The organism is Sphingobacterium anhuiense (genome assembly GCF_042686355.1).
Lineage (GTDB): Bacteria > Bacteroidota > Bacteroidia > Sphingobacteriales > Sphingobacteriaceae > Sphingobacterium > Sphingobacterium anhuiense.
Genome location: NZ_JBHUPE010000004.1, coordinates 1 through 57671 on the forward strand (window position 1 = coordinate 1; position 57671 = coordinate 57671).

Genomic DNA, 57671 nt, shown 5'->3' on the forward strand with positions numbered 1-57671 from the left:
ATATCGAGCTCATTATTACAAATCTAATTAACTAAATTTGTCCAATATTTTGGGGGCAGTCCAATTTGAGCAACCCTTTTTTATCGTCTATACTCACTGATTAGTGTGTACGGCCTGGGTAAACTTCCAGTCCTTTTTCTAAGCAGATCAATGCTTTTTTTAGATCGTTCTGATTAAGAACGTATGCTAGTCGAACTTCGTTGATTCCGGCACCTGGAGTGCTGTAGAAGCCTGTTGCAGGAGCCATCATAACCGTTTCATTTTCGTATGCAAACTCTTCTAGCATCCATTGACAGAATTTATCTGCGTTATCGATCGGTAGTTTTGCTACAACGTAAAATGCGCCACCTGGATTAGGTGAAAATGCACCTTCAATTTTATTTAAGCCGTTGACTAAAGTATCACGACGAGCAGTGTACTCTTCAGAAACTGCCTCAAAATAACTATCTGGTGTATCTACAGCTGCTTCACCTGCAATTTGTCCTTCCAAAGAAGGGCTTAAACGCGCTTGTGCAAACTTTAGAGCGACTTGGTACAGTTCTTTATTCTTTGTGATTAAGCAACCTATTCTAGCACCACATGCTGAGTAACGTTTTGAAACGGTATCAAAAACAACAACATGTTGTTCCAATCCCTCCAAATGCATAGGTGAGATGAATTCACGCCCATCATAACAGAATTCGCGGTAGGCTTCATCAGAGAATAAGTATAAATCATATTTTAAACAAAGCTCACGCAATGCTTCTAGTTCTTCTCTAGAATACAAATAACCTGTAGGGTTGTTCGGATTACAGATCGCAATCGCTTTTGTTTTTTCAGTGATTACTTTTTCAAACTCCGCAATAGAAGGTAAAGCGAATCCATTGTCGATATAAGACATGATCGGTTTTACCACAATGTCTGATGAGCATGCGAAGCCATTGTAATTGGCATAGAAAGGCTCAGGAATGATTACTTCTTCACCCGGGTTAAGACAAGCCTGCATCGCAATCATAATCGCTTCAGAGCCACCGTTTGTTACTAAAATATCAGTAGGTTCGATATTGTAGTTTAATTTATTGTAGTATGTCGTCAGTTTATTGCGGTAAGATGCTGTTCCTTCAGATGCCGTATAGGCCCAAACTTTGAAATCAATGTTTTTTAATGCATTGAGCATTACTTCTGGCGTTTCAATGTCCGGCTGTCCGATATTTAAGTGATAGATTTTTTTCCCTTCTTTTTTTGCTTGATCAGCGAAAGGTGTTAGTTTTCTAATTGGGGATGCGGGCATGTTATACCCTTTTTCTGATATTGATGGCATTATTTTATATAAATTAGCGAAGCAAATCTAATGAATTAAAACTAAAAAAGCCACTTTACTTGAAGTGGCTTTTCTTTAATTATGTACGTAAAGTAATTATTCTACAATTCCTTTGATGTATAAAGTTTTTACAGGTGTTTTTGTGTTCGATGTTACTGTAAAGCTTTTTGTAAAAGGTGCTTTTGAAGCAGCGTTGAAAGTAACTTTAATTGTTCCTGTGTCACCGGGTTTGATTGGTGTTTTTGTAAATTCGGCTACTGAACATCCACATGAAGGCTTAACATCAGAAATAATGATAGGCTCACTTCCTGAATTTGAAAATTTGAAACTGTATGATACTGGAGTTCCTTGTGCAATCTTTCCAAAATCATGTGTTTCTTTTTCAAATTTAAATTCGCTCTGACTTGTTTGCATTGCAGTAAATCCTACAAATGCAATAATAACAGTTAATACGGCTAAAAACTTTTTCATATCTTCTTCTTCTTCTTAATTTGTTAACTATGCTCTTTGATAATGTCAAACAACGTACCAAAATAGAAATTTTAATACGTAATTGCCTTAGAAAAGAACGCGATAACAATAATATTACATTATGTATGACTAGATTATTCCTTCTTTTAATAAATCTTGAATATGTATGATGCCATCATACTTATTTCCTTGTAAAACAATTAATTGAGACACGTTATTCTGACGCATCATATGCAGCGCATTTACTGCAAGCTCTGATTTGTCGATCGTTTTAGGATGTGTCCCCATAATATCGCTCGCAGTTAATCCTGTAAGATCTTCATGATTTTCAAGCATACGACGAATATCCCCATCGGTAATGATGCCTACAATCTTTTCATCTTGCAATACTGCAACAGCACCTAATCTGTTTTGTGTGATGGTCAGTATGATTTCTCTGATAGTGGCATTACTTGGGATTTTTGGTTTTTCATTTTGATCGGAGAGATCCGCTACTTTTAGGTATAATTTTTTACCTAGCGCACCTCCTGGATGGTATTTTGCAAAATCCTGATCTGAAAAATCGCGACATTCCTGCAGACATACAGCCAATGCATCGCCCATTGCTAGCTGAGCAGTGGTACTTGAGGTAGGAGCAAGATTGTTAGGGCATGCTTCTTTTTCAACAGTAGTATCCAGTACGTAATCCGCTTGTTCAGCCAGATAAGAATTGATATTTCCTACCAGAGCAACCAATGTATTTCCGGTCTGCTTCAAGAAAGGCACCAGGACTTTGATTTCAGGGGTTGTACCACTTTTTGAAATTGCGATGATTAAATCTTGGTTTTGAATGATACCTAAATCACCATGAATGGCATCGGCTGCGTGCATGAAAATGGAGGGTGTTCCAGTCGAATTCATTGTCGCAACAATCTTTTGTGCGATAATAGCACTTTTTCCTATTCCAGTGACAATAACACGGCCTTCTAAGTTAATTATATGTTTAACCACGTTAACAAAGTCGTCGTCAATCCGTTGTGATAAATCAGCTACCGCTTTAGCTTCTTCTTGTATAGCTTGGATAGCTATATTTTTTATATCGATGTTGCTTTTCACAAAAAAAATATCTACTTTTATATTAAAGAATGAATACAAAAATAGGTTATTTTACAGATTTTTTGGTCATTTATCTATCTTATTTTTGCCCGAGGCTCGATGGAAATAGAAAAATCACTTTTCGACAATTTACAAGATTTTTTTGGTTTTGATACTTTTAAGGGGGATCAAGAAGCAATCATAACAAATGTACTACAGAGAAAGGACACATTTGTCATAATGCCTACTGGGGGTGGTAAATCCATCTGTTACCAGTTGCCGGCATTGATGAGTGAGGGGACAGCGATTGTCATTTCACCGTTAATTGCCTTGATGAAAAACCAAGTTGATCAGCTTCGCGCATTTGGCGGAGAGGATAGTATTGCTCACTTTTTAAATTCTTCATTGAACAAAGGTGATATCATGCGTGTCAAACAGGATGTTACAGCAGGGAAAACAAAATTACTTTATGTAGCACCAGAATCGCTTTCGAAATTGGAGAATGTCGAGTTTCTGAAGCAGATTACGGTATCTTTTGTTGCTGTCGATGAAGCCCATTGTATCTCCGAATGGGGACATGACTTCCGTCCGGAATACCGCAAGATTCGTCAGGTTATCAATGGTATAGGTGAAAAAATACCCATTATTGCATTGACAGCTACAGCTACACCTAAGGTGCAGTCAGATATTCGTAAGAATCTTCAAATGAATGATGCTATGCTCTTTAAATCTTCATTTAACAGAGGTAACTTATTCTACGAAGTAAGGCCTAAGAAAAATGTCGTTAAAGAAATTGTTCGTTTTATAAAAGGACAGTCTGGTAAAACAGGTATCATCTATTGCTTGAGCCGTAAGAAGGTTGAAGAAATTAGTGAAGTTCTTAATATCAATGGAATCAAAGCACTTCCTTATCATGCTGGATTGGATGCGAAAACACGCGCCGATACACAGGATAAGTTTTTGATGGAAGATGTCGAAGTTATCGTAGCAACGATAGCATTCGGTATGGGTATTGATAAGCCCGATGTACGTTTTGTAATTCACCATGACATTCCAAAATCTATGGAAGGTTATTACCAAGAAACTGGTCGTGCTGGACGTGATGGTGGAGAAGGTCTATGTTTAGCTTTTTATTCGGAGAAAGACGTTGAGAAATTAACGAAATTCATGAAGGATAAGCCCGTTGCAGAAAGGGAAATCGGAACACAAATTTTAAAAGAAGTTATTGATTATTCAGAATCTGCAGTCTGTCGTCGTAAACAAATTCTACATTATTTTGGTGAGAATTTTGACGAAACCGGATGTAGTAATATGTGTGATAACTGTCGTGCTCAAAAAACTTATTTTGAAGCAGAACAATCGTTATTTGAAGTTCTTTCTTTTATTAAAGAACAGGGTGAAAACTTTGACGATCTACACGTGATCAATGTCATGGTGGGTCAGAATAATCAACCTGTTTCTGCTTATAAACATGATGAGCATCCTTTGTTCGGAAAAGGTAAAGATAAAGGAGTAGTGTATTGGGAATCATTGGTTCGTCAAGCGGTGCTCAATAACTTTTTAGCAAAAGATATTGATCATTATGGCTTATTAAAGATGACGGACATTGGTCGTCATTACCTGGAAAATCCGTATGCACTGAAATTTGTGATGAACCGTCCTTTGGATTTTTCAGATGATTCATCATCTGAAGATGCTGGACATTCGACAGGTGCTTTAGATACGGAGCTATTGAAAATGCTGAAAGATCTTCGTAAAAAGATTGCGAAATCAAAGTCACTTCCTCCGTTTGTTATTTTTCAAGATCCATCATTGGATGAAATGTGTACGCATTATCCCGTCTCATTGGACGAACTGAAACAGATACAGGGGGTCGGTAACGGCAAAGCGGTTAAATTTGGCGCTCAGTTTGTAGAATTGATCAAGGCGTATGTCGAAGAAAATGATATTGATCGTCCGGTAGATTTAGTTATAAAAGGTACAGCAAATAAATCAGCGCTTAAGGTCGCGATTATTCAAAATATAGACCGTAAAATTGGTTTAGATGATATCGCAGCCGCAAAAGGAATTAGCTATGAAGAATTGTTGAAAGAAGTAGAAACAATTGTAAATGCTGGTACCAAACTTAATATCGGATATTTCGTTGATGAGATGATCGATCAAGATCGTCAAGATGAAGTCTACGATTATTTTAAGCAAGCAGATTCAGATTCTATTGATGAAGCTTTAAAAGATTTAGGTGGAGATGATTATTCGTATGAAGATATTCAACTGATGCGAATAAAGTTCATGTCTGAATTAGGGAATTAGAAACGCATATATTAAATGATAAATACAGTACTACCTCAAATTAAAAATGGAGATTCGACGAATTTCTTTTTAATGGCAGGACCATGTGCGATAGAGGGAGAAGAAATCGCTTTAAGAATCGCAGAGAAAATCGTAACCATTACAGACCGCTTAAATATTCCTTATATATTTAAAGGATCTTACCGTAAAGCAAATCGTTCACGCGTTGATTCTTTTACAGGAATAGGTGATGAGAAAGCTTTGCGTATTTTAGAGAAGGTTGGTAAAACATTTGGTGTACCCACTGTAACAGATATTCATGAAAGTCATGAAGCAGCTTTAGCTGCAGCATATGTTGATGTCCTACAGATTCCAGCTTTTTTATGCCGCCAAACAGAATTGCTTGTTGCAGCAGCGCAGACTGGAAAGGTAGTAAACATTAAAAAAGGACAATTTTTAAATGCAGCATCGATGAAGTTTGCTGTTGATAAAGTTATTGACTCGGGCAATAAGAATGTGTTATTAACAGATCGCGGTAATACATTTGGTTACCAGGATTTAATTGTTGATTTCAGAGGAATTCCAGAGATGAGAGGTTTTGGTGTACCAACTATTATGGACTGTACACACTCTTTGCAACAGCCAAATCAAACTTCTGGCGTAACGGGTGGTAAACCTGAATTGATAGAAACGATCGCAAAAGCTGCAATAGCAGTTGGAGCTGATGGTTTATTTATTGAGACTCATCCAAATCCAGCACAAGCAAAATCTGATGGCGCTAATATGCTACATTTAGATTACTTAGAAGACTTAATGGAAAAGTTAGTTCGTGTAAGACAAGCTATTCTTTAATTAGAGCTTTTATCATAAAGAAAAGTCATCGTTCTAAACGATGACTTTTTTTTATGCACTTATTTCTTGGCGCCTCGATGAATTCTTTATGGCAACTAAAGTTATTCGAATGATACAAAAGAATTATTTCTATTTATCCTGATAATTGGTAGATTTGGTTTTCAATCTAAATTATGAAATTAAACTTATTTTTATCTTTTGCCAGTCTATTTGTTGCTTTTAGTTCATTTGCTCAACAATCGATCAACTGGAATGATCCGCTTAAAAATAAGGTGATTCAAGGACGTATTCATACGGAAGAATTACCGAATTATTACCGTTTGCCCGAGAGCCTGAAAAGTCAGGTGCGATCTCCTGTATGGAGCTTAGGTACCAATAGTGCCGGTTTGTATGTTGACTTTCAGACCGATGCGGAAGCCATTAAAGTACGCTATAAAGTAAGCGGATCTTTAAATATGCCACATATGCCTACGATTGGTGTTAGTGGTGTCGATTTATATGCGCAAGATGATAGGGGTAATTGGAACTGGGCATTTGGTAACTATAATTTTGCTGATACGGTAACTTATAATTACAAAGTATTAGGCAAAAATTCAAATTTTACGTATCGCTTATACCTCCCTTTATACAATACAGTGGAATGGTTGGAAATAGGAATAGGGTCTGATAAGAGTTTTAAATTTGTTGTTCAAGAAGGTAAGCCAGTTGTTGTTTACGGAACTTCAATCGCACAAGGTGCATGTGCTACTAGACCTGGATTAGCCTGGAGTAATATGCTAGGTAGAGTAATTAAAAACCCAGTCATCAATGTTGCCTTTTCGGGTAATGGTCGTTTAGAACAACCTATTATCGATCATATCAATCAAGTGGATGCTGCTGTTTTTATATTGGACTGTATTCCAAATCTAGCATTAACGAAAGATAGAACTGCACAGCAACTGGATTCTTTACTGTCTAATGCAGTTGCCGAAATTCGAAAAAAACATCCGAAGACACCCATTATTGTTACCGAGCATAGCTCAGGATTTAATAACGCCATCTTCAATTTAGATATTAACGAAGAATATAAAAAGAGCAGTGCCGTCGCTAACCAATTTGTAAATCGTATTAAGCAATCTGGAGATAAAAATCTCTATCTATTAACAAATAAGGAAATTGGTTTAGATATTAATTCAACCGTAGATTCTGCTCATCCAAATGATATCGGAATGAAGAAAATAGCCGATGCTTATCAAAAATTGATCAATAAGGTTGTTAAAAAGTAAACGTAGTTTTATTGCCACCAAATGGGCCATTATCATGATTCATTAAGCGTCCAATTGCTAGCATTAGATGCTTAATTACAGTTTGTGTTATAGCTGTAATTAAGCATTTTTTATGTGCTTCAAGTTAGAAGCCTATTCATAGAAGGGACTTGGAGCATAAGTTCGTCCTCCTTGCGATAATCAAAACCCTTAAATTGTTAAAGGGTGATTTTTACTGATCGATGTAGCAACCCAAACACCTGTACTAAAACAAGCTTGTAGCAGATATCCGCCTGTTGGTGCTTCCCAGTCTAGCATTTCGCCGGCACAGTATACTAAAGGAAATTTATGTAATGAAAGGTCTTTCTTCAGTTCATTAAAGGGTATACCTCCAGCTGTAGAGATCACCTCATCTAAGGGTCTTAATCCTGATACTTGGATAGGGTAGTTTTTAATGTGCTGTCCTAGTGCTATTGGATCTGTGAATGTTTGTTTATCCAATTTCTTTAATAGCGAAACTGCAGTGGATGAAAGTTTAAGTTTGTTTTTTAATAGTGAGCTTATATTTCCGCCAGATTGCATCTGCTTTAAAATTGCATCTAATGACACATTGGGCTTGAGATCAGTATGAAGTGTAATCGGGAATTCGTATGGTCTGCTGTAGCGGTTCATATAATAGAGCGGACTCCCTTCTATTCCATAGGTTGTAAATACAATTTCTCCTAATTTACTCGTGCCGTTAAATACAACCTGAATGTTTTTTAACACCTGTCCCTCTAGATCGCTCAGGTCATTGGTCGTATTATATCCCGAATTAGCCGCTTGTAAAGGGGTAATGTTTATCTTTTTATTTGTCAGAATCGGAATCCATGAAGCATCTGATCCTGTTTTTTTCCATGAACCACCACCCAGTGCCAAGATGAGCTGACGATAACTTTTGCGCACAACTTCTTTGTTGTGCAGCAATGTGACAGAATCTAGATCAAAATCCACGAAACTGTACTCATAGTTAATGATGACTCCCAGTTGGTTAAGATGATCTAGCCATGCTTGTAAAACTTGTATGGGTTTTATATGTTTTTCGGGAAATATTTTTCCAGAACTGCCAACATATGTCGGGATACCGATTGATGATAGCCATTCCACAGTAGCATTATTATCAAAATAGCGAACGATATTTTGGATTTCCGTGGCATCATATTGAGTAATGAAGTTTTCTATTTGCTCACTATGCGTTAGGTTAAATCCGCCATGACCAGCGACTAAGAATTTTCTGGCCGCAGCTTTATTTTTTTCATAGATGTGTACCTGATAACCTCTTGTTGCCAGTTGTTGCGCAGCCATCAGTCCAGCTGGACCAGCACCAATGATGATAATAGGATTTTCGTTCATGATCTGCAAAAATAGGCATTTACGACTAGGAATAAACAAAATTGAACCCGAAATATAAATACGGCCCTATATAGTTTGGATGTTTACCGCAAATCTATGATCATCTATTATGATAGTAGGATTTTCTATTTTGAAATTTAGCTGTTGTTTAGTGCGACATTACCATAGCTAATAAGAAAGCTTTCGTGTCAATTTTTCTCAAGAGAATAGGGGGGAATTATGAATTGGAATAAGAATTTGATTTTTGTATATTTAGTTAAAAAATATATCTTCATATGGCTAAATCAATTAAACTAACTCAAAGGGTTAAAAAAGGTGATGAAGTAGTAGAAAGACCCATCTTTTTTATAGCCGAAAACATTGTTCATTTTGTTCAAAATGAATATCAGGGAAGAACCTTGACTACTATATTTTGTATTGTTTCGTCAACGCACGGAACGACGTCTTTTGATGTTATTGAAACGGCAGAAGAGGTTGATAGATTGATCAATTTGTAATAACTGAAAAACCCGACCTATTGTCGGGTTTTTATTATTCTGGATGTCCGCTGGATAGAAACTTATTTTTCTTTATTAAAGATGTATTGTCCCCCACCTTGTTTAAGGATCATTACGTTCTCTCCAGGTTTGAATTCGAGTACAATTCCAGCCTTATCAAATTTGAATATATTTTCCGCAGTACATTCAAGTTGCATGGATGCTTGTCCGTCAGCTTGCGCAGTTAAATTTTTGCCATCGTTGGTAATTGTTATTTTTATGGGTATTTGAGCGGATGCATAAACTCCGTTATACTTTGCCAGTTCCTCAGCATTTATTTGATATGTTGAAAATTCGGGAATTTCAAAAGGTTTACCGAATATGGTATTCAAAACAGTCACAGCTACTTCATTATTGTTATAATTGGAACCATTTGAAGTCAGTGCAAAAGATATGTGATCGCTCGGAAAGTAAGAAAATACTGCGGTGTACTTATCTATTCCGCCACGATGACCAAATCCTTGCTTGTCGTAAAAAGGTTGTTTAAAAAGTCCCAGACCATGTCCATCTTGGATGTTTTCCATTAATGCCAGACTTTCGTCTTTTAATATCTTTCCTGAAAAAATTGCGTCGCTAAATTTTATCAAATCAAGCGGATTAGAAACAATTCCTCCAGCTCCTAAAGGAATTGATGTGTCGGTTTCTTTGGCAGCTATCCAGTTATTTTCAAAGGTATATGATTTTGCCTCATTATTTGAAGTATTAATTGAACCTCCAAAATAGGTGTTTTTAAGCGAGAATGGATCAGTAATACATTTTTTCAAAAGTGTTGCATAGGACGTTTTGTAAGTTTTCTCAAGAATATAAGTTAATAGTACATAGTTTGAATTGCTATATTCCGATTTTGTATCAGGTTGAAAGTCCGAACCTCCTTTTTCAATAAATGCCATCATTTCCATTTCGCTTTTGGGAGTATAGCACCAGTTGGTGTAATTTTCATCATCCGTAAAGTCATGGACACCACTTCTATGGCTAAGCAAATGACCAATTGTTATGGCAGATGCATTTGTTAAGGAAGGAAAGAATTTATCAATATGTTGAGCAAGGTCCAGTTTTTTTTCCTCAACTGCTTTCATGATCAGTACTGCAGTAAACGTTTTAGAGATTGAACCGATTCTATATTTGGTATTAGCATTCGATCTGGTATTATTTTCATAATTGGAATAACCTATGGATCTACTGTAGATAATTTTTTCATTTTTCGACACTGCAACAGTTCCCATAAATTTATTAGCTTTCTCCAGGGAGCTGAAATACAAATCGAGTTTGTTCGTGTCAAATTGTTGCGCATTTGTCAATATCGAAACAAAAAAACAGGATAACAAGAAGAGATATTTTTTCATCATAACGGTTTGTGGTTTATATTTTTTTTCAATTTTAACAGTAAGGTTAATAGTATATATAATGTGATCGAGGCTACAACCATTAAAGGGATAAACCAATTTCCTAAGCGCTCATATTGAAGATAACTGACACCATCTGAATTATTATATTGCCCGAGTATAAAGATGTCCTTTGCACGATAAAAGAGTCCCACGTGATCCGGGTCGATCAGTTTAGCAATGATTAAAAAAAGAAATCCAAATAAGCATAGATATAGTATTGCAAATATTATATAGGAAATTCCGTTGCTAATATTTAATGTTAAAGCCTTCACTATTTCGAGAGGATTGAAAGTACGTGTTGCTTCCTCCAGTTTCTTATTTGCTATAAGAGGTTTTAGAAATTCTTCCGGTTGTCCGAGTTTTTCCAAGATATCTAGTAAATGTTCCACTTCGTCCCGACCATTGGGATTATCTGAAAAGCCTTCGAAAAGATGACTGTTTATCTCCAGTAAAATTTCCTGTTGATTTTGTTCATTCAATATCTTAACAGTATTTCGGACACGTTTAAGGTAATCTCGGTATATCCGTGTACAATTCCTGTTTTCAAATTCTATTTCTTTAAACTTCATATTAGATTGAATTGATGGTGTCGTTTAATGTGATCCAGTATTTTTTCATCTCTTCGGCTGTTTCCTGACCTAAACTTGTGATGTTGTAATATTTTCTGGGAATTCCTGAATTTTGTTCTACCCATTTATAGTCAACAAGTTTTTCATCTTTAAGTCTGTTCATCAACGGATATAATGTGCCCTCCGCGATTTCAATGGCCGTCCTTTTTTTTATTTCGTTAATTAGATCATAGCCATAATATTCACGCTTATCCATTAAGATCCTTAAAACAACAAAAGATAAGGTTCCCTTTTTGAGCTGTGAAGTCCATTTATTTACAAAGTCATTATCCATGGAGCTAAGCTAAAGAAAATACATAGTATAACAAAGTACTTGGTTTAAAATTGTTTATTTTTTTTGAAGTGATATTTGATGTAGGATTTAGAGGTAAACTATTTTTGAGGTAACCAGTATACGATATTTGCAGCGATATGGAGGGATTCAATAGTTGATTTTAGTCGTGAGCACTAAAAATAGCACTAGCGTTACGATAGGAGATTATTAGTGATCCTATCATAACGCATTGAATTGATCTAATGTGGATTTGAAATTGTTAACTGGATTATAAATTTCGTTTGTTGCTTTCTATAGCAATGAATTCTGGTAAATAATTTGGTGTGCAGCCTTTTGATACCATATCCCCTTTATAGAGGCCTGTTTTTTCTCCTATTGCAATACAACGATCTCGGTATTGTTTTTCATAAACACCAATCCATCCTGCTAGGAAATTCATTGCCCATTGTACTTCAGGCTCTTCTCTGGCAATTTTGGCTTCTATTTCATTTAATAACTCTATCGAATTAGGAGGTGGTATTTGTCCTGTCCATCTTAAACGGGCTTGGTAGTACCAGAATATCCGTCTTTGTAGCGGTGATACACTATTTTGCCAGGATTCAATAAATGCAATCGTTTTTTTGTCTTTAGTCAGTTGGTTTGCCATAAGCCAATCCATAAGCTGATTCCGTTCTTCGGGTGGATGCGTAAGCATATCCTGATCTAGCTTATTGACGGTGTCTTGTGAAATGCGCTTATTATCCATAATCAGAATGGCCAATAGTCTTGCTAGAAAACTATGTGTAGACCATAACTCCAATGCTACTTCGTGATCTTTTTTGATCTCCTTCGCAATTTTTCTTAAGTCTCCGAGCTTAGTTGTTGTGCTGATCTGACTTAAAATATGCGCTGTTTTTGAGGAAAGTTTCATAACAATTCTTTTTAGTATTGGATACCTAGAAATTCAACGTTAAGTTATCAAAAACATTTTACTCTATTGGATATAAACTATCAAGATGTTCAGCGGCTGGTTATGTCATGCCTTTGTGCGGTATTCATCTCGCGGTTCATTTTAGCGAGACCCTAGTTAACCAAATTTTAGGGTCTCGCTAGAAATGAGAAGAATTGAAAAAAACGATAAGTGTAAAACCCTATAAATCCTTGAATTTATAGGATTTTGATACATTTTCTTTATCACGATGCGCAAGAGGAGGGATTATTTTCATGATCCCAAAAAGGGGGGGCTTCAATACAAAACAAAGCCATTCACTTTGTTCATTACTTTTGTTGTTTATATACTTTTTGTTAAAACTTACGTTTACACAAGTCCATAAACAACAGAGCCCGACTAATAGACGGGCTTTCTTTTGTCTTAGCGGAAGAGGAGGGATTATTTTCATGATCCCAAAAGGGGGGCTTCAATACAAAACATAGCCATTCACTTCGTTCATTACTTTTGTTGTTTATATATTTTTTGTTAGAACTTACGTTCACAAACATATATAAACAACAAAACCCGACTAATAGTCGGGCTTTATTTTGTCTTGGCGGAAGAGGAGGGATTATTTTCATGATCCCAAAAGGGGGGGCTTCAATACAAAACAAAGCCATTCACTTCGTTCATTACTTTTGTTGTTTATATATTTTTTGTTAGAACTTACGTTCACAAACATATATAAACAACAAAACCCGACTAATAGTCGGGCTTTATTTTGTCTTGGCGGAAGAGGAGGGATTCGAACCCTCGGTACCGTTTCCAGTACGACAGTTTAGCAAACTGTTCCTTTCGGCCACTCAGGCACTCTTCCTCGTTTTGACAATGCAAACATAAGGCAATTATTTTATTTTTGCAAAGTCTAGAAACGCCTTTTTTATCCTTTTATTGATTTTTTTTTTATGAAAGTCGATAAATAGCAAAAACTGCACTTATCAGCAGTCTTTATTTTGTCTTGATGAAGGGATTATTTACTTCATCATGAATGGAGATCGTTATTCTTATAAAATTTAATGATCCTCTTCGCCCATTATTTTACTGTACATCGACTTTCTTAAAATCGATTTTTACAAATGTATGTAAACAACAAAAGCCGACTATAAGTCGGCTTTTGTTTTGTCTTTGCGGAAGGGGAGGGATTCGAACCCTCGGTACCGTTTCCAGTACGACAGTTTAGCAAACTGTTCCTTTCGGCCACTCAGGCACCCTTCCTCGTTTTGACATTGCAAACATAAGGCAATTATTCTATTCTGCAAAGTCAATTTTATAAAAAAAATACAAAAAATACGTAAGGTTATAGTAAGCGATTGTATGTCAATTTATTGCTTACAGAATAATTTTCACTTATTTTTTCTTGCTGAGATCGTAATCGACCCGAACATGGTAAATGCTCTTCAACATTGCCTTGAAAATGGTTGCAGATTCTGTGATTTCCTTTAATGTAATATTACTATTTGCAAATTGATTCAGCTTCAGCTTATGCTCAATAATTTTATCGACAAGCGTATTAATAGAATCTTCCGTATGTTCTTTAAGAGCTCTAGATGCTGCTTCTACAGAATCTGCCATCATTAGAACAGCTGTTTCTTTCGAATAGGGTATCGGACCAGGGTATTGGTACAAAGATTCGTCAACAAGTTTGTCGGGATTATTCTTTATAAATAAATTATAGAAGTAATCGACTTTTGTCGTACCGTGATGCGTTTTGATAAAATCGATTATTACATCTGGAAGCTGATTTCTTTTTGCGATCTCAACGCCCTTTATAACGTGTGAAATAATAATTTGTGCACTCTGTTCAGGGGATAATTCATCGTGCGGATTCTTTTCTGTTTTTTGATTTTCAATAAAGAACTGCGGATTTGTCATTTTACCAATATCGTGGTAAAGTGCACCTGCCCGTACTAAGAGAGGATTTCCGCCAATTCGGTAGATAGCCGCTTCAGCTAAATTGGCTACTTGTAAGGAGTGCTGGAAAGTACCAGGGGCTTTAAATGAAAGTTCACGCAGAAGCTTTGAATTACTGTTGGTCAATTCCATTAATGTCAGATCAGATACGATTCCAAATAGTTTTTCAAATGCGTATACTAATGGGTACGCCATTAAGGTGATCATGACACTGACCACAAAAGGGATGACGTCCATGACGTTAATGGTACTTAAGGATCCGTTACGTGTGAGTAAAAGTCCAAAATAAGCAATCAAGTAAGTCGCGAGTATAATGGCTGACGAGATGAAGAATTGTTCTCTCTTTACTAATGTTTTGATACTGTAAATCGCCACGATTCCAGCCATGAATTGCAGAAATACAAATTCATATGAGTTCGGAACAAATAACGCTGCCAGTAGAACCATGAGTAGGTGAATATTCAAAGCTACCCGGGAATCAAATAGGATGCGGATAATGATCGGAACTGAACAGAATGGAATGTAGTATAAATTAGGAATTTTAATCTTGATGGCCCATGACAAGACGGCAAGCATGCCGATGATCACAATCATAATGATTGATAGCAAGCGATTGTTGTAATAGATGTCTTTTCTGAAAAGATATAGAAATACCATCAGAATACATAAAGCAAGAGAGATAATCAAAAATTGCCCCAGTGTAACGTAAATCTGATTGCCAGAGATTTTTCCTTCGTCCTCATAAATCTTGCGTAACGATTCTAGTTTCTGATAGGTTTCATTACTGATAATTTTATCCTTTTCAGCAATTAATTCTCCCTTTTGTACAACTCCCCGGGTAGAGGAGATATTTGCTAAAGCATTTTGTTCCAGTCGCTCTGTCTGTTGATCATTGTAAACATAATTTAGGGTAATATAGTTTTTTAATGTCTCTAAGAGCCATTTCTTGTACACGATCTTTGATGAATTGCTTAAGACTGAATTGGCGTATTCATAAGAAGATTCGATTGTATAACAATCTGCCGTATTTTTTTGGGTGGCGACTTTATCTTGTATCAAGGTAAAATTATACTGCTTTGCAGCAGGACTCTTGTCGTCATTTCGGTTTTGAAAACGATTATTTAAAGACAGGATGCCTCGATCGTAGAGATGCGTTAATATGGCATTTCCGACGGCGCGATAGTCTTGGATCTTTTGCGGAGTAGTGTCTAATTTGTTGGTTTGCCATTTTTCAGCTAGATCAGTTTCAAATTGATCGATCTGTTCCCTACTGATGGTCGAATTAACGTCATAGATAGGTTGAATGGTTTTAAGAATATTTTTCTTGTCTTCATTTAGTTCCTCCTGTGTTTTAAGTATTGCAAAATTATAGGGAGAAATTAAGTTTTCGTGATCCCAGACTTTTCCTTTCTGAAATTCATAGCGAAAGCGAGCCTGCTTGGGAAGGAAGATACAAATAAGAATGATGGTTGCCAATATTAAGCTTATCTTACGAATAAGGTTAAGATTAGTGTCGGACTCACGATTATATTTAATTTTTAATCTACTCACGGGGTTGAATTGTAGTTGGATAATAAAAAATTACTCAAACAAATGTACTTAAAAATGCGCTATTATAAAGTTCATTGTCATTAGGAGGTCAGGTTATGTTTAATTTTTTTGATTTAAATTCGGGCTATCCGCAAGACTTAATTATCTTTGCAAAAACAAATCAAAGACTCATGTCAAGTAAAAAGCATCTTATTGCACCTTCAGTTTTGGCAGCGGATTTCGCTAAATTGTACGATGATATTATAATGGTAAACAATAGTGAAGCCGATTGGTTTCATATTGATATTATGGATGGCGTGTTTGTGCCAAATATTTCTTTTGGTTTTCCAGTAATGCAGGCAATCGCTAAACATGCTACAAAACCTTTAGATGTACATTTAATGATTGTAGATCCTGATCGTTATTTACAGTTATGTAAAGATTCTGGAGCTGCTGTTATTACCGTGCATTATGAGGCTTGTACACATTTACATCGTACGTTAGCAGCGATTAAGGAATTAGGTTGTAAAGCTGGGGTCGCTTTGAATCCGCATACACCAGTTTCTTTATTGGAAGATGTGATTGCAGATTTAGATTTAGTGTGTTTAATGTCTGTAAATCCAGGTTTTGGCGGGCAGAAATTTATTCAAAACACCTACAATAAAGTAAAACAATTGCGCGCTATGGCAGCAGGTGTGAATGATGGATTATTGATTGAAATCGATGGAGGTGTCGGAGTAGGTAATGCAGGCGCTCTTTTACAAGCTGGCGCAGATGTGTTGGTAGCGGGAAGTTCTGTGTTTGCAGCAGCAAATCCAACACAGTCGATAGCTGATTTGAAAGCTGTTGATATTCAATTGAAAAATATTTAGTTAAACTAATATATTGGCTTTAAAGGGAGATCGGATATGATTTCCCTTTTTTTGTTGGTTATTTCCACATTATATTTAATCTTAGCGTCAAAATTTACTAATTTCTCACCCTAAATATTTTAAATTTAAATAGTCAAGTACTTGTCTTTTAGTGTGTTGTTTCGCTATTTGGTTTTAAAATAAATGTTGTTTAGAATATTTCCAAATTAAAGCAATAAGTCTTATTGGTACGTATTAACCGTTGATTTTTAGTATTTTTGTAGTACGAGATGAGAAGTTTTTTTTAATGAAAACAGATCGTCAAAATGAAAGAATTGTAGAGTTAAATTTAAGCACCGGCTTGCAGTGCATTACTGATGTTTTTTTAGCTTAATTATTAAACGTGTGGTAGTATCAGGAGATAATATTTGATATTTCTTGTATTGCCTTTAAACATATAAAAGATTTATATACTATGAGTATTTACAACGATTACGTACAAGAGGTTGTAGAACGAAAAGGTGAAGGTTTAAATCCTAAACCAATTGACGGAGCAGAATTACTAAGTGAAGTTATTGCTCAAATTAAAGATTTGAATAACGAAAATAGAGTCGAGTCTCTGAAGTTATTTATTTACAACACTTTATCTGGTACGACTAGTGCGGCTGGTGTAAAAGCAAAGTTCTTAAAAGAAATTATTCTTGGTCAAGAGACTGTTGCAGAAATTACACCTACTTACGCATTTGAGTTGTTATCTCATATGAAAGGCGGTCCTTCTATTGAAGTACTTCTGGATTTGGCGTTAGGTAATGATGCAGCTATTGCTAAGCAAGCTGCTGAAGTTCTTAAAACACAGGTTTTTCTTTATGATGCCGATACTGAGCGTCTAAGAGAAGCATTTAATAGCGGTAATGCAATTGCGAAAGAGATTCTTGAAAGCTATGCTCAAGCTGAATTTTTTACGAAGCTTCCAGAGTTGCCAGAAGAAATAAAAGTGGTAACTTATATTGCAGGTGAAGGTGATATCTCTACGGATTTACTTTCTCCAGGTAACCAGGCGCACTCGCGTTCTGATCGTGAGCTACATGGTAAATGTATGATTACTCCAGAAGCACAACAAGAAATTAAAGCTTTACAGGTACAATATCCAGACGCAAGCGTTATGCTGATTGCTGAAAAAGGTACAATGGGAGTAGGATCTTCAAGAATGTCAGGTGTAAACAATGTGGCGTTATGGACAGGTAAACAAGCAAGTCCTTATATCCCATTTGTAAATATTGCTCCAATTGTTGGTGGTACGAATGGTATTTCTCCAATCTTTCTGACAACGGTAGATGTTACCGGTGGTATTGGAATTGATCTTCAAAACTGGAAGAAAAAAGTAGACGAAAATGGTCAAGTTGTCCGTAATGAAAATAATGAACCTGTTTTAGAAGAAGTTTATTCTGTTGCTACAGGAACAGTTCTTACAATCAACACGAAGACTGAAAAATTATATAATGGAGATCAGGAATTGATCGACATCTCTAAAGCGCTTACTCCTCAAAAAAGAGAGTTTATAAGAGCAGGTGGCTCATATGCAATTGTATTTGGTAAAAAGATCCAAACGTTTGCAGCTGGAGTTTTAGGGATTTCAATTCCGACTGTTTTTGCTCCTGCAAAAGAAATTTCTATTGAAAATCAGGGCTTAACGGCTGTTGAAAAAATCTTCAATAAAAATGCTGTTGGTTCAACTCCAGGAAAAGTGTTACATGCTGGTTCTGATGTTCGTGTTAAAGTGAATATCGTAGGATCTCAAGATACGACAGGTTTAATGACCGCTCAAGAATTAGAGGCAATGGCTGCTAAAGTTATTTCTCCTACAGTTGACGGTGCGTATCAATCAGGATGTCACACAGCATCTGTATGGGATAAGAAAGCGCAAGCTAACATTCCTAAGTTGATGAAGTTTATGAACGACTTCGGATTAATCACTGCACGTGATCCTAAAGGAGAATACCATGCCATGACTGATGTTATTCACAAGGTATTAAACGATATTACGATTGATGAGTGGGCGATTATTATTGGTGGTGATTCGCATACACGTATGTCTAAAGGTGTTGCTTTTGGAGCTGACTCTGGAACTGTTGCCTTAGCATTAGCTACAGGTGAGGCGTCTATGCCAATTCCAGAATCTGTTAAAGTAACGTTCAAAGGCAGTATGAAACAGCACATGGATTTCCGTGATGTGGTTCATGCGACACAATCTCAAATGTTACAGCAATTTGGTGGAGAGAATGTATTCCAAGGTAGAATTATCGAGGTACATATCGGTACACTTCTTGCCGATCAGGCCTTTACTTTTACAGACTGGACTGCAGAGATGAAAGCAAAAGCTTCGATCTGTATCTCCCAAGATGAAACGTTGATTCAGTCTTTAGAAATCGCTAAGAGCCGTATCCAGATTATGATCAATAAGGGTATGGAGAATAAAAATCACGTATTACAAGGTTTGATCGATAAAGCTAACAAACGTATCGAGGAAATTAGAACAGGTGAAAAACCAGCTTTATCTCCAGATGCAAATGCTAAATATTATGCTGAAGTCGTAATCGATCTTGATATAATTGATGAGCCGATGATTGCCGATCCTGATGTTAACAATGTTGACGTTTCAAAACGTTATACACATGACGCAATTAGAGAACTTTCTTATTACGGTGGTGACAAAAAAGTAGACTTAGGTTTCGTAGGCTCTTGTATGGTACATAAAGACGATTTAAAAATCGTTTCTCAAATGCTTAAGAATGTGGAGAAACAACTTGGTGTTGTTAAATTTAATGCGCCATTAGTTGTAGCTGCGCCTACTTACAACATCATTGATGAATTGAAAGCAGAAGGAGATTGGGAATATTTACAGAAATATTCGGGTTTTGAATTCAGTGATGCTTTGCCAAAAAGTACTGCACGTACAGAGTACGAAAATATCATGTATTTAGAGCGCCCGGGTTGTAACCTTTGTATGGGTAACCAAGAAAAAGCGGCAAAAGGTGATACGGTAATGGCTACTTCAACCCGTCTTTTCCAAGGTCGTGTTGTTGAAGATAGAGACGGTAAAAAAGGAGAATCTTTATTAGCATCTACTCCAGTGGTTGTGCTTTCTGCTATCTTAGGTAGAATTCCAAACGTTGAAGAGTATAAAGCTGCTGTCGAAGGTATCAACTTAACTAAGTTTGCGCCTATCTCGACAAAGTAGAAAAAACTAATATTGAAGTTTTGGTAATTAACTAAATTAATATCATAAATTAGAAATATATGGCTTTTGATATAGAAATGATTAGAAAGGTCTATAGCCGTTATGAGGAGCGTATAAACGCTGCTCGTAATCTGGTTAATAAACCTTTAACCCTATCTGAGAAAATTTTATATACTCACTTATGGGATGGTAATGCAACTGAAACATACGATAGAGGTGTATCTTATGTAGATTTTGCTCCAGACCGCGTAGCGATGCAAGATGCGACTGCACAAATGGCTTTATTGCAATTTATGCAAGCAGGTCGTCCTCAAGCGGCTGTTCCTTCAACTGTGCACTGTGATCACTTGATTCAGGCAAAAGAAGGAGCTCAAGTGGATTTACAAAGAGCAAATACAGAATCAAAAGAGGTTTTTAATTTCTTGGGTTCTGTTGCAAATAAGTATGGTATCGGATTCTGGAAGCCTGGAGCAGGTATTATTCACCAAGTTGTCTTGGAGAACTATGCTTTCCCTGGTGGTATGATGATCGGTACAGATTCACATACTGTTAATGCTGGTGGTTTGGGTATGTTGGCTATCGGTGTCGGTGGTGCTGATGCATGTGACGTGATGGCTGGTTTACCTTGGGAACTGAAATTCCCGAAATTGATCGGTGTTAAATTAACAGGTAAGCTAAGCGGATGGACGTCTCCTAAAGATGTTATCTTGAAAGTTGCAGGTATCTTAACCGTTAAAGGCGGTACTGGTGCTGTTGTAGAATACTTCGGTGAAGGGGCTCAATCTATGTCTTGTACGGGTAAAGGTACCATCTGTAACATGGGTGCTGAAATAGGTGCTACGACATCTACTTTCGGTTATGATGAGTCAATGGAACGTTATTTACGCGCCACTGACCGTGCGGATGTTGCGGATGCGGCAAACGCTGTTAAAGAACATTTAACTGCAGACCCTGAGGTGTACGCAAACCCTGAGCTATATTTTGATCAAGTTATTGAAATTAATTTATCTGAATTAGAACCTTCTTTAAACGGTCCTTTTACACCAGATTTATATACCCCAGTTTCACGCATGCGTGAAGAAGCTGCTAAAAATGGCTGGCCTACAACAGTAGAATGGGGATTGATCGGTTCATGTACAAACTCTTCTTACGAGGATTTGTCACGTGCTGCTTCTATTGCTAAACAAGCGGTTGATAAAGGTTTAGTAACGAAGGCAGAATTTGGTATCAATCCGGGTTCTGAGCAAGTTCGTTATACTGCTGATCGTGATGGTTTATTGAAAACTTTCGAAGATCTAAATGCTACGATCTTTACAAATGCTTGTGGACCATGTATTGGTATGTGGGACCGTGTTGGTGCTGAAAAACAAGAGAAAAATACGATTGTTCATTCATTCAACCGTAACTTTGCTAAGCGTGCCGATGGTAATCCAAATACATTTGCTTTTGTAGCTTCACCTGAAATCGTTGCTGCAATTGCCATTTCGGGTGATTTAGGTTTCAATCCATTGACAGACACCTTGACAAATGCTAAGGGTGAGCAGGTTAAATTAGACCCGCCTACAGGTGACGAATTGCCTTCAAAAGGTTTTGCAGTAGAGGATGCAGGTTATCAAGCTCCTGCGGCGGATGGTTCATCGGTTAAGATTGATGTGGATCCAAATTCTGATCGTCTGCAATTATTAGAGCCTTTTGCGGCTTGGGAAGGTACAGACTTGAAAGGCTTGAAATTATTGATCAAAGCTAAAGGTAAATGTACAACTGACCATATTTCTATGGCTGGTCCTTGGTTGAAATACAGAGGTCACTTGGATAACATCTCAAACAATATGTTGATTGGTGCTGTTAATTACTTTAATGAGAAAACAGATTCCGTTAAAAATCAATTGACAGGTGAGTACGGACCAGTTCCTGCAACGCAACGTGCTTATAAGGCTGCCGGTATCGGATCTATTGTTGTTGGTGATGAAAACTATGGTGAAGGTTCTTCACGTGAGCATGCTGCTATGGAGCCTCGTCATTTAGGTGTTCGTGCGGTATTGGTTAAGTCTTTTGCTCGTATACACGAGACAAACTTGAAAAAACAAGGTATGTTAGGTTTAACTTTTGCTAATAAAGAAGATTACGATAAAATCCAAGAAGACGATACAATCGACATCTTAGGATTGACAAAATTTACTCCAGGGCAACCGCTAACGTTAGTACTTCACCACGCAGATGGAACCGAAGATCAGATCTTAGCTAACCATACTTACAATGCTCAACAAATTGAGTGGTTTAAAGAAGGTGGTGCTTTAAACATTATACGTAAAAACCAAGCAAAATAATTTTATTTGCTTATCAACGCATAACCCGGTACTTTTGTGCCGGGTTTTTTTTGACAACAATATGAATAAATTTTTATTAGCCTTAAGTGCGCTAACTTTATCTGCTTCTTCTTTATTTGCGCAAGATAATAGTAATGAATCTCCGGCAAAACCAATTGCTAAGAGTATTTTCAATCCAAAATATTCCCGTACAGAAAGTAATAAGGGAAAATTTTATTTTCACTGGGGCTATAATTTTTCATCTTATGGTAAGAGTGATATCCGTTTTAAAGGAACCGGATATGATTTTACATTAATGGATGTAAAAGCTGCAGATAGACCGACTAAACTGTCCATGACTTATATTAACCCGGCAACGATCTCGATTCCGCAGTTTAATTTCCACTTCGGTTATTTTATAAAAGACAATTATTCGATTTCCTTAGGTTGGGATCACATGAAATATGTTGTTGATATTCCGCAGACGGTAAGAATTAAAGGACATATAAGTCCTGAGATCTCTGAACCAGGTATCCCAACATATGGCATGGCTGGAACCTATAATGGGGAACAGGTTACTTTGGTTGATTCGGTATTGCAATTTGAGCATACCGATGGTTATAATTTTGCCTCTGTCGCTTTAGAAAGACATGATGATATCTGGGTTTCCAGAACCGGAAAGTCTTACTTGTCGATGGAAACAGGTGCTGAAGTAGGTTTATTAGTTCCAAGAACTGATGTTCGTCTGTTTGGAGTAGGAGAGAATAACTACTGGAATATTGCCGGCTACGGTGCTGCTGCCAAAGTAGGTTTGCAATATCATTTTTTTAGAGGATTATATCTTCAAACGAGTTTTAAAACAGGTTGGACAGACCTGAATAATATTCGTACAACGGGTAGAAATAATATAGATAAAGCAAGTCAATCCATATGGTTTTTCGAGAACTATTGGGTCCTTGGATTTAAATTCTAATAAAGTAAAAATGGGATGATCTAAAAATCATCCCATTTTTTTAAATATCAGAAAGCTGAAAACTGTCTTTGAGCCGTATCCCCTTTTCTGTATGCTGTAACGTACAGCAGGCATTCACGGCGTCATGCTCTAGGAAAAGTATATATTCTTGATCGACAATCTCTTCCCAATAATTTTTCCTTTCTTCAATGGTTGTCAATGGTCTTACATCGTAACCCATCACATACGGAAGGGGTATATGTCCCACAGAAGGAAGTAAATCTGCCATATAAAGAATTGTTTTGTCTTTATATTTGATCTGGGGCAACATCATTGACTCTGTATGTCCATGGGCATATCTGATTTGGATATCTGGTCCAAACGGATTTTTTTCTTTTTCGACAAACTTGAGTTGTCCGCTTTCTTGTATCGGTTTTATATTTTCCTCTAAAAAAGAAGCTTTTTCTCTTGGATTTGGATTTGTAGCCCAGTTCCAATGTTCGGCATTACTCCAGTAATTCGCCTTTGTAAAAGAAGGCCTCAGTTTTTCACCTTCGCGGACTATAGCACCCCCACAGTGGTCAAAATGCAAGTGTGTTAAAATAACATCGGTGATGTCTTCTCTATTAAATCCATATTTTGCTAAAGACTTGTCAATGGAGTTGTCTCCGTGTATATAATAATGTCCGAAAAATTTCTCAGACTGTTTGTCTCCGAGTCCAGTATCGATAAGAATTAATTTTGCGCCATCTTCTATCAATAATAGGCGATTGGTCCAGGTGCACATATTATTTGCATCGGCAGGATTTGTTTTGTGCCATATGGATTTTGGAACCACACCGAACATGGCACCCCCATCTAATTTGAAGTTCTGCGTTTCAATTGTATAAAGTTGCATGATATTCTCTTTTTACTATTTACACGAATATACTAGTTTTGTTTTGGAAAAGATAAACCTTAATAATATGATAATATAGTGGTTATTGCTGTATCATTTCTTTATAAATGAGCTGTATGCAATCTTTTAATAATGGGTTAAAGTCTACGTTTTCAGGAATACGGCAACCATTTGTTATCACAACAATTCCGAATTTTTCTTTAGGATCGAAAAACATAGCACTGTAGAGACCATATGCGGAGCCTGTATGTCCAATTAATACTTTATTAGGGATCAATGTGTTGATGGATCTTAAAGCTAGCCCATATCCTTCTTCAGCAGTAATGGGCGTCTGCATAATTTTAGAATTCCGTTTTTTAATGATCTGTTTTCCATTTAATCCTGTACCATAGTTCATATGCATTCCCATGTATTTAGCAAGATCGACTGCTGAGATCTTCATCCCGCCCGTAGGTGAGAAAATAGGAGTGGAATGTCCTAGTGTATAATTTTTTATTTCTAGCGATCTTGGATTATAAGCGCTGGGCTGTGGAAAAAAATCATGCTTAGCAGGATCGTATTCATATAAGGTTACAAATTTGTTTTGATCTAGAGAGTCCACGCAATATCCTGCATACAACTGCAGCGGATCTAAAATATGTTCTTTAATATATTGGTCAAAACGTTGTCCTGAAAGGCGCTCAATCACAGCGCCAACCATATTAAAGTTGAGGTTGCAATAATCGTAGGTCGTGCCAGGTTCGTTTGGGCTGTAAGAAGAAGCATATTGATCTGACTTTGATGGATTGATGACATCAAGATCAAAATATCCATTTTTATCATTAATACTGGAGGTATGGGAAAGAACCATTCTCAGTGTGATCTTCTTATTCGGAAACTTTGGATTTTGAACTTTAAAACCATAATAGCTGTTGCTGAAAAGGACTTTGATATTGAGGCAATTCGGAATAGGTCATCCTCTGCCAAAGATTGCGATTGCACTTTGTTTTTCAAACCGTAAGATTTATTGAAAAACAACTCGTTATTTTTTATAACCGCTACCGACAGTCCAATAGCTTCATATTGAGCCATAATATCAGTAATTTTTTTATCTAAACTGTTTGTTTGTGCCCACGTTATTGGACTTATCAGAAACAAATAAATTAATAGAAGAGGAACGTACTTTTTCATGATTTAAGGATTAGTATTGGAAAGGTATAAATAATTAATAAGGATCATGAAACTATCTTGCATTTTTATGCAATTCTCTTGCTGATTTATTCGGTTTTTAATGATTTTGAAAAATAAACTGGAACTGATATAAAGTGAAGTCAATTTTAGTAACATTCGCTATAAAATATAATTGAAATTATTTTACAAGCAATTTAATGTGTTGTTTTATAGGTAGTTATAGTTGTTTTTGAACTAACTCCTTTTATTTAAAATAAATCTAAATAGAATCAAAAAAAGATTGTAAGTTTGCATCCAAAATAAAATTAATCTAATTATTCATACACATATGAAAAAGTCATTTCTCGGCTTAGTTTTAAGCTTAGGATTAGTTGGGGGTGTACAACTTGAGGGGGTTGCACAACATCATGGAATTCATGGGAAACTAAAAAGCAAATCTGGTGCTCCAATCGAAGCGGCTACGGTTACAGTTAAAGAATTGGGGACCTCTACTGCAACAGATCGTAATGGATCGTTTTCATTTTCAACTTTACCTGATGGAACTTATACCATAATTGTTAAAAGTTTAGGTAATGTTATTGACGAAGAGAAGATAAAAGTGGTGAACGGTTCTTCTCAACCTATTAATTTGGTTGGAGAAAGCCGTGATTCGAAATTGGATGTAGTAGATATCCGAGGCTATAATTCTCATAATAATCAAACAGTCAATGTTGGAAAAGCTGGCATTATCGATAAAGACTTACCTCAAAGCGTTCAGATCATTAATGAGCAGGTGATCCGTGATCAACAGGTTAATCGCTTAAGTGATGCCTTGAAAAATGCCAATGGTATCGCTATGGGCGCAAATAGAGGAGGTGTGAATGAGAATTTTTATGCACGTGGATATAGCCTTGGTGCGAATAACATCTTTAAGAACGGTGCCCGTACGAATAATGGTGGATCGATCGAAGCGAGTACATTAGAGTCGGTAGAAATATTGAAAGGTAGTGCAGCATTATTGTATGGTGGTGTAACGGGGGGTGCTGTCGTGAACTTAGTAACTAAGAAACCTAAATTTGAATATGGAGGTGAAGCTTCATTCCGTGTGGGAAGTTATGATTTTTACAAACCAACGGTTGATGTGTACGGCCCTGTTTCAGATAAGGTTGCTTTCCGTGTAATCAGTACTTATGAAAAATCTGGAAGTTTTAGAGATCATGTAGACTCAAAAAGATTGTATGTAAATCCTTCCGTTTTATACAAGATCAATGATCGTACGGATATCAACTTTATGTTCGATTACCTAAAAAGTGATTACACACCAGATTTTGGTATTGGATCGGTAGACGGTAAATTGAATAAGAATGTTGGGCGTAACACATTTGTGAATACTTTATGGGCTTATAATAAAACCAATACGACAAATGGACAAATTAACTTAAATCATCAGTTTAATGATAACTGGAAGTTAAATGCCATTGCGAGTTACCAAAGTTATGGGCGTGATTACTATGGATCGGATAGGGTTCAAGCAAATGCACAAGGTATTGCTCCACGTAGCTTAACACGTTCAAAATCGGATGAACTTACTTTCAATCAGCAGTTGAATTTAACCGGAACGGTAAAAACAGGTGCTATCAAGCATAAGATCTTAATCGGAGCTGATGCTGATCAGTCTAATACAAAAGCATATGCCTATAGTATCGATAATGCATTGAATATACGTACGGTTACCTATGATAAAAATGGATTGCCTATTATAACACCGGGTACTGTATACGATAATATCAATATTTTTGATATTGGAGCTACGGAATACACGTTTATTCCTGGTCATTTCCAAAATAATTTAGCAGATCCTAAAGTTCCAGTTCCTGCAGTAATGAAAACAGGGGTAAGAACAGATATGCCTGGTGCAGAGTATTTGACGAGAACAACGACTAATATTTACCGTTATGGTGTATTTTTTCAAGATTTAATTGAAGTTTCGGAAAAATTCAAAGTTTTAGCGGGCTTACGTTATACTTACCAAAGAACACCATATGCAGATAAATACACCTATGCAACTGGTGAAACAGAGGAAGTAAAAAACTTAGATGCAAACAAAAATGAACTGGGTGCTAAAGTTGATCAGGCATGGTCGCCAAAATTTGGTTTGATTTATCAACCGATTAAGAGTTCTAGTATTTATGTAACTTATGCGAATAACTTTACATCAAACGCTGGTTATGATGTTGATTATAAGCCAATGGGGCCTTCAACGATTGATCAGTACGAAGCAGGTGTTAAAAATGATTTCTTCAATGGTCGTTTAACCCTGAATGCATCGGTTTACAGAATCAATAACAATCGCTTTGCACAGCAATTATTGGTGAAACCTGATGGCACTGATAATGGTGATACAAACATGAAAGAGTTTTCTGGTAAAACATCTTCAGATGGTGTTGAAGTAGATGTAACTGGTTCTATCTTACCAGGACTAGATATCTTGGCCGGATACTCGTACAACTACATGCGCTACACGGAGACAAGTCCGATCACAAAGATCACGACTGTTGTCAACGGTAGCTCTAAAGTTACCGAGGTTTCTGGTAATCAGGAAGATGTACGTCTGGTGGGAACAACAGCACATACAGCCAATGGAACTATTTTCTATACTTTGCAAAATGGTGGTGCTAAAGGTCTGAAATTTGGTGTTTCTGCATTTTACACTGGAAGAAGAAATGCAGGCTGGAATAATACAAAAATCAATGTGAGAGATGGTGTTGACCGTTTAATTACTGTTAGCCCATTCACAACAGTAGATATCTCTGCTGGTTATACATATAAAAAATGGAGCATTTTAGCTAAAATGTCTAATGTTAATAATGCTTTCAATTATTATATCCATGAAAACTACAGTGTGAATCCAATTCCTCCAAGAAGTTTCATGACAACATTGACGTATAAATTTTAAAATGTTTAGTTTGCTTATAGTTTATGTTAAAAGGGCCCCCATGGAGGCCCTTTTTATCTTGAATAGCATGTGATATCGTCTTTTATAGCTTACTGATTTTATCAAGAAGATCAACAAGTCGATTTGAGTATCCAAACTCATTATCATACCAGCCCACAACTTTTACCAGACCTCCTACAATTGAGGTAAGTTCTGAATCAAAGACACAAGAATATGGATTGTTGATGATGTCAACAGATACAATTGGGTCTTCTGTGTAGTAAAGTACATTTTTCAATTCACCTTCTGCCGCTTCTTTAAATTTTGCATTGATCTCCGCTACTGTAGGTTGATGTGTCAACGTACAGGTAAAATCTGTTAAAGAACCGTTTAGTACAGGGACACGAATACCAGCACCGCCTAATTTTCCTTCTAAATGAGTGAAAACATTGGTAATTGCCTTGGCTGCACCAGTTGTCGTTGGAATAATGGAAGATGACGCAGCACGTGCGCGGCGAAGATCACGGTGGGGGGCATCATGCAGATTCTGATCACCTGTCATGGAATGCACCGTGGTGATATAACCGTCTTTGATTCCCCAGTTTTCATCTAAAATTTTGACCAAAGGAGCAACATTATTCGTTGTACAAGAGGCATTGGAAAGAATAGGGACATTTAAGTCAAAATCCTTGTCGTTGATGCCCAATACGATTGTTGGTATATCTTTATCTGAAGAGGGGGCAGAAATGATTACTTTTTTTGCTCCCGCTATCAAATGTAAGTTTGCTTTCTCTTTACTGGTAAAATGACCCGTTGACTCGACAACGACATCAATGTGAAGCGTACTCCATGGCAGATTTTCGGGATTCTTTTCATTCGTGACTAAAATACGCTTGTTATTGATGATGAGGTGATTGTCATCAAAGTCAACCGTTCCAGAAAATGGACCGTGGACAGAGTCATACTTGAACAGATGTGCTAATGTCTTTGTATCAGTTAGATCATTGATCGCAATGACTTCTAGATGTTCAGCATCTCTAATGAAAATATTGCGCAGTGTATTACGGCCAATACGTCCAAACCCATTGATTGCAATATGCATAACTGATTGTTATTTATGAAATTCAGCTATAGCTTCATTTATATTTTTATCACCTTCCCATTGTGCTTTTAATTGACCGTCGGCACCGTAAACATAATTTGCAGGGAATTGCTCAGGAACATGTATTTTTTGAATAAACTCTTGGCCTTTGTCTACTAAAACTTCAACATTCTCCATTTTTGATAATTTTGGAGCGAAGTTGTCAAAGAAGCCTAATATTAAAGCAGGATCATTCATCGAAACATAGTAGATGTTAACATCTTTCAAGCGCTCTCTATTTTTTTCTAAAGCAGTTGCTTCTTGTTGACAGTGGCTACACCCTGGATCGAATAGGATAAAGACAGTGTTTTTATCTTTGGAAACATCTGATTTTGAAACTTTAATACCCGATCTTAATTGGTAGAAAGTGAAGTCGGGAAGTGTTTTTGCCGCTTCTTTTTGCATAGCTGCAGGAGCTTCCGTATGTGCACTATGATCATGCCCACTATGGTCTTGACCATCATGCTCATCATGTGCTTCTGTTTTTGCCGCTTCTTGCGTTTTAGTATTTGAATTGCAAGAGAATAACAAGGACGCTGTGACAACTCCTGTTATGCCTAATATTAATTTTTTATTCATGTTAATGGGTATCAATTATCTATCAAAACTAAAAAAAATATTGAATTTAAACCTTAAAAAAGCTGATTAATGACACTGTAGTGTATAATCATTTGATGTTAAGTTATGATATTATTATCATTGTCATAATTTGTGAAGGAGGTTGATTCTATGATTTCAGGTTTTCCCTTTCCATATTCATTGTTGTATACTTTTAGTAATACACGAACTGATGAGATGATCAATGGTCCAAAAATAAGCCCCAGCATACCAAAAAGATTTAACCCCAGTAATACGCCAAATACCGTAATCAGTGGCGGTACATCGCCAAGTTTACGCAATATCGTAAAACGAAGTACATTGTCAATACCACCAATTAATATAAATCCATATAAAGCCAGACCAATGGCATTTCCTGTCGAGCCAATAGCTAATAGATAAATTGCGGTAGGTACGTAAACAGTCATCGTGCCCAAGACCGGGATAATCGTGGAAACGGCCGTTATTATTCCCAGTAGAATAGGGCTGTCAACCCCAAAAATCCAATAACCAATACCGGCAACAACGCCCTGACATATGCCAAGAATTGGAATACCAATAGCATTTGAACGTACCATCATGCTTATTTCGTTCCAGAGTTCTTTTTTACTTTGTTGCGAAAAAGGAATAGCATGCTGAATCGTAGACTCCATTTCTTTGCTATAATACTGCATAAAATAAAGTACAAATAAAGCGACGATGATATTGACGACAGTTTCCGCGACAGAATTTAAAACATTGGGTATGTATTTGGCTAATTTTTGAAGAGAATTAAGAATTGCGCCATCGGATAAATCTATGTTTTTTAATACAGGCTTATTGTGCATATAGTCTTTTACAGAATCAAATTTAGACAGTAAGTCTTTTTGATTAACAATAAGCTGTTCTAATTGGGGAATTAGGTAGTTAATCAATCCCCATAATGGAAACACGATGAATATCACAGACAGACTGATGAGGAAAATACTTGAAATAGATTTACCCCACTTTTTCTTTTCAGTGAGAATATGGTAAATATTTCTAAATAATATATAAAGTGTTATTGCACCTAAAAAGCCAGGTAGATAGTATGATAAATTCGTAAATATTAATATACAGATCAAAAGTATGATCGTAATCAACATGATTTGGTTAATGGAGTTATTGTTTATTTGTTTGTATTTCATGGCTGGGTCCTCAGAATAAATAAATACTAAGCAATTTTTAGCTAAACTAAGATAAATTTGTTTTATTTAATTGTATCATAATATAAAACAAATTTATCGATATCTGCGCTACCTTCAAGAATTATTTTATACTTGAAATTGATTAAGTAGGACTAAGAAAATTCCGGAATGAAATAAAAAAATGTAGGACTAAAGTACAGCAAGCGCTATTGAAATCAAATTTCATAAAGCTCAATGGGTAATCCATCAGGATCTTCAAAAAATGTAAATTTTTTATTTGTAAGTTCATCAACCCGGATGGGCTCTACTGAAATATCAGACTGCTGTAATAGTTGGACTTCTTTGGAGATGTCCTGTACCCCAAATGCAAGATGTCTCAGCCCTACGGCCTCAGGTCTTGAAGGTCGTTTTGGAGGATTTGGAAATGAAAATAGCTCAATGATATAATTGCCATTTAAGGCTAAGTCTAACTTGTACGAGTTTCTGTTTTCACGATACACTTCCTGTTTAATGGTAAATCCTAGTAACTCGGTGTAGAACTTTTTGGATTTTTCATAATCGCTACAAATAATAGCAATATGATGTACTTGTTGTAAATTTAATTTCATACCAGATTATTTAGCACGGGCGTACTGATTTGTCCATTCGATATGATCACCTAAAGTTTCTGCAAAATAGAGTGGAAGATGTGGGTTTTTTAGAAAAGCACGCGCTATCATGATGATGTCTGCTTTTTTATCCTGTAAGATTTCTTCAGCGTGCGACGCTTCTTTGATAAGCCCAACAGTTGCTGTGATAAGATCTGTTTCTTTCTTTATTGTTGCAGCAAAAGGCAGTTGGTAATCTTTTGTAGGACTAATTTGTTGATGTGCAACTGCTCCACCAGTAGAAACATCAATTACTTCTACACCTAATTGTTTCAATTCTTGGGCAAGAGTAATAGACTGTTCCAGATCCCAGCCATCAATAGCCCAGTCTGTCGCAGAAATACGGACCCATAACGATTGTGCTGTAAGTTCATGCTGAACGGCCTCAATGATTTCTTTTAAAAATCGCATTCTGTTGTCTAGAGAGCCACCATATTGATCAGTTCTATCATTCGATAGGGGAGATAGAAACTGATGGATTAGATATCCGTGAGCGGCATGAATTTCGATAATGTCATAGCCAGCGGTGACAGCTCTTTTCGTAGCTAGCTGAAAATCGGTAATTGTTTTTTTGATATCATCTAAGGTCATGGCACGAGGGGCTATGTCCTTCTCGGGTCTGAATGCCAGAGCAGAAGGTGCAACTGTTTGCCATCCGTTTTCAGCATCCGGTGCAATTTGATAATGATTTTCCCAAGGTTTGCCTGAACTTGCTTTGCGTCCAGCATGTGCTAACTGTATGCCAGGTATTGAATTTTGTTCTTTTATGAATTTCGTTATTTCTTTTAATTTTTCGATTTGTTCATCTTTCCAAATCCCTAGATCTCCGGCACTGATTCTTCCTTCGGGCGAAACAGCTGTTGCTTCCTGAATAATGGCGGCGGCGCCTCCCATTGCAAACTGTCCCAAATGAACAAGGTGCCAGTTATTGGCAAAACCATCTACAGCCGAATATTGGCACATCGGAGAAACGACTAATCTGTTTTTTAAACTTATGTTTTTTAGGCTAAGGCTTGAAAATAGAATGCTCATATAAAATGATTTAAATGAAATAAAAAAGGAGCATGATGCTCCTTTAAATTATATTATGGATTTGTTGACCAAAGCGAAGCAGATTTTAACATCGCTCTTCTTGGTAATTTTAAGTTTGCAATAATCAATTCTGCAAAATCCTCAGGTTGCAATACTGATTCTGGATTTCCATCTGTTAATCCGAGGTCTTTGGACATATCCGAAGCAATTGTGCTTGGCATTAGCGTGCAAACGCGAATATTATGTTTACGGACCTCGCGCATTAACGAATCCGCCATACCGATTACGGCAAATTTTGATGCACTATAAGCAGAAGTCGTTGCGGCTCCATTCAGCCCTGCGGTAGAAGAAACAAAAATAATGTCACCTTCATTTTTTTCAATCAACTGTGGAAGTACTGCTTTTGTTACGTGGTAACTACCCAATACGTTTGTGTTAATAATATTTGTCCAAGTTTCGGCATCCATATCCACTAAAGATCCAAAGGCTGCAATTCCGGCATTGTTGATGATAATGTCAAACTGACCAAATGAAGCATTCAATTTTGCTATTGCTTCCTGCACAGTTGCTAAATCTGAAACATCAAAAACTTCATAAGTAGCTTGTACGCCTATATCCTGCAATTCCTTTAACGTAGTTTTTAGAAGTTCTTCGTTACGACCTGTGATAGCCACATGAACACCTTCTTTCGCTAGTGCGATAGCAGTCGCTTTTCCTAATCCACGAGCACCACCAGTGACGAGTGCTTTTTTCCCAGCTATATTTTCCATGTTTTAAAATTACTGATTCAACTCCAGTTTAATGTCAATCAAATTTAATAATTATAAGTTTTCCTCTAAAATATTTGCGATGATCAGATAGGTATTTTGTTTTACCTGCTTCAAACTATGTTTATCTAACCATTCCGCTTTGGTGATATCCTCTTCAGTTTGAGGTATGAGTTTAGGGATTTTATTAACGCCCATTTCATACCAATTGGTTTGTTTCAGGATAAAATCACCATTTCTCAAATAATAAGTATGATATGATGTCTGTATTTTCTTTCCGAGGTAATCTATTTTTAGGCCACATTCCTCTTCCACTTCCCTTACAGCAGCCTCTTTCATCTTTTCATGACTTTCTACTTTCCCTTTCGGAAGGTCCCATTTGCCTAATCTAAAGATGAATAAATAGTCGCCATCGCCATTTTTCACTAAGCCTCCGGCTGCTTTTATGATTTTATTCTTTTCCTTTAACTTCTGGAAAATCAATTCACAGTCTTTATGAATATATAAAAATGATTTAGGAATGTCATTTTGTTCAGATAATTTAAAAAGTTTTTCAAGTTCAATATCTTGAACATCAATAGTTTGAGGGTTTTTAATGCCCGTGGGAACAAAATCTGCCAAAATTAGCACAGATTGGTTCATATAAATTTTATAAATTTGCGACATGAATAATTTAAATGAGGTTGAACAAAAAGTTGCCGAATCCTTATTGCAAATTAAAGCAATAAAATTGCAACCTAAAAACCCTTTTACTTGGGCATCGGGTTGGAAGTCTCCAATTTATTGTGATAATCGTATTACTTTATCGTATCCAGCAATCCGTACGTACATTCGTCAGAAGCTTTCAAAGTTGATTCAAGAAGAATTTGGATCAGTGGATATGATTTCTGGTGTAGCTACTGCAGGTATTCCACAAGGTGTACTAGTTGCTCAAGATTTGGGCTTACCATTTTCTTATGTGAGAAGCAGTGCTAAAGATCACGGTCGTCAAAATATGATTGAAGGTGAGATTGTTAGCGGTCAACGTGTTGTTGTTGTTGAAGATTTAGTTTCAACGGGTAAAAGTAGTTTAATTGCGGTAAAAGCTTTACGTGAGGCAGGATGTAATGTGGTAGGTCTAGTATCTATTTTCACATATGGTCTGGATGAAGCAACAAAGAATTTTGCTGATGCAAAATGTACTTTACATAGTCTTTGTGATTACAATTCACTCATTCAAGTGGCTGCAGAAAATGGTTTTATTTTTGAAGAAGATGTTGAGTTATTAAAAGATTGGAGAAAAAATCCTTCAACCTGGTCACCAATTGTCTAATTTATAAAAAGTAATTTTTATGACAACTATTCAGAACAATGTAACAATTGAAAAGTCGGTTCAGGAGGTTTATGCTTTTTTGAAAGACTTAAATAATCATGAGCAATTGATGCCTGAGAATATTTATAATTGGTCGTCAACTGCCGATGAGGCACGTTTTACAATTCAGAATATGGCTAAGTTGGCCCTGAAAGTAGACGAAAGGATAGAAGATCAAGAAATAAAACTAGTTCCATCTGAAAAGGCTCCTTTTGATGTTACATTAAAATGGACTTTGTCAACAGTGTCGGCTAACGTAACAGTGGCAACATTTACGATTGAAGCTGACTTGAATATGATGATGAAAATGATCGCTTCAGGACCTCTTCAAAAATTAGCTGATTTTCAAGTGAATAAATTGAAAGAGATTTTAGGATAATCTATCCCTATTTTATCCTATAAATTTTCAGTCTATAAAGAAATGTCTTCCAATTTGGAAGACATTTTCATTTTATATACTATGCAAGTCTTTCGTGTACTTTATTCCAATTCACTACATTCCACCAGTTTTTGATGTAATCAGCTCTCTTATTCTGATAATGTAAATAATAGGCATGTTCCCATACATCTAATGCTAAAACAGGAATACCTCTTTGATCGACTACATCCATTAATGGATTGTCTTGATTAGCGGTTGATGTTATTTTTAGCTTACCTGAATCGTCCAAGATTAACCAGGCCCAGCCTGAACCAAATCTTGTAGTCGCCGCAGCTGCAAACTGCTCTTTAAATTTGTCCATCGATCCAAAAGATGAGATGATCAATTGCATCACCTTTTCAGAAGGACCCGTTTGTTTTCCAGATAGGTTTTCCCAGAAAAAATTATGATTCCAAGCCCCGCCAGCGTTATTGCGTGCTTTAGCAGAATATTTAGAAATATTTGCCAACAATTGCTCTTCAGAAGTTTCGGTAATATTTTCTGCCACTATTGCCTCATTGATAGCTTTAATATATGCAGTATGATGCTTCGTATAATGGATTTCCATTGTTAAGGCATCAATATTGGGTTCAAGGTCGGAATATGTATAAGGAAGTTTGATTTGACTAAAAGAAAGAGGAGCGGCTTGATTATGTGCAGGTTCAGCTTGGGCTAAATTAGTTAAAACACTGCCCGATACTGCGACAGCCAAGGTTGCTTTAGCGGTGTTGTGAAGGAAGTTTCTACGTGTTTGCATTCTTTTATTTATTAAGTTAATGGTAGTAATATAACGCGTTTTTTTTGTTTTATTATTCTTTAACACGGGAAATTTTAGAATAGAACGAGAATGTTACTAAACCATGACTTTTGCTATTTTTTTTAAGATGTTGTTGTAGCTGTAATTTTCTTTTAAAATTAATAAAATTAAAATAAGTATAAAAAGTGGCGGAGTATTAACTCTTAATGTTGACTTCGTGGCTCAAATTTCTTAGGACACGATTTGAACTTCGAGTCGAAATACCGCGGTATGACACAAGCTCTTATTTTGAAATTATAATTGCTTGCTGATGCTGTAAATGCATGAGGATAGCCACATTTATCTTGCCCCAGTAATAGGTCTGACGGGACATTTGGTTTTGTATATAGCGGTTATGAAAAGGTTGTTATCATACTCTTTGACAACAACCCATTTTAGGATATTATATCTAGCGACTTACTTTTAACTTATCCCAGAGCAAAAACAATAAAAATCCAACAATTGAAGGAATAACCCACCACAGTTCATATGTCGCCAAAGGAATTGATGCTAATATATTTTCAGCTCCTTTTATATGTATATCAAATCCTGCTAAGAGATAAATTGTAGAAACAAGTGTTGTTCCTGCTAAAGCTCCAATGTAGGGTAGTCTAGATTTAATCAAACGACCAAAGATAAGTACATACAGTACCAGGGTAATTACAATTGGATAAATGAATGCTAAAAATGGATAAGCAATTTGAATAATATACTCTACTCCGGTTATGGCAAGTACTGCCGAAAAGAGACAACAAATAATGACAATCCACTCGTAGGTAATTCGATTATTAAACAGCTGACTGAAAAATGTACCTACAGCGCAAGTTAAAGCTATTGCAGTAGTTAGGCACGCTAAAGCAATACTGACTGAAATGGCAAGCACCCCATAACTTCCAAAGATTTTATGCGAAATAAACAGGAGTAATTCTGCCCGTTTTACATCTGGAGATAAGGGATATCCAGATTTTGCTCCTAAAAAAACTAAGCCACCGTAGATCAATAATAAACAAAATGTAGCTAGACATCCTGCACTCGTGACGATTCTATTTTTATCTTTAAGTTTTTCATATCCTTTGGCTTTTGCCGCAGCGATAATAATACTGCTAAAAATGACAGAAGCCAACACATCTAATGTTTGGTATCCTTCTATGAAACCAAGCTTAAAGGCCTGCATGGATTCCATCTGGTGTGCGATATTCGGTGATAAAGGAAACAAAATTCCCATGATGATCATACCGATCAATAAAATCAAAAGTAACGGTGTCAGAAAATTTCCAATTACATTCACGACTTTGGAAGGGCGGATCGAAAGGATAAAAGTAACCGCAAAAAATAGTATTGAACCCCAGATGGGAGATAGGTTTGGAAATGCAGGCAATAAACCTACTTCAAAAGTAGTTGCGGCTGTTCTCGGAATAGCAATTAATGGTCCTATACCCAACATGATGATAATACCCAGGATGGTGGCTATATAAGGATGAGTTCGATTACCTAAATCTTTGAATGATTCACCTGAATTGATGATCGATAAGACGCCTAACAGAGGAAGTAAAATACCTGTAAGTCCAAAACCTACTATTGCCCAGTCCCATTGATCTGCTGCATTTAATCCAATAAATGGAGGAAGCAGTAAGTTTCCAGCTCCAAAAAACATAGCAAATAAGGCGAATCCTAGTGTCGTAATATCTTTGATTTGTTTCATCAATAGTTAATTATGTCCTTTCAAACAGGTCTGAGCTTCTTATCAACACAAGAGTGTTCATAGTCTGCACGTTGTAGATCTTTGAGATGTAAATAGTATTATCGAACGGCAAATATAGTAGGACTTTCCAATTAAACAAGAAATAAGTAGCGCTGTTTTTAAATAGCTTATTTATATTGTTGACTAGGATAGGGAAATAAAATGCAGTGTAAGCAATATGCTTGCAGTAGTTTGAACGTCTGTGTTGTTGCGTAAAATGATCAGATTTAAGATTTTTTTTATTTTTCCTAAATTATGCTGAAATCAATTGATTTCAAAAAAGAGATCGAATACCACGGAGATATCATACATCGTACTAAAAATAAGAAAGCATCTTGATACAAATCAAGATGCTTCATGCTATTATAAAAATTGACTTTTAGGTCTATTTTATGAACTGTTTTATTTTCAATTTAAAGGTCACATCTCTACCTGCAGTAACGAGTTCATTTGCTTTGAAGATGATGACTTCATTTGGATTTTCAGATAAGGATGTTCCTTTATACAATACTACATACCGATCAGCAGTAGGGTATACAGCATGTGTTGGAGCACCTGCGTACACCATCCATGTTGGACCTGTTACTGGTACGTTCATGCTTGTGGCATCTAATCCTAATGATGTTGCTTCTTTAAAATCAAGTTCTTTTAAGTTCGCGATTTTGATATCTTCAATAGCCTTTCCTTTTAAATCAAAATATCCAAATTTATAAGCTGTTGTACTTGGTTTAAGAGTTGTACCGGAAGTTCCTGAGAAATTTACTAGACTTGTTTCGACAGTTTCAGTAATTTTATCATTTAATAAATCATAAAATACTGTTTTCCCAGAAGCAACAGCAACAGTACCTGTTTTTACCTCTTTTTCTTTGAGGATATTGATATCATGCGATTCCGATTTTAATTGGTATCGTGCATTTCCATCTTTAGCTGTTACTTTATCTGCTTGCATAATGATGACTTCAGTTTGTGCACCACTTGTGATGTCTGCTTTTTTGTAGAATACAATATAACGATCTGCAGTCGGGTATACAGCATGATTATTTTTATAGTCATAAATAATCCAAGTTGGACCGTTTGCCGGTTCTCCTGCAGTGGATGCATCTATAGTTAAAAAATTAGTTTCTTTAACATCCAATTGGTTAAAGTCTGCTGTATTGGTCAATTTAATATCTTTGATACTCGTATTTTTCAAGTCAAAATATCCCATTTGATAGCCTTGGTTTCCCAAATCTAAACGAGACCCGTACATGCCTGAAAGTTTAAAAGTATAAGAGCTTTCTGTCGCATCTTCTTGTTTCTTTAAGTCGTAAAATATGGTTTTACCACTTGGTACAGCAACATTAAGTCCTTCAGTTTTGAAAACTTCTTCTTCTATTGGATCTTCAACTTTATCTTTTTTACAAGCTGTAAATTGAAAAGAGGTCAGTGCAATAGCACTAACACACAGGATACTTTTTAATTTGTGTGATGATTTCATGATTACACGGATTTAAAATTACGAGATAACTGCTTTTGAATTAAATGTATTGGTAAATGCTTCAAATGTCGCTAATGCAGCATCGATAGCTTCTTGCTCGTCATTTTCGGCAACTTCTGCATTGATTATTGCAGTAAACTCCGCCCATTTTTCCATTGATTGGTCACCATAACCATTAAAAAAGTTAAATCCCGAATTGATACCTCTATGTTGAAGCATTTTGACAATATGTGGCCCGCCCATGATAGATCCCTCTAGTACATAAAGAGCACCGATAGCTTGGTTTTTTGTGCTGATCGTTGGTAACACAACTTCAGGTAAGTTTTCTAAACGACCACCTAGTTCAATGATATCTTTGGCAACATGTGATGCATTTCTGCGTGTGGCATAGTAAGACGCTAAGCTCGCTGGTAATGCCGCTTCAATGTTTCCTTCCGCAGCATTAAAATAAGCATAGAAATATTTCAATACGTCTGCATAATCTAAGTTATTTTCAATAGCCTTCAATTTAAAAATAACATTTTTTTCTAACTCTTGATGGCCATTTTTTGTGGCTTCTTTGATTTTTAAGTTTAACATGATATTTGCTTATTAATTTTATAAATTACTCGTTTTTAAATTTTTTGTTCCATCTTCTTGTATGAAATATCGGAAAGTAAAGTAGGGGGCAGGCCAGTAAAGGTCAGTAATCGGCGTAAAATTGTGAATACCCTGATATACACTGATCATTTGTAGCTTGACATATTTCCCATTACTTAAACGGATGACATAGGTGCGGTCAGGCATGGCCTGTACCAGATGACGCTGTATATTATAATCATACCAGCCTGACGACTCGGCATCCATAATAATACCGAATGCATTTATTTTTGAGTTTTCAAATTCAATATCTTCAGGAGCTGAATCGACTTGGTCATATGGCTTTTTAATCAGTACAACGCGGTGTCTTGATGGATTTCCGTAAGCGGGATTATTTTCCATCGTTCCATCATTTATAAAAAGTGTTCCATTGTATTGTCCTGTAAAGGCAAGATCCCAATCTGTTTTTGCAAAGTTCGTTACCGAATCGGTATGATTTTTTAACCAAGTCTGGTTTTGATCTGAAAACCGAAATAGGAAAGTATAAAAGTCTCTTGTTTCTTTGGGGTTTCCGCCACCGACACCAGCTCCGACATAAGCATTTACATCACCAGCAAGATCTTTTATGATCGTACTTTTTCCGTCGGCTAAGATGTCTGGCTCAATGTTGGGTTTAAAACATGAAGTAAACACTGTTGCTATGCAACTATAAAAGAGTATTTTTATGGATAATTTCATCTTTTTACTTTATTAATCTGTAGGATAGGCCAAAGGATACACTTCGACCAATTTGGCCTGGAATTAAATAATTAATATAGTTTCCGAGGTTTTCTCCAGTCACCCGGACAGTTAAAGGAAGTTTGTCAAACTTTTTTTCAATAGTTGCATTATAGAGAATATGCTGATTGACAAATGTGTCAAAACGATCAATAAAATGATTGCCATTTGCATCTGAAAATGCATACTTCCCTCTGTAGTTAGCACGTGCATTTATTGTCAGATTCCAAGGAGCTTGATAAATTGCACCTATGTTGAATTGATGTCTTGATCTGTTTTCTAAGCCCCAGTAGTCTTTTGATGTTGGCGTAAATGTCTCTCCGGTCTTTGGATCTCTTAAGGTATTAAATGGCCAATTCCCTTGCTCTATACTGTCAACAACACTCATATCTTTCGCAATCAGGTATTGATAGCCTGCATTGATTGTGATTTTTTCTAACACCCGAGTAGAGAAAGATATGTCAAATCCTTTATTGACTGACTTTGGTAAATTTTGATACGAATAAATCGCCATGTTTTGCATACCTGTAGCAACCTGTATACTATTGATTTGATTTTTAAGCTGATGACGAAATACATTGACTTCTACTGTTGTATTCGTTAACGGCTTCCAGGTCAAACCTGCATTGATTGAGGTGTTGTGCTCGGCTTTTAAGTTACCATCAAGTTGATTGATGATGTAATTGCGACGTTCAGAAATTTGTCCTGCGGCATCCATTTCATCCAGAGTACTGTTTAAAACTTCATTGCCGATAACGTAGTAATTGGCAGCAGGGTTGTAAAACACTTGATAACGGGTCTTGAAGTCAGGAGCTTTAAATCCAGTTCCTATACCTGTTTTCAAAGCAAGCTGAGGCAGTAATTGATAGGTCACACCTAAACTTGGGTTTAATCGCCCTCCGTAATTGTCTGTCTGGTCATAGCGCAATCCTGCAACAACAGTGGTTTTTTCTCCGATTGTTTTATTCGCTTGGGTATATAAAAAGAAGTTCTTCTGATTTTTGTTGTCAAAATTTTCAGCAAGATCCATAGCTTCTATAGCGCCACCTAGTCCCATAGTCACATTTAAGCCTTCTGACTGATAAGCAAATTGTTGTTCCAGACGATGGACCATCTGTGTGAAATTGTCTGAAGCTAAATTGGCATTGTTTTGCTGTGCTGTTACTTTATTATCGGATTGATAATGCGATACGTAATAGGTAGAAAGCGATTTCCAGCGTTCATTCCAACGGCTATCGTAGAACAATGAAGCATTGATGTCAGTCTCTTTTTGTTGATCTAGCGTGCTGAAATCTTGTCCGTAACCACGGTGCATATCGGATTGGCGATAGTTATAACGCCCTGAAGCGCCAATGAAATGCTGATTATCTTTCAATTGATGTCTTACTTTTCCCTGGATGGAAAAAGTTTGGTAGGGTGGGACTGTGGTTCCGCTTGACTGAAATTTTTTGTTTGTATTAAAACCATCCGTACGGTAGTAATTCGTAGATAGTAAAGCTGTTCCTCTATTTTTATTAAAGGAAGTCTCACCTTCTAAAGTTGCATCCAATACGTTGAAGCTTCCATAGTTAATATTTGCATGCATTTGAGGAGTTACTTTCCCTAAACGGGTGATGATATTGATCGCTCCTCCCAGTGCATCACTCCCATAAAGACAAGAAGAAGCCCCTTTGATAATCTCTATACGTTCTATATTTGTTACCGAAATACGTGATAAGTCAAAGTTACCGGAACTTCTGCCGAGCATCGGCTGTCCGTCAATGAGGATCATGACGTATTCACTAGAGAATCCCTGAAGCTGCACACCTACAGAACGGTTACCGCCAGCAGTATTGTTAACAATAGCAATACCTGTCTGTTCTTTTAAGACCTCGTCCAAACGTCTACTCCCCATAAGTTCAATTGCCTTCCTGTCGATAATAGTAACCGGCATAGCGGAGTTCTTAGGATCAATTAATGTTGGACGGTTTTGAATCTCTTGCGTAACCAATGCTTCATCTAAAACTTGATTCGATTTATGAAGCTGGAAGCGATGTAACTGCTTGTCTTTTGCGATCAACTCAATGGAGCCAGTTAAGGTTTCATATCCAATTGCACTTAAAGTATAAGTATATGTTCCGGCATATAATTTTTTGACTATGAAATTTCCCCGATTATCTGTTTTTGTCGTAGATCGGTCTGGTTCGATTAAAATACTAACATCTGCCAACGGTCTTTGTAATTCATCCACAATAAGCCCCTGAAATTGCGCATTCTGTTGTGCAAGCACTGAATTGCTTTTCCCGATCAGAAAAAGAAAACTAAATAGCAGGCATAGATAGTGTGTTGTCTTCAAAGTTATTTGTAATAATTCTAAATAATAATGCAAGTATCTCCATAAAATGCCAAAGTTTATTTATGCATTGTGTATTTTGATTTGTGCAAAGCGTATTAATTTTTGTGCAATATGATATTATTTAAATGACATAATGATCCCTGCTGTTTGGTTAATTTATTGTTAACCAGAGTATTTAAGTTGTTTATATCTATTCTTGTGTATTAGTGTAAGCGTATTGCAAACAGAACTCTTTATTTGTAATTAGTTTAAATAAGCCCATTTTTGTTCTTCATAAATGAACAAATTATATGAAGAAAATATTAAATAATTTTGCGCTTATCATCATTTTATGGTCTAGCTATACAGTAGCTATAGCACAGGGCAACACGCCAAAAAGAATTGTTTCCTTAAGTGGAAGTTTGACGGAAATTGTTGATGCATTAGGGCTAGGTGCTAATCTAGTGGCTGTTGATGTGACAAGCGATTATCCAAGTTATGTGAAAGAGATTCCCAAAGTGAGCAAAAACAGATCAATTACGGCTGAAGGAATTGCTTCATTTCGGCCAGATATTGTACTAGGTTTTGAAGGAGAGGTCAGTGCGGCTGTATTGGCGCAATTTAAGACCTTGAGTATTTCATGTGTTTTGTTTAAACAGGAATTTTCTGAGGCAGGATTAACAGGATTGGTTCGCAAAGTAGGACAAGCTCTAAATGTTACTACAAAGGGAAATCAGGTTGCAGATCAATTATCGAAAGATCTAAAGTCTGCAATTGCGAAAGGGAAGTCGAGTAAAGCAACTAAAATGATGTTTGTATATGCACGTGGGGCAGGAGCAATGAGTGTATCTGGTTCAGGAACTGCTGTTGATGCGGTAATCAAGTTAGCCGGTGCTCAAAATGTGATGAAAGGTTTTACGGGATACAAAACATATAATACAGAAGCCTTAGTTCAAGCCAATCCGGAAGTTATTTTGTTATTTGATTTTGGGATGTCCAGTTTAGGAGGAAAAGAAGCTATTTTGAAGTTACCAGGTGTTAACTTAACTACAGCAGGTAAAAATAAAAGAGTAATTGCTATGGATGCATCCTTGTTAAATGGTTTCAGTATGCGTTTACCACAGGCGATACAGCAGTTGCACGAAAAATTATTTGGAAAATAGTTGCTGTAATGAAAAATACCTTAATTTACACGCTACTCAGCATATTACTTATTATCGTAGTCATATTTTCATTAGGGATGGGATCGATTTCGGTTTCCTTTTGGGATGTTTGCTCTATACTGTTACATAAGATAGGTCTTAAAGCTTCATCAGGTATAGATGAGCTGACTGTGAATGTCTTGGAGCAAATACGATTGCCTAGAATTCTAATGGGAATAGCAGTTGGTGCAGCTTTAGGAATCAGTGGAGCAGCTATCCAAGGTATATTTCGAAATCCATTAGCGGAACCTGGTTTAATGGGAATTTCTTCAGGTGCTTCTTTCTTTGCCGCACTCGTTATCTCTTTCGAAGGCTTGTTACTTCCTATGATTTCTGCAAGCCTTGGTTATTACGTTCTGGCATTTGCAGCGTTTTTAGGAGCAACATTGACAGTGCTTATTGTTTATCGTATATCCATGAACAATGGGAAATCTCATATTGCAACCATGCTTTTAGCGGGTGTTGCTATGAATGCATTTGCAGGAGCCTTAACAGGATTATTAAGTTATTTAGCAACTGAACAACAATTACGTTCCATCACCTTTTGGTCATTGGGCAGTTTAGCGGGAGCATCATGGGAAAATATTAAAGTACTATATCCCTGTGTCTTGATTTCTTTAGTTATTCTACCTCTTTTTGCGAAACAATTGAATGTATTTGCTCTAGGAGAATCTCAAGCTGAAATGATGGGGGTCAATACAAGCCGGTTGAAAATTGTTGTTATTTTGTTTTCAACATTGGCAGTAGGCGCAGCTGTTGCATTTTCCGGAGTTATCAGCTTCGTGGGTTTATTAGTGCCGCATGCTATCCGGTTGATTGGTGGAGTTGATAATCGTTACGTGCTCGTGGCATCAAGTATTGCCGGAGCATTGGTCCTCACACTTGCTGATCTGCTTTCGCGCTTAATTATTCAGCCATTGGAACTTCCTATTGGGGTTATTACAGCATTATTGGGTACTCCAGTTTTCTTATTTATCCTGATCAGAGACAAGAATAAAATCTAGTTTATGCTACAAGTACAATCACTATCATACGAAATCAAAGGGCGTCCCATTTTAAGGGATATTGATATCTCTATTCAAAAAGGCGAATTTTACGCAATTGTAGGGGCAAATGGAGCCGGAAAAACATCTTTGTTACGTATGCTGGCTTCCGATCTGAAACCTGCAAAGGGAGAAATATTGTTTAAGGGCAAACCACTTCGTTCTTACTCATTGAAAGAACTTGCTTATGCGAGAGCTTTCCTACATCAGTCCAATGGTATGGCTATGGCGTTTACAGTCGAGGAGGTCGTTCGTATGGGACGCTATCATTTGAAAGCATCTCAGGAGCAACATAACGTGGCTATAGCAGAGTGTATGCGCATCTGTGAAGTCGAACATCTGGGAGATAGAAAAATACAGCAATTGTCCGGTGGAGAGCAGCAACGTGTTCATTTTGCGAGGGTATTGGCACAGGTGTGGGATCAGAAAGACGTTTTGTTATTATTAGATGAGCCTGTTGCGAGTATGGATATCCAATTTCAACATCAAACACTAGCCATTGCGAAAGCTTTGACTGCTGTTGGATTTAGTGTTGTTGCCATATTACATGAACTGAATCTTGTCGCACAGTATGCGGATCGTGTACTGATGCTCAAATCGGGCAGGAAATGGTGGGAGGGAGCTCCTATTGAAGTGCTCAAGCCTGAAAATATATATGCTATATTTGGTGTACAAACAAAAGTGAGTACTGATATGGCTACGCTGACACCGTCTGTACAAACCTGTACAGTACATTATTCGGCAGCAAAATTTAATTCAAATTATAAACATGAACTGGCGATGGAATTAAAAGAAAAGTACGAAAATTATAAAAAAGATAATCCTAAGGCAAGGATTTACGACTGTGCAAAAGCACTACAGGTAAGTGAAGTACAGCTTCTATTGACACAATTATCAGATGATGTTGTCTTACTTAAGGATGATATGTGGGCTATTCTGCAGGAATTACCGCGCTTAGGGCATGTTATGGCTTTGACACGCAATGATGCATGTGTTCATGAAAGAAAAGGAACATATCCCACACCTTCCAATGAGGGGCATGTGGCACTATTTCATAATGATGACATAGACTTACGCGTTTTTATTCAGAATTGGGCCTATGCATTTGCTGTAAAAGTTAAAGATCTTTTGAGTATCCAGTTCTTTGATGCAGCGGGATTAGCTGTTCATAAAGTTTATTTGACCAAAGACTCTAATCCGATTGCTGTTTATGAAGAACTTGTAAATTCTTATCGTGCTGCAGACCAGACGTATTTTACAATCAATATTCCCGCAGTTTTAAGCGATATCTCCATTCCAGATACGGAGATTGATGTCGATAGTTTTCAGTCAGATTGGCTGAATATGAATGATAGCCACGAATTCTTTGGTATTTTACGTAAATATAGCTTACAGCGGACACAGGCATTACGTTTAGCACCTTCTGGTTTCGCAGAGCAATTGCCATTAGAGCGATTTACAGAAATCTTAAACCAGGCTTCAGAACAGGACGTTCCTGTCATGGTTTTTGTTAGCAATAAAGGTTGTATTCAGATACATTCGGGATTGATCACGAAGCTTGTAACGATGGAGAATTGGTTTAATGTACTAGATCCACAGTTTAATCTACATCTTAATATGGATGCGATTGACCAAATATGGCAGGTTAGAAAACCTTCTACTGATGGTGATGTAAACGCATTGGAAGTTTACGACAAGCAGGGAAATCTAATTGTTCAACTTTTTGGGAAACGAAAACCGGGTATTCCTGAATTAGAATTATGGCGTTCGCTATTGCAAGGCCAAAAGGTATAAAAGTAAATTAACGGCTTATTTCTGAAGGGAGTAAGCCGTAATATTTTTTAAATGCATGTGTAAAGCTAGCCTGATGTTTAAAACCCACGATCGTACTCACCTCATACATGTTTTTGTTTTCATTTAAAATCAGACGTTTTGCCTCCTCCATTCGGATACGTGTGATGTAGTTGTAAATGGTAGTGCCAAAATGTTGTTTAAAGCCATTGCGAAGTTTAAACTCATTCAATAGTACTAATTTTGATAATTGCTTGTGTGTTGGCGGATTGACAAAATTATTGCGAAGTATCCGCTGTGCCTCTTCCAGTTTTTGAACATCTTCGATCTTTAAAAGATCCGTAAGTTTATCACTTATGAAACTGAACTGTTCAAACTGAAGCATGATGAGTTCGAGAATGCGCGCATTGACAAATATCTGCTTCAATTCATTTTTATTTGTCGTGGTACGAATACTATCAATGATCCCCTTCATTTCTGTGGTAACAAAAAGATCTTCTTCGACAATGGAAATCACTTTCTTTTCCTTCATCTTCTCTTTGAATTCCAAATGAAGTGGCGTATGTATGCTGATCATATTCTGATAGAGTTCAGGTGTCATGATGACCATAAAATACAGAAAGTCCTGATTGCTCTGAATCGGATGCTCTTCGTAAAGAGAAGGAATGTAACGTATGTTATGTTTACTGAAAGTAAATCCATGCGCAGATTCTGATTTACTGAGGATAAATTGGCTCACGACAGCTTCGCCTTCTATCTCCGAGATAATATCTACGGGAGCTGAAACACGCATATCTGCACAGAGCACAAATAAACCTCTACTTAAGATCTGATAGGTGCTGATGTTTATCGGGCTTTTATTGATTGCAATATGCTTTTCGGATAAAATGGTATTGATGGAGCTGATCTCAGGAAGTTCTTCCCAAAATAGCCATTCATTATGTTGTTTTATCTTTGCCTTTATAATCATACCTTATTACAAATATACATTATTTGTAATAGATCTAAATTAATTTATTGAAATGAGACCTTTAAATGACGAGCAATTATTCTATTTAAAAAAACAGGTTGATTGAAATGCAAACAGATGTTTATGAATAAGATAATTAGCGTATAGCCAATGAATCTAAGTGTCATATCGGGCAATAAGTTGGTTAATCTACTCTATTTTAATATCTTTTAAATTAAAAAAATGTATATATTTGCGGCCATAGCCGAGAACCATTTTTAGAAATGAACGAACAGTATAAGCCAGGAACCCATCAATTGTTAACACTTCAGGTGAATGATATTAATCTATTAACCGATATGTCGAATTTTTTAGATTTTACAATACATCAAATAAATGATCATGGTCTGAAAATTGTCGGAATCTCATCTCATGAATTTGACAGTAAAGGTTTCACAGTAGCTATATGTTTGATGGAATCACATATCTGTATCCATACATGGCCTGAGTTTTCACAGCTTACACTAGATATTTATCTATGTAATTATCTCAAGGATAATACGAAGAAAGTACTTGAGCTAGGGGAGGTTTTTAAGCATTATTTTGATGCGTCAGTATTGAATGAAACCATTGTTAATCGATAGTTTATGCTTATCATTTGCTCGAAATGTAATTTTAAACATGGTTTTGATGTTGAAGTGGTTGATTATAAGGGTTTCGTATGTTCTAATTGCGGAAGTTATTATAAAGGTGAAGATCATACAAATTGGACTTTTGTCAAAGTCTTTCCGAAGCCTGAATATATTTTATGGACTAGCTTAGGGGAACGGATTGGAGAAAAGAAAAACGATTATGTGGTTATTACCAAAATACAACGGGTTAATCTAGATGGCGAGTATAGTAATGAATATGTAGGTCTCAATTCCAAAAACAACGAAATTTATTGGAGTGATGGACCTGATTATGCAGCTATTCTACATTCAGTTGGACTGCCAGAAATAAAATCAGTAAAGGAAGATCGGCTTAAATTACAGACAAGGACCTATATTTTAAAATATCAGGATACTTTAAAGGTAGTGTACGCGGAAGGGTTTGTCTTTGAAGATCTTGATGCAAGATCTCAAGCTAATACTTATATCAATAGTATCAATGAAGATCGTTTCGTATCGCATGAAATAATTGATAACGTGAACGAGTACTATAGTGGAACATATCAAAATCAAGAAGATTATTTTCAAACCTTTGAATATTATAATGAATACCTAAGCCGGAAGAAAAAAACGAGTACGATCCTCAATATATTGACCATTGGTTTTGTTATCTTAATCGGATTAGGATTCTTTTTAATTAACAGGTCTAATATTCAGGAGTATTACTATCAATTTGATCAAAAATTTACTTCCTCAAAATTGAATAATGAGTACATTGGGGAGTCTTTTAGTGTAAATGGCAGTGAACCACAAAAATTAACTTTTCAAGGAATTTCAGATGTTAATGTTCCAAATGTGCATCTTCGGATCAAGTTGGTTAATGAACTTACCAACCAAATACAGGAAACAGCACTTTTGCAACATCATTATAATGAAGTTAATCATGCTTGCGGTATTTCGGTGAGTTTTTGCAAAGTAGAGCCCGGCACATATCACATGGTATTTGAAACCTACTCAACTAATAAGAATGCTGCTTCAGTATATCTAAATGAAGACTACAAGATTACTTTTGGTGGTGTAGATTACTGGGGCTTAATTATTACTTATGTTTTGCTCGTATTGTTGGTCTTGTGGATAAGAAATTCATTGTTAGGACTTGGAAAAGATAGCCTTATGTTTGTCAATAAAGAAATTAATTATTTAACGGTATTGAATTATAAAGGCTTTGGATCCTGGTTCGTGATCTTGTTTGGATTATCTTTAGGCTTACAGTACTATAATAAATATATCAAAACTTGTACAACATCTTATCAAGTAAATACAGTGGAAGATAATACATATACCGGATCTCGGTATCATTATTATCGACCAACATATTCGGATTATGGTTCTAGTCACAAATAAAAATATATAGTCATATGAATTATGAAATCTTTTACAAAGGAATAGCGGCATCCATTGTCTATTCTATAATCGGAATTGTCGTTTTTATATTTGCTTATTGGGTTATAGAGAGGTTAACACCTGAAAAATCATGGCAAGAAATCGTTAAAAACAAAAATATTGCATTAGCGATTGTTTTTGCTGCATTCATTCTAGGTATATCGATTATTATTGCGGCAGCTATTCATGGATAAAAAAAAGAATCTGCCCATATTTCTGCTGATATCTGTTTTCATAATTGCTACATGTGGTCTTATTTATGAGCTGGTTGCAGGTGCATTAGCTAGTTATTTGTTAGGAGATTCTGTAAAACAATTTTCATTTATTATTGGGACCTATCTTTTTGCGATGGGCGTGGGTTCGTTTTTTGCTAAGTATATTGTTAAAAATCTTTTAGACCGATTTATAGATATCGAGTTGTTGATTGGAATAATTGGTGGAACTAGTTCTGTTATTTTATTTCTGTTATTTCAACAAGTTGAACACTTCCAGTTGATCTTATATCTTTTTGTTTTTTTAACAGGATGTCTTAGCGGAATGGAAATACCGCTGTTAATGAATATTTTAAAAGATCGTGTCAACTTTAGAGACTTGGTTTCTAATGTCTTCACTTTTGATTATATCGGTGCTCTTATTGCCTCTGTATTATTTCCAATATTACTCATTCCGAAACTTGGGGTAATGGGGACATCATTATTTTTTGGAATTATCAATGTTACTGTTGGCATATTTCTCTCTTTTTATCTGAGTAAACAACTTAAAAATCCAATTATTCTTAAAATAAAGTCACTTGTATGCTTTATTATTTTGATTAGTTTGTTTTTTTACTCAAATGAACTGTTAAAATATTCCGAGAATCAGCTATACAGTACCAATGTTATTTATAAACACTCTACACCATATCAACGTATTGTACTGACTGAGGCAAAAGGAGAATATCAGCTGTTCTTAAATAATAATCTACAATTCAATACAAAGGACGAATATCGATATCATGAAACGTTGGTCCACCCAGCGATGTCTATTGCTAAAAGTCCAAAGAAAGTACTTGTTTTAGGAGGGGGTGACGGGCTTGCAGTAAGAGAAATTTTAAAATATTCTTCTGTAGAAAAAGTAGTGCTTGTTGATCTGGATGAGGGAATGACAAAATTGTTCCAGACAAATGAACTGTTGAGAAAGCATAATGCTAATGCATTGAACAATTCTCATGTTGAGGTTATAAATAGGGATGCGTTTCTTTGGGTGAAAGAAGCAAAAGATAAATTTGATGTGATGATTATCGATTTTCCTGATCCATCTAATTATAGTTTGGGAAAACTCTATACAAACAATTTTTACAAAAGCCTATATCCACTAATGGAGCCTCAGTGTATTGTTGCTGTTCAAACAACATCTCCATATTTTGCACCAAAATCTTATTGGTGCATTTATGAGACTATCGCATCTGTTTTTCCGAATAATTTGGCCTATCATACTTATGTTCCTTCTTTTGGCGAATGGGGATTTAACCTCTTCTCACCCGATATGAGAGTCAATTTTAATCGCGTAAACCAGCGTGTTCCAAATTTGAAGTATTATGATTATAATCTTCAGAAGATGACCGATTTTCCAAGTGATATGAAAGCTGTAGATGTGGAAATAAATCGTTTAGATAATCAGATTTTAGTACGGTATTTTGATGAGGAGTGGAGTAAAATATAAAGAATCCAGGCGATCATTTGTTAAAAATAGTATTTTATTGACTTTAGGAAGTTATTTTTTATCTTCTTGTAAAAGGAGAATGAATACCATATTTCTAAAATTAACGGGAACAAACCATATTTTAGGCCACAAACTACGGTTTCCGGATTTTCCAAATATTAGTGAGACAATGGAGATTCCAGTTTTGATAATAGGAGGTGGGATTGCAGGGCTTACAGCCGGATATACATTAAATAAGCGTGGTGGGAAAGATTTTCTTCTTGTAGAATTAGAGGCTGAGACGGGAGGGAATGCAAAGAGTGGAGAAAATAAGTATTCTAAATATCCGCTTGGAGCTCATTATTTACCACTTCCAAATGCTTCTAATGTTGAGTTGATTGATTTTTTATTTGATGTAGGAGTTATAATTGGCCGAGATGAGAATGACAATCCAATTTTTGACGAAGAGCAACTGTCCTTTGCTCCACAGGAACGTTTATTTATCAAAAATTATTGGCAGGAAGGTATTGTACCGCAATATGGAAGTAGTGATGCTGATCAACAAGAGCTTACAAGGTTTCTGCATAAGATGGAAGAGTTTCAAGCCTTGAAAGATCAAAATGGCCATTATATTTTTAATATTCCAATGTGCTATTCTTCACCTGAAAAATTTGATTTAGGCCTTGATCAAATAACCATGGAAGAGTGGTTACGAAAAGAAGGTTATACTTCGAGCTATCTTCATGAATATCTTAATTATTGCTGTAGGGATGACTATGGTACTGGAATAAAATATACCGCTGCATTTGCGGTGATTCACTATTTTGCCGCTCGAAAGCACGATTTTAAAAAATATGAAGATGCTGTACTTACGTGGCAAGAAGGAAATGGTCGATTAGCCAAGTTATTGGCTGAAAGCTTCGAAAATCAAATTCTGAAACAACATATGGTTTACAAAATAACGGTAAATGAAAGTAATGTTGAAGTGTTGCTGTTCGATGCGCAGAGAAAGGTGTCAAAAAAAATAATAGCTGAAAAAGTGATTAATTGCTGTCCACAATATGTCAACAAGTACCTATTGCCGCAAAGAGGCAAAAATTTTCAACTGCTACAGTATGCTCCCTGGATTGTTGCAACAGTGGTGTTGCATAAATTTCCTTTTGCTGATGGCGCCAATCTTGCCTGGGAAAACATTATTTTTGGAGCAAAGGGCTTAGGGTATGTATATGCACAGCACCAGAGTTTAGGCCAATTCACAAGTCCATTTGTGATTTCTTATTATCATAGTTTGGATGGTACGGATTTAAATGAACAAAGGCGTAAACTGTATAATCAAACTGATGAGCAATGGAAGGAGTTTATTATTAAGGATCTTTCAATAGCGCATTTTGGTATTGAAGATGAAATCATTTCGATAGAGATTTTTAGGCATGGCCATGGCATGGTTTCCCCAATTCCGGGTTATTTGTCTTCTGAATATAGAAAACAGCTGACTCTACCAATTGCTAACAAGATTTTCTTTGCTCATTCTGATTTAAGTGGAGTTTCTATTTTTGAAGAAGCTTTTTATCAAGGAAGGGGTGCTGTAGATGATATGCTTGATAATTGGGAAGCATAATGTTCAACTTTTTTGAAGAATTGTTTATTACAGCTATCTATAGCCTATCGCAATTAATGATTTGATAAAACTCGATGTGAATACTATCTTTGGTTATGCACAAGCTCAGAATTACGAACATCATTCCGCGTGAAAATCACAATGTAACCATTAATTTCGAACCAGTATCAGGGGAGTTTCCAACTTATAAAGCTGGTCAATTTTTGACTTTATCTTTTGAATTTGCTAATCGGGAGCTGAGGAGATCGTATTCTTTTAGTAGTTCACCAGATGTCGATGAACCCTTAAGTATTACGGTTAAGCGGGTTGAGAATGGTGAGATTTCCCGTTTTTTACACCATAAAATTCAGGAGGGAGATATTGTGGATGCATTAGATCCACAAGGTCTGTTTATTTATGAACCTATTGAAGATAGCGAACGTACCGTATTTTTATTCGCTGCAGGTATTGGTATTACTCCTTTATTCTCCATCTTGAAGTCTGCGTTGGTTCGGGAAAGTAAATCAAAGATAGTGCTGGCTTATAGCAATAGCTCTCCAGAGGTAACTCCTTTTAAAGAAGAACTACAGGAATGGGCAAAAAAATATCCGGATCGTCTTCAGATCATTTGGATTTATTCAAATAGTAAAAATCTGATGACAGCACGATTGAATAGAGATTATATCCTTTCAATTTTGAAAAATCATTTGCCAGCTCCACATCAGGATGTTCTGTTTTACACCTGTGGTCCAGTGATCTATATGGACTTGTGTCGTTTCACTTTGTTGGGGATGGGGTTTGATGAATCTCAAATCAAACGGGAGACCTTTTTGCTTCCTGAAAATGAAGAAGACGATGATGATGAAACAGAAAAAGAGGTGGATAAGACGACTTACTCCATCAAATTAAACTTTCAAGGCCAAAGCTATCATTTAGATATTCCTTATAATAAATCTATTCTAGATGTGGGTTTGGAAAACAAGATTAAGCTTCCATATTCCTGCAAGTCGGGTATGTGCAGTACATGTATATCAAATTGCTCCCAAGGAAAAGTGCGTATGTCGTATAATGAGGTACTGACAGATCGTGAAGTTGAAAATGGCCGTATTTTACTTTGTACGGGGCATCCAATTGAACCAGATACGATTATCGATGTGTTTTAGTACAATCATTAGCCGTTATTTAGTGGTTCATGTTAAAATTAAATACGCTTAGGCCATTTTCTTTTGAGCTCCGTTGATAATGGTTCGGATATTGATTCGTGTTGGTTCGGGGATGCTAGGGAGCTGGTTCGGGATTCGTTCGATGGTTATTTTGCATTTGTTTGTCTTCTTATCGAAAAGGAGTCGAAGTACAGTCGAACAGGAGTCGAATGAAAGGCGGAGGTGTATCCTAGTAAATACCTATCAATGCAGAGCCGTTGTCGAGTAGAGTATGGACTTTCACGGACTTTCACGGACTTGTACGGACTTTCAAGGAGTTCTCTTCACGAATTTAACGGAGTATAAAAGCTGATGTCTATGTTTGAATCTTTTAGATTTATTGATGTTTCTCGTAATGGCTACAACCCTGATTAGCATTTTTATTAGATTTAATACCTGATTATACCTATACATCTATTGTTTACAAATCAATTTCTTGAGCTGATTTATTTTACATAATTTTCGTTAGATTTGATTCAAACCAAATGAATCAGAATAATGAGTAATTTACTTTGGAAGCCTTCTGTTGCTTATCAACAGGAATCTTCTTTATACCAGTTTAAGCAATTTGTAGAACAGAAACGACAATTTAAGATGGATTCTTATCCTATACTTTGGGACTGGTCAGTTTCAAATCTGGAGGAATTCTGGGAAGATATCGCCGCGTTTTTTGACGTAATTTTTCATACTCCTCACCAAGAAATTTTTCAAGCTTCTTCACAAGGATTTATTGGTTCTAAATGGTTTGAAGGTGCCACTTTAAATTATGCGGAACATATTTTCCGAAAATCTACTGCAGAACGGCCAGCTCTTTTGTTCCAGGAGGAGAATAAGCCCCTTCAGAGCATTTCTTGGGACGAACTGGAAGGAATGGTTAGTTCATTGCAACGGTTCTTGATAGGGCAGGGTATAGAGCAAGGGGATCGTGTTGTGGGTGTGTTGAGAAACAGTCCGGCTTCTATCGCTCTTTTTTTAGCCGCAAACAGTATTGGCGCTATCTGGTCATGTTGTTCTCCAGATTTTGGATCTTCAAGTATATTGGAACGATTTTCTCAGGTGACACCAAAGCTTTTGTTCGCAGATGCTGCATACAGCTATAACGGCAAATTATTTGATCTTAAAGCTTCGATGATTGATCTATCTTCAAATCTAGAAAGTCTGGTGCACGATGTCGTTTTTGTGGATGAGCAGGTCTGGAAGGATGTGCTATCACAAGAGACAGGAGTGCCTTTGCGTTTTACAGCTGTACCTTTTGACCATCCAATTTGGATTTTATACTCTTCTGGTACGACAGGTAAGCCTAAGGCAATTACGCACAGCTGTGGTGGTATTTTATTGGAGCATTTTAAAGCATTGGCTTTACATCAAAATGTGCAAGAAGGGGAGCGATTTATCTGGTATGCAACTACCGGTTGGATGATGTGGAACTATGCGCTTTCTTCCTTATTACTGGGGGCTACGCTTTGTATTTATGAGGGTTCATTGGTCTATCCTGAAAAGTTATCTTTTTGGAATTTTATTGGACAGCAGGAGATTGACCATGTGGGGGCTGGCGCCGCCTATTATATCGCCAATCAGCATATTGAATTGACGCAACCTCGTTTTCAACCCAAAACGATTGGTTCAACAGGCTCTCCATTGCCTCCGCAGACCTTTTCCTGGTTACAAAAGCAATTTCCCCAAGCGCAGATTGTTTCACTGAGTGGCGGTACAGATGTCTGTAGTGCATTTTTATCTGGAAATCCTTTATTACCTGTCTATGCCGGTGAAATACAGTGTTTAACCTTAGGGTCAAAGATTGAAGCCTATAATGAAAATGGAGAATCAGTGAAAAATGAAGTAGGTGAACTGGTTATAACGCTCCCTATGCCATCAATGCCCATATATTTTTGGAATGATCTTGATAATGAAAAGTATCAGGAGAGCTATTTTGAAAAATACCCAGGAGTGTGGTGTCATGGCGACTGGATCAAATTTACGGAACATCAGGGTGTTATTGTTTATGGCCGTTCTGATGCTACTTTGAATCGAGGTGGCGTACGAATTGGGACTGCTGAAATCTATAATATATTGAACAGCTTTTCTGAGGTTGAGGATAGTTTAATAATTTGTCTAGATCAGGAAGACGGAACGTCTACCATGCCACTGTATGTGCAAATGAAACATGGGATCTCTTTAACTGATGATCTGAAAACTGCCATCAAATTAAAGTTAAGAAAGAGCTATAGTCCGCGTCATGTGCCTGATGATATCATTGCGGTACCAACGATACCTTACACCCTTAGTGGTAAGAAATTGGAGATTCCTGTAAAAAAAATAATGATGGGAACTCCGCTGGAGAAAGCGGTGAGCGTCGCTGTATTAAGAGATCCGAAGTCTCTTGATTTTTGGGTCAAATCATTATTGGATAGTGAGTAATGTTCTTTATTTAAATAGTTACTGTATATAATAAATAATGCCCCGAATTAAAAAACGGGGCATTATTATCACATATTACTTTTATAAGTGGTATGCTAGGAAATCAGGTTTGGATGACACCAACATTGTAGCGTTCAGTAATTGGATTATGATTTGCAGCTTCTATACCGAGACTAATAACACTTCTCGTTTCATCAGGTCTGATTACTCCATCGACCCAAATACGGGCAGCCGCGTAATAGGGGCTGAGCTGTTCCAAATAACGCTTCTTAATATCATCTAGCAGTGTGTTCTTCTCTTCTTCAGATATTTCTATGCCTTTTGATTTTAAGGCAGATTCTTGAATCTGTAAGAGGGTATTACCAGCAGCAGCGCCGCTCATAACAGCCATCTGCGCCGTAGGCCAAGCATATATGAGTCTAGGATCGTATGCCTTACCGCACATCGCATAATTTCCAGCTCCGTAACTGTTACCGATGATAAAGGTAAACTTGGGCACAACGGAATTTGCCATCGCATTGACCATCTTAGCTCCATCTTTGATGATTCCGCCCTGTTCGGAGCGACTACCGACCATGAAACCTGTTACATCTTGAAGAAATACCAGTGGAATTAATTGTTGATTACAGTTCATGATAAAGCGTGCAGCCTTATCTGCAGAATCACTGTATATTACGCCACCCATCTGCATTTCAACAGCACCAGCT

At 36.5% G+C, this 57671-nt stretch carries 48 protein-coding genes and 2 tRNA genes (1 of these 50 running past the window's edge); 21 read left to right on the top strand and 29 right to left on the bottom strand.

What is annotated here, in order from left to right:
- Positions 1-100: 100 nt before the first annotated feature.
- The 3 genes from ACFS6I_RS05650 to ACFS6I_RS05660 all read right to left on the bottom strand — a co-directional run bounded on the left by ACFS6I_RS05650 (position 101) and on the right by ACFS6I_RS05660 (position 2866).
- Positions 101-1300 (bottom strand): pyridoxal phosphate-dependent aminotransferase, encoded by a 1200-nt coding sequence (locus tag ACFS6I_RS05650; protein ID WP_183912084.1) that lies wholly within the window; start codon positions 1298-1300, stop codon positions 101-103.
- A 96-nt stretch (positions 1301-1396) separates the two neighbouring features.
- The gene (locus tag ACFS6I_RS05655) at positions 1397-1771 is read right to left on the bottom strand and encodes a DUF1573 domain-containing protein (protein ID WP_380918726.1); all 375 of its coding nucleotides are present in this window, start codon (positions 1769-1771) and stop codon (positions 1397-1399) included.
- A gap of 129 nt (positions 1772-1900) precedes the next feature.
- Entirely contained in the window at positions 1901-2866 is a 966-nt protein-coding gene (locus ACFS6I_RS05660) for a KpsF/GutQ family sugar-phosphate isomerase (protein ID WP_021191798.1), read from the bottom strand.
- Positions 2867-2965: 99 nt separating this feature from the next.
- Here ACFS6I_RS05660 and recQ point away from each other — a divergent pair, with 99 nt between their 5' ends.
- From recQ to ACFS6I_RS05675, 3 genes are all read left to right on the top strand, one after another.
- Positions 2966-5155 (top strand): DNA helicase RecQ, encoded by a 2190-nt coding sequence (recQ, locus tag ACFS6I_RS05665; protein WP_132773128.1) that lies wholly within the window; start codon positions 2966-2968, stop codon positions 5153-5155.
- Between the two features lie 15 nt (positions 5156-5170).
- Entirely contained in the window at positions 5171-5986 is an 816-nt protein-coding gene (gene kdsA / locus ACFS6I_RS05670; RefSeq protein ID WP_132773126.1) for a 3-deoxy-8-phosphooctulonate synthase, read from the top strand.
- Positions 5987-6159: 173 nt separating this feature from the next.
- Positions 6160-7251: an SGNH/GDSL hydrolase family protein gene (locus tag ACFS6I_RS05675; protein WP_380918729.1), complete on the top strand. Its 1092-nt coding sequence runs from the start codon at positions 6160-6162 to the stop codon at positions 7249-7251.
- Between the two features lie 189 nt (positions 7252-7440).
- Here the strand turns inward: ACFS6I_RS05675 and ACFS6I_RS05680 are convergent, their stop codons facing one another.
- Positions 7441-8622, bottom strand: a complete 1182-nt coding sequence (locus ACFS6I_RS05680; RefSeq protein WP_380918731.1) for a BaiN/RdsA family NAD(P)/FAD-dependent oxidoreductase — start codon at positions 8620-8622, stop codon at positions 7441-7443.
- A 275-nt stretch (positions 8623-8897) separates the two neighbouring features.
- Here ACFS6I_RS05680 and ACFS6I_RS05685 point away from each other — a divergent pair, with 275 nt between their 5' ends.
- Positions 8898-9119, top strand: a complete 222-nt coding sequence (locus ACFS6I_RS05685; RefSeq protein ID WP_132773120.1) for a hypothetical protein — start codon at positions 8898-8900, stop codon at positions 9117-9119.
- A 62-nt stretch (positions 9120-9181) separates the two neighbouring features.
- Here the strand turns inward: ACFS6I_RS05685 and ACFS6I_RS05690 are convergent, their stop codons facing one another.
- The 7 genes from ACFS6I_RS05690 to ACFS6I_RS05720 all read right to left on the bottom strand — a co-directional run bounded on the left by ACFS6I_RS05690 (position 9182) and on the right by ACFS6I_RS05720 (position 15878).
- Positions 9182-10504: a serine hydrolase domain-containing protein gene (locus ACFS6I_RS05690; protein ID WP_380918733.1), complete on the bottom strand. Its 1323-nt coding sequence runs from the start codon at positions 10502-10504 to the stop codon at positions 9182-9184.
- A complete protein-coding gene (locus ACFS6I_RS05695; protein ID WP_380918735.1) occupies positions 10501-11112 on the bottom strand; it encodes an HAAS signaling domain-containing protein in 612 nt (203 codons plus the stop codon). The genes ACFS6I_RS05690 and ACFS6I_RS05695 overlap by 4 nt, the downstream gene beginning before the upstream one ends.
- A 1-nt stretch (position 11113) precedes the next feature.
- The gene (locus ACFS6I_RS05700) at positions 11114-11446 is read right to left on the bottom strand and encodes a PadR family transcriptional regulator (RefSeq protein ID WP_021187958.1); all 333 of its coding nucleotides are present in this window, start codon (positions 11444-11446) and stop codon (positions 11114-11116) included.
- 268 nt (positions 11447-11714) lie between these two features.
- Complete coding sequence (locus ACFS6I_RS05705) at positions 11715-12356, bottom strand: DNA alkylation repair protein (protein WP_380918737.1); 642 nt, start codon at positions 12354-12356, stop codon at positions 11715-11717.
- A 787-nt stretch (positions 12357-13143) separates the two neighbouring features.
- A tRNA-Ser gene (locus ACFS6I_RS05710) sits at positions 13144-13233 on the bottom strand.
- A gap of 311 nt (positions 13234-13544) precedes the next feature.
- Positions 13545-13631 (bottom strand) — tRNA-Ser (locus ACFS6I_RS05715).
- Between the two features lie 132 nt (positions 13632-13763).
- Positions 13764-15878: an HD family phosphohydrolase gene (locus ACFS6I_RS05720; RefSeq protein WP_132773093.1), complete on the bottom strand. Its 2115-nt coding sequence runs from the start codon at positions 15876-15878 to the stop codon at positions 13764-13766.
- Between the two features lie 170 nt (positions 15879-16048).
- Here ACFS6I_RS05720 and rpe point away from each other — a divergent pair, with 170 nt between their 5' ends.
- From rpe to ACFS6I_RS05740, 4 genes are all read left to right on the top strand, one after another.
- Positions 16049-16729: a ribulose-phosphate 3-epimerase gene (gene rpe / locus ACFS6I_RS05725; RefSeq protein WP_021188287.1), complete on the top strand. Its 681-nt coding sequence runs from the start codon at positions 16049-16051 to the stop codon at positions 16727-16729.
- Positions 16730-17183: 454 nt separating this feature from the next.
- On the top strand, positions 17184-19946 hold the full coding sequence (locus ACFS6I_RS05730) for a bifunctional aconitate hydratase 2/2-methylisocitrate dehydratase (RefSeq protein WP_380918740.1): 2763 nt from the start codon (positions 17184-17186) through the stop codon (positions 19944-19946).
- 59 nt (positions 19947-20005) lie between these two features.
- The gene (locus ACFS6I_RS05735; RefSeq protein ID WP_380918742.1) at positions 20006-22273 is read left to right on the top strand and encodes an aconitate hydratase; all 2268 of its coding nucleotides are present in this window, start codon (positions 20006-20008) and stop codon (positions 22271-22273) included.
- Positions 22274-22334: 61 nt separating this feature from the next.
- Positions 22335-23225 (top strand): hypothetical protein, encoded by an 891-nt coding sequence (locus tag ACFS6I_RS05740; RefSeq protein ID WP_132773085.1) that lies wholly within the window; start codon positions 22335-22337, stop codon positions 23223-23225.
- Between the two features lie 40 nt (positions 23226-23265).
- Here ACFS6I_RS05740 and ACFS6I_RS05745 read toward each other — a convergent pair whose 3' ends face one another.
- From ACFS6I_RS05745 to ACFS6I_RS05755, 3 genes are all read right to left on the bottom strand, one after another.
- The gene (locus tag ACFS6I_RS05745; protein WP_380918744.1) at positions 23266-24102 is read right to left on the bottom strand and encodes an MBL fold metallo-hydrolase; all 837 of its coding nucleotides are present in this window, start codon (positions 24100-24102) and stop codon (positions 23266-23268) included.
- Positions 24103-24184: 82 nt separating this feature from the next.
- On the bottom strand, positions 24185-24952 hold the full coding sequence (locus ACFS6I_RS05750; RefSeq protein ID WP_380918746.1) for a serine hydrolase domain-containing protein: 768 nt from the start codon (positions 24950-24952) through the stop codon (positions 24185-24187).
- A gap of 2 nt (positions 24953-24954) precedes the next feature.
- Positions 24955-25272 (bottom strand): serine hydrolase, encoded by a 318-nt coding sequence (locus ACFS6I_RS05755; RefSeq protein ID WP_380918748.1) that lies wholly within the window; start codon positions 25270-25272, stop codon positions 24955-24957.
- A 328-nt stretch (positions 25273-25600) separates the two neighbouring features.
- On the opposite strand from ACFS6I_RS05755, the gene ACFS6I_RS05760 reads away from it, so the two are divergent.
- On the top strand, positions 25601-28207 hold the full coding sequence (locus tag ACFS6I_RS05760) for a TonB-dependent receptor domain-containing protein (protein ID WP_380918750.1): 2607 nt from the start codon (positions 25601-25603) through the stop codon (positions 28205-28207).
- Positions 28208-28289: 82 nt separating this feature from the next.
- Here ACFS6I_RS05760 and gap read toward each other — a convergent pair whose 3' ends face one another.
- From gap to ACFS6I_RS05795, 7 genes are all read right to left on the bottom strand, one after another.
- On the bottom strand, positions 28290-29288 hold the full coding sequence (gene gap, locus ACFS6I_RS05765) for a type I glyceraldehyde-3-phosphate dehydrogenase (RefSeq protein WP_380918752.1): 999 nt from the start codon (positions 29286-29288) through the stop codon (positions 28290-28292).
- A gap of 9 nt (positions 29289-29297) precedes the next feature.
- Positions 29298-29906, bottom strand: a complete 609-nt coding sequence (locus tag ACFS6I_RS05770; protein ID WP_380918754.1) for a TlpA family protein disulfide reductase — start codon at positions 29904-29906, stop codon at positions 29298-29300.
- A gap of 98 nt (positions 29907-30004) precedes the next feature.
- Entirely contained in the window at positions 30005-31090 is a 1086-nt protein-coding gene (locus tag ACFS6I_RS05775) for an AI-2E family transporter (RefSeq protein ID WP_380918756.1), read from the bottom strand.
- A 215-nt stretch (positions 31091-31305) separates the two neighbouring features.
- The gene (gene gloA2 / locus ACFS6I_RS05780) at positions 31306-31698 is read right to left on the bottom strand and encodes an SMU1112c/YaeR family gloxylase I-like metalloprotein (protein ID WP_380918758.1); all 393 of its coding nucleotides are present in this window, start codon (positions 31696-31698) and stop codon (positions 31306-31308) included.
- Positions 31699-31704: 6 nt separating this feature from the next.
- Positions 31705-32769 carry an NADH:flavin oxidoreductase/NADH oxidase gene (locus tag ACFS6I_RS05785; protein WP_380918760.1) on the bottom strand — a complete coding sequence of 355 codons (1065 nt, stop codon included), beginning with the start codon at positions 32767-32769 and terminating at the stop codon, positions 31705-31707.
- Positions 32770-32822: 53 nt separating this feature from the next.
- Positions 32823-33539 carry a 3-ketoacyl-ACP reductase gene (locus tag ACFS6I_RS05790; protein WP_380918762.1) on the bottom strand — a complete coding sequence of 239 codons (717 nt, stop codon included), beginning with the start codon at positions 33537-33539 and terminating at the stop codon, positions 32823-32825.
- Between the two features lie 51 nt (positions 33540-33590).
- Positions 33591-34178 carry an NUDIX domain-containing protein gene (locus tag ACFS6I_RS05795; protein WP_380918764.1) on the bottom strand — a complete coding sequence of 196 codons (588 nt, stop codon included), beginning with the start codon at positions 34176-34178 and terminating at the stop codon, positions 33591-33593.
- Between the two features lie 22 nt (positions 34179-34200).
- Here ACFS6I_RS05795 and pyrE point away from each other — a divergent pair, with 22 nt between their 5' ends.
- Positions 34201-34848 (top strand): orotate phosphoribosyltransferase, encoded by a 648-nt coding sequence (gene pyrE / locus ACFS6I_RS05800; protein ID WP_021190349.1) that lies wholly within the window; start codon positions 34201-34203, stop codon positions 34846-34848.
- Positions 34849-34867: 19 nt separating this feature from the next.
- On the top strand, positions 34868-35266 hold the full coding sequence (locus ACFS6I_RS05805; protein ID WP_132773065.1) for an SRPBCC family protein: 399 nt from the start codon (positions 34868-34870) through the stop codon (positions 35264-35266).
- 79 nt (positions 35267-35345) lie between these two features.
- On the opposite strand, the gene ACFS6I_RS05810 is transcribed toward ACFS6I_RS05805, so the two are convergent.
- The 6 genes from ACFS6I_RS05810 to ACFS6I_RS05835 form a co-directional block, all read right to left on the bottom strand.
- Positions 35346-36062, bottom strand: coding sequence for a superoxide dismutase (locus ACFS6I_RS05810; RefSeq protein ID WP_380918766.1), 717 nt, complete (start codon positions 36060-36062; stop codon positions 35346-35348).
- 448 nt (positions 36063-36510) lie between these two features.
- Complete coding sequence (brnQ, locus tag ACFS6I_RS05815) at positions 36511-37803, bottom strand: branched-chain amino acid transport system II carrier protein (RefSeq protein WP_380918768.1); 1293 nt, start codon at positions 37801-37803, stop codon at positions 36511-36513.
- A gap of 424 nt (positions 37804-38227) precedes the next feature.
- Entirely contained in the window at positions 38228-39319 is a 1092-nt protein-coding gene (locus tag ACFS6I_RS05820; RefSeq protein ID WP_380918770.1) for a hypothetical protein, read from the bottom strand.
- 18 nt (positions 39320-39337) lie between these two features.
- Positions 39338-39898 (bottom strand): biliverdin-producing heme oxygenase, encoded by a 561-nt coding sequence (locus ACFS6I_RS05825; RefSeq protein WP_380918772.1) that lies wholly within the window; start codon positions 39896-39898, stop codon positions 39338-39340.
- An 18-nt stretch (positions 39899-39916) separates the two neighbouring features.
- Positions 39917-40636 (bottom strand): HmuY family protein, encoded by a 720-nt coding sequence (locus ACFS6I_RS05830; protein WP_208698614.1) that lies wholly within the window; start codon positions 40634-40636, stop codon positions 39917-39919.
- Positions 40637-40640: 4 nt separating this feature from the next.
- Positions 40641-43010, bottom strand: coding sequence for a TonB-dependent receptor (locus tag ACFS6I_RS05835; RefSeq protein WP_380918774.1), 2370 nt, complete (start codon positions 43008-43010; stop codon positions 40641-40643).
- 290 nt (positions 43011-43300) lie between these two features.
- Between ACFS6I_RS05835 and ACFS6I_RS05840 the strand changes: the two genes are divergently transcribed.
- The 3 genes from ACFS6I_RS05840 to ACFS6I_RS05850 are packed head-to-tail and all read left to right on the top strand — an operon-like array spanning position 43301 to position 47028.
- Complete coding sequence (locus tag ACFS6I_RS05840; protein ID WP_380918776.1) at positions 43301-44152, top strand: heme/hemin ABC transporter substrate-binding protein; 852 nt, start codon at positions 43301-43303, stop codon at positions 44150-44152.
- A gap of 8 nt (positions 44153-44160) precedes the next feature.
- Positions 44161-45195: a FecCD family ABC transporter permease gene (locus ACFS6I_RS05845; protein ID WP_132842274.1), complete on the top strand. Its 1035-nt coding sequence runs from the start codon at positions 44161-44163 to the stop codon at positions 45193-45195.
- Positions 45196-45198: 3 nt separating this feature from the next.
- Positions 45199-47028 carry a heme ABC transporter ATP-binding protein gene (locus tag ACFS6I_RS05850; RefSeq protein ID WP_380918778.1) on the top strand — a complete coding sequence of 610 codons (1830 nt, stop codon included), beginning with the start codon at positions 45199-45201 and terminating at the stop codon, positions 47026-47028.
- A gap of 7 nt (positions 47029-47035) precedes the next feature.
- Here ACFS6I_RS05850 and ACFS6I_RS05855 read toward each other — a convergent pair whose 3' ends face one another.
- Positions 47036-47995, bottom strand: a complete 960-nt coding sequence (locus ACFS6I_RS05855) for a helix-turn-helix transcriptional regulator (RefSeq protein ID WP_021189896.1) — start codon at positions 47993-47995, stop codon at positions 47036-47038.
- 263 nt (positions 47996-48258) lie between these two features.
- Between ACFS6I_RS05855 and ACFS6I_RS05860 the strand changes: the two genes are divergently transcribed.
- From ACFS6I_RS05860 to ACFS6I_RS05890, 7 genes are all read left to right on the top strand, one after another.
- Positions 48259-48618, top strand: a complete 360-nt coding sequence (locus tag ACFS6I_RS05860; protein ID WP_132773049.1) for an S-adenosylmethionine decarboxylase family protein — start codon at positions 48259-48261, stop codon at positions 48616-48618.
- 3 nt (positions 48619-48621) lie between these two features.
- The gene (locus ACFS6I_RS05865) at positions 48622-50028 is read left to right on the top strand and encodes a hypothetical protein (RefSeq protein WP_380918781.1); all 1407 of its coding nucleotides are present in this window, start codon (positions 48622-48624) and stop codon (positions 50026-50028) included.
- Between the two features lie 14 nt (positions 50029-50042).
- Positions 50043-50261, top strand: coding sequence for a DUF350 domain-containing protein (locus ACFS6I_RS05870; protein WP_108160091.1), 219 nt, complete (start codon positions 50043-50045; stop codon positions 50259-50261).
- Positions 50254-51768, top strand: coding sequence for a polyamine aminopropyltransferase (locus tag ACFS6I_RS05875; protein ID WP_380918783.1), 1515 nt, complete (start codon positions 50254-50256; stop codon positions 51766-51768). Before ACFS6I_RS05870 ends, ACFS6I_RS05875 begins: the two co-directional genes overlap by 8 nt.
- 79 nt (positions 51769-51847) lie before the next feature.
- Positions 51848-53365: an NAD(P)-binding protein gene (locus tag ACFS6I_RS05880; RefSeq protein WP_380918785.1), complete on the top strand. Its 1518-nt coding sequence runs from the start codon at positions 51848-51850 to the stop codon at positions 53363-53365.
- 95 nt (positions 53366-53460) lie between these two features.
- Positions 53461-54507: a 2Fe-2S iron-sulfur cluster-binding protein gene (locus ACFS6I_RS05885; protein ID WP_380918787.1), complete on the top strand. Its 1047-nt coding sequence runs from the start codon at positions 53461-53463 to the stop codon at positions 54505-54507.
- 537 nt (positions 54508-55044) lie between these two features.
- The gene (locus ACFS6I_RS05890) at positions 55045-56964 is read left to right on the top strand and encodes an acetoacetate--CoA ligase (protein WP_380918789.1); all 1920 of its coding nucleotides are present in this window, start codon (positions 55045-55047) and stop codon (positions 56962-56964) included.
- 103 nt (positions 56965-57067) lie between these two features.
- Here the strand turns inward: ACFS6I_RS05890 and ACFS6I_RS05895 are convergent, their stop codons facing one another.
- Positions 57068-57671: the 3' end of an acyl-CoA carboxylase subunit beta gene (locus tag ACFS6I_RS05895; protein ID WP_380918791.1), read on the bottom strand. 1004 nt of this gene lie beyond the right edge of the window; the window shows 604 of its 1608 coding nt (coding positions 1005-1608); the start codon falls outside the window, past its right edge — the gene reads right to left on this strand; the stop codon is at positions 57068-57070.

What these genes read in the sequence shown, in the direction of transcription:
- ACFS6I_RS05690 (WP_380918733.1), bottom strand. Translation starts at nt 10,504, where the DNA reads ATGATGAAAAAATATCTCTTCTTGTTATCCTGTTTTTTTGTTTCGATA.
- ACFS6I_RS05890 (WP_380918789.1), top strand. Translation starts at nt 55,045, where the DNA reads ATGAGTAATTTACTTTGGAAGCCTTCTGTTGCTTATCAACAGGAATCT.
- ACFS6I_RS05845 (WP_132842274.1), top strand. Translation starts at nt 44,161, where the DNA reads ATGAAAAATACCTTAATTTACACGCTACTCAGCATATTACTTATTATC.
- ACFS6I_RS05775 (WP_380918756.1), bottom strand. Translation starts at nt 31,090, where the DNA reads ATGAAATACAAACAAATAAACAATAACTCCATTAACCAAATCATGTTG.
- ACFS6I_RS05770 (WP_380918754.1), bottom strand. Translation starts at nt 29,906, where the DNA reads ATGAATAAAAAATTAATATTAGGCATAACAGGAGTTGTCACAGCGTCC.
- ACFS6I_RS05750 (WP_380918746.1), bottom strand. Translation starts at nt 24,952, where the DNA reads ATGGTTCTTTCCCATACCTCCAGTATTAATGATAAAAATGGATATTTT.
- ACFS6I_RS05865 (WP_380918781.1), top strand. Translation starts at nt 48,622, where the DNA reads ATGCTTATCATTTGCTCGAAATGTAATTTTAAACATGGTTTTGATGTT.
- ACFS6I_RS05700 (WP_021187958.1), bottom strand. Translation starts at nt 11,446, where the DNA reads ATGGATAATGACTTTGTAAATAAATGGACTTCACAGCTCAAAAAGGGA.
- ACFS6I_RS05825 (WP_380918772.1), bottom strand. Translation starts at nt 39,898, where the DNA reads ATGTTAAACTTAAAAATCAAAGAAGCCACAAAAAATGGCCATCAAGAG.
- rpe (WP_021188287.1), top strand. Translation starts at nt 16,049, where the DNA reads ATGTCAAGTAAAAAGCATCTTATTGCACCTTCAGTTTTGGCAGCGGAT.
- ACFS6I_RS05840 (WP_380918776.1), top strand. Translation starts at nt 43,301, where the DNA reads ATGAAGAAAATATTAAATAATTTTGCGCTTATCATCATTTTATGGTCT.
- ACFS6I_RS05870 (WP_108160091.1), top strand. Translation starts at nt 50,043, where the DNA reads ATGAATTATGAAATCTTTTACAAAGGAATAGCGGCATCCATTGTCTAT.
- ACFS6I_RS05655 (WP_380918726.1), bottom strand. Translation starts at nt 1,771, where the DNA reads ATGAAAAAGTTTTTAGCCGTATTAACTGTTATTATTGCATTTGTAGGA.
- pyrE (WP_021190349.1), top strand. Translation starts at nt 34,201, where the DNA reads ATGAATAATTTAAATGAGGTTGAACAAAAAGTTGCCGAATCCTTATTG.
- ACFS6I_RS05705 (WP_380918737.1), bottom strand. Translation starts at nt 12,356, where the DNA reads ATGAAACTTTCCTCAAAAACAGCGCATATTTTAAGTCAGATCAGCACA.
- ACFS6I_RS05745 (WP_380918744.1), bottom strand. Translation starts at nt 24,102, where the DNA reads ATGCAACTTTATACAATTGAAACGCAGAACTTCAAATTAGATGGGGGT.
- ACFS6I_RS05860 (WP_132773049.1), top strand. Translation starts at nt 48,259, where the DNA reads ATGAACGAACAGTATAAGCCAGGAACCCATCAATTGTTAACACTTCAG.
- recQ (WP_132773128.1), top strand. Translation starts at nt 2,966, where the DNA reads ATGGAAATAGAAAAATCACTTTTCGACAATTTACAAGATTTTTTTGGT.
- ACFS6I_RS05785 (WP_380918760.1), bottom strand. Translation starts at nt 32,769, where the DNA reads ATGAGCATTCTATTTTCAAGCCTTAGCCTAAAAAACATAAGTTTAAAA.
- ACFS6I_RS05830 (WP_208698614.1), bottom strand. Translation starts at nt 40,636, where the DNA reads ATGAAATTATCCATAAAAATACTCTTTTATAGTTGCATAGCAACAGTG.
- ACFS6I_RS05810 (WP_380918766.1), bottom strand. Translation starts at nt 36,062, where the DNA reads ATGCAAACACGTAGAAACTTCCTTCACAACACCGCTAAAGCAACCTTG.
- ACFS6I_RS05805 (WP_132773065.1), top strand. Translation starts at nt 34,868, where the DNA reads ATGACAACTATTCAGAACAATGTAACAATTGAAAAGTCGGTTCAGGAG.
- ACFS6I_RS05730 (WP_380918740.1), top strand. Translation starts at nt 17,184, where the DNA reads ATGAGTATTTACAACGATTACGTACAAGAGGTTGTAGAACGAAAAGGT.
- ACFS6I_RS05855 (WP_021189896.1), bottom strand. Translation starts at nt 47,995, where the DNA reads ATGATTATAAAGGCAAAGATAAAACAACATAATGAATGGCTATTTTGG.
- ACFS6I_RS05875 (WP_380918783.1), top strand. Translation starts at nt 50,254, where the DNA reads ATGGATAAAAAAAAGAATCTGCCCATATTTCTGCTGATATCTGTTTTC.
- ACFS6I_RS05740 (WP_132773085.1), top strand. Translation starts at nt 22,335, where the DNA reads ATGAATAAATTTTTATTAGCCTTAAGTGCGCTAACTTTATCTGCTTCT.
- ACFS6I_RS05885 (WP_380918787.1), top strand. Translation starts at nt 53,461, where the DNA reads ATGCACAAGCTCAGAATTACGAACATCATTCCGCGTGAAAATCACAAT.
- gloA2 (WP_380918758.1), bottom strand. Translation starts at nt 31,698, where the DNA reads ATGAAATTAAATTTACAACAAGTACATCATATTGCTATTATTTGTAGC.
- kdsA (WP_132773126.1), top strand. Translation starts at nt 5,171, where the DNA reads ATGATAAATACAGTACTACCTCAAATTAAAAATGGAGATTCGACGAAT.
- ACFS6I_RS05880 (WP_380918785.1), top strand. Translation starts at nt 51,848, where the DNA reads ATGAATACCATATTTCTAAAATTAACGGGAACAAACCATATTTTAGGC.
- ACFS6I_RS05795 (WP_380918764.1), bottom strand. Translation starts at nt 34,178, where the DNA reads ATGAACCAATCTGTGCTAATTTTGGCAGATTTTGTTCCCACGGGCATT.
- ACFS6I_RS05850 (WP_380918778.1), top strand. Translation starts at nt 45,199, where the DNA reads ATGCTACAAGTACAATCACTATCATACGAAATCAAAGGGCGTCCCATT.
- ACFS6I_RS05790 (WP_380918762.1), bottom strand. Translation starts at nt 33,539, where the DNA reads ATGGAAAATATAGCTGGGAAAAAAGCACTCGTCACTGGTGGTGCTCGT.
- ACFS6I_RS05675 (WP_380918729.1), top strand. Translation starts at nt 6,160, where the DNA reads ATGAAATTAAACTTATTTTTATCTTTTGCCAGTCTATTTGTTGCTTTT.
- ACFS6I_RS05820 (WP_380918770.1), bottom strand. Translation starts at nt 39,319, where the DNA reads ATGAAATCATCACACAAATTAAAAAGTATCCTGTGTGTTAGTGCTATT.
- ACFS6I_RS05760 (WP_380918750.1), top strand. Translation starts at nt 25,601, where the DNA reads ATGAAAAAGTCATTTCTCGGCTTAGTTTTAAGCTTAGGATTAGTTGGG.
- gap (WP_380918752.1), bottom strand. Translation starts at nt 29,288, where the DNA reads ATGCATATTGCAATCAATGGGTTTGGACGTATTGGCCGTAATACACTG.
- ACFS6I_RS05680 (WP_380918731.1), bottom strand. Translation starts at nt 8,622, where the DNA reads ATGAACGAAAATCCTATTATCATCATTGGTGCTGGTCCAGCTGGACTG.
- ACFS6I_RS05695 (WP_380918735.1), bottom strand. Translation starts at nt 11,112, where the DNA reads ATGAAGTTTAAAGAAATAGAATTTGAAAACAGGAATTGTACACGGATA.
- ACFS6I_RS05735 (WP_380918742.1), top strand. Translation starts at nt 20,006, where the DNA reads ATGGCTTTTGATATAGAAATGATTAGAAAGGTCTATAGCCGTTATGAG.
- ACFS6I_RS05685 (WP_132773120.1), top strand. Translation starts at nt 8,898, where the DNA reads ATGGCTAAATCAATTAAACTAACTCAAAGGGTTAAAAAAGGTGATGAA.
- ACFS6I_RS05755 (WP_380918748.1), bottom strand. Translation starts at nt 25,272, where the DNA reads ATGAAAAAGTACGTTCCTCTTCTATTAATTTATTTGTTTCTGATAAGT.
- brnQ (WP_380918768.1), bottom strand. Translation starts at nt 37,803, where the DNA reads ATGAAACAAATCAAAGATATTACGACACTAGGATTCGCCTTATTTGCT.
- ACFS6I_RS05650 (WP_183912084.1), bottom strand. Translation starts at nt 1,300, where the DNA reads ATGCCATCAATATCAGAAAAAGGGTATAACATGCCCGCATCCCCAATT.